The 57,671-nt window shown below is 42.9% G+C and carries 37 protein-coding genes; 27 read left to right on the forward strand and 10 right to left on the reverse strand.

The features are described 5' to 3' along the window. Positions 1-133 precede the first annotated feature (133 nt). A complete protein-coding gene (locus AC2FA3_RS08995; RefSeq protein ID WP_490509279.1) occupies positions 134-1,543 on the reverse strand; it encodes a peptidylprolyl isomerase in 1,410 nt (469 codons plus the stop codon). A 196-nt stretch (positions 1,544-1,739) separates the two neighbouring features. After that, positions 1,740-4,793 (reverse strand): LPS-assembly protein LptD, encoded by a 3,054-nt coding sequence (locus AC2FA3_RS09000; protein ID WP_490509280.1) that lies wholly within the window; start codon positions 4,791-4,793, stop codon positions 1,740-1,742. A 448-nt stretch (positions 4,794-5,241) separates the two neighbouring features. Here AC2FA3_RS09000 and AC2FA3_RS09005 point away from each other — a divergent pair, with 448 nt between their 5' ends. After that, positions 5,242-6,339: a phosphotransferase gene (locus AC2FA3_RS09005; protein WP_227686197.1), complete on the forward strand. Its 1,098-nt coding sequence runs from the start codon at positions 5,242-5,244 to the stop codon at positions 6,337-6,339. A 96-nt stretch (positions 6,340-6,435) separates the two neighbouring features. Then, positions 6,436-7,164, forward strand: coding sequence for an N-acetylmuramate alpha-1-phosphate uridylyltransferase MurU (murU, locus tag AC2FA3_RS09010; protein ID WP_490509281.1), 729 nt, complete (start codon positions 6,436-6,438; stop codon positions 7,162-7,164). A gap of 348 nt (positions 7,165-7,512) precedes the next feature. Here the strand turns inward: murU and cydB are convergent, their stop codons facing one another. The 6 genes from cydB to AC2FA3_RS09040 all read right to left on the reverse strand — a co-directional run bounded on the left by cydB (position 7,513) and on the right by AC2FA3_RS09040 (position 17,153). Further along, positions 7,513-8,529, reverse strand: coding sequence for a cytochrome d ubiquinol oxidase subunit II (gene cydB / locus AC2FA3_RS09015; protein ID WP_201543399.1), 1,017 nt, complete (start codon positions 8,527-8,529; stop codon positions 7,513-7,515). Beyond that, positions 8,529-10,022 carry a cytochrome ubiquinol oxidase subunit I gene (locus AC2FA3_RS09020; protein ID WP_490509282.1) on the reverse strand — a complete coding sequence of 498 codons (1,494 nt, stop codon included), beginning with the start codon at positions 10,020-10,022 and terminating at the stop codon, positions 8,529-8,531. The genes cydB and AC2FA3_RS09020 overlap by 1 nt, the downstream gene beginning before the upstream one ends. A 472-nt stretch (positions 10,023-10,494) precedes the next feature. Further along, entirely contained in the window at positions 10,495-13,068 is a 2,574-nt protein-coding gene (locus AC2FA3_RS09025) for an esterase/lipase family protein (protein WP_490509283.1), read from the reverse strand. A 452-nt stretch (positions 13,069-13,520) separates the two neighbouring features. Further along, positions 13,521-14,675 carry a tetratricopeptide repeat protein gene (locus AC2FA3_RS09030; protein WP_490509284.1) on the reverse strand — a complete coding sequence of 385 codons (1,155 nt, stop codon included), beginning with the start codon at positions 14,673-14,675 and terminating at the stop codon, positions 13,521-13,523. Between the two features lie 242 nt (positions 14,676-14,917). Next, on the reverse strand, positions 14,918-15,562 hold the full coding sequence (coq7, locus tag AC2FA3_RS09035) for a 2-polyprenyl-3-methyl-6-methoxy-1,4-benzoquinone monooxygenase (protein ID WP_490509285.1): 645 nt from the start codon (positions 15,560-15,562) through the stop codon (positions 14,918-14,920). 250 nt (positions 15,563-15,812) lie between these two features. Then, on the reverse strand, positions 15,813-17,153 hold the full coding sequence (locus AC2FA3_RS09040; protein WP_490509286.1) for an MFS transporter: 1,341 nt from the start codon (positions 17,151-17,153) through the stop codon (positions 15,813-15,815). Between the two features lie 307 nt (positions 17,154-17,460). Between AC2FA3_RS09040 and AC2FA3_RS09045 the strand changes: the two genes are divergently transcribed. Both AC2FA3_RS09045 and AC2FA3_RS09050 read left to right on the forward strand, forming a co-directional pair. Next, positions 17,461-21,099: an autotransporter assembly complex protein TamA gene (locus AC2FA3_RS09045; protein WP_490509287.1), complete on the forward strand. Its 3,639-nt coding sequence runs from the start codon at positions 17,461-17,463 to the stop codon at positions 21,097-21,099. Positions 21,100-21,218: 119 nt separating this feature from the next. Beyond that, positions 21,219-26,228, forward strand: a complete 5,010-nt coding sequence (locus tag AC2FA3_RS09050; protein WP_490509288.1) for a translocation/assembly module TamB domain-containing protein — start codon at positions 21,219-21,221, stop codon at positions 26,226-26,228. Between the two features lie 126 nt (positions 26,229-26,354). Here AC2FA3_RS09050 and hemP read toward each other — a convergent pair whose 3' ends face one another. Beyond that, positions 26,355-26,519: a hemin uptake protein HemP gene (gene hemP / locus AC2FA3_RS09055; RefSeq protein ID WP_010200173.1), complete on the reverse strand. Its 165-nt coding sequence runs from the start codon at positions 26,517-26,519 to the stop codon at positions 26,355-26,357. Between the two features lie 242 nt (positions 26,520-26,761). Between hemP and AC2FA3_RS09060 the strand changes: the two genes are divergently transcribed. The 19 genes from AC2FA3_RS09060 (at position 26,762) to AC2FA3_RS09150 (ending at position 50,358) form a co-directional block, all read left to right on the forward strand. Then, positions 26,762-27,907, forward strand: coding sequence for an NUDIX domain-containing protein (locus AC2FA3_RS09060; protein ID WP_490509289.1), 1,146 nt, complete (start codon positions 26,762-26,764; stop codon positions 27,905-27,907). A 559-nt stretch (positions 27,908-28,466) separates the two neighbouring features. Beyond that, on the forward strand, positions 28,467-29,894 hold the full coding sequence (locus AC2FA3_RS09065; RefSeq protein WP_490509290.1) for a lipocalin family protein: 1,428 nt from the start codon (positions 28,467-28,469) through the stop codon (positions 29,892-29,894). A 424-nt stretch (positions 29,895-30,318) separates the two neighbouring features. Next, on the forward strand, positions 30,319-31,755 hold the full coding sequence (locus AC2FA3_RS09070) for a glyceraldehyde-3-phosphate dehydrogenase (RefSeq protein ID WP_490509291.1): 1,437 nt from the start codon (positions 30,319-30,321) through the stop codon (positions 31,753-31,755). 317 nt (positions 31,756-32,072) lie between these two features. Continuing rightward, on the forward strand, positions 32,073-33,290 hold the full coding sequence (gene cgtA / locus AC2FA3_RS09075) for an Obg family GTPase CgtA (RefSeq protein ID WP_490509292.1): 1,218 nt from the start codon (positions 32,073-32,075) through the stop codon (positions 33,288-33,290). Positions 33,291-33,430: 140 nt separating this feature from the next. After that, positions 33,431-34,603 carry a glutamate 5-kinase gene (gene proB, locus AC2FA3_RS09080; RefSeq protein WP_490509293.1) on the forward strand — a complete coding sequence of 391 codons (1,173 nt, stop codon included), beginning with the start codon at positions 33,431-33,433 and terminating at the stop codon, positions 34,601-34,603. A gap of 296 nt (positions 34,604-34,899) precedes the next feature. After that, positions 34,900-36,036, forward strand: coding sequence for a uroporphyrinogen decarboxylase (hemE, locus tag AC2FA3_RS09085; RefSeq protein ID WP_490509294.1), 1,137 nt, complete (start codon positions 34,900-34,902; stop codon positions 36,034-36,036). A 170-nt stretch (positions 36,037-36,206) separates the two neighbouring features. Beyond that, positions 36,207-37,274: an N-acetyl-gamma-glutamyl-phosphate reductase gene (gene argC / locus AC2FA3_RS09090; RefSeq protein WP_490509295.1), complete on the forward strand. Its 1,068-nt coding sequence runs from the start codon at positions 36,207-36,209 to the stop codon at positions 37,272-37,274. 103 nt (positions 37,275-37,377) lie between these two features. Beyond that, a complete protein-coding gene (locus tag AC2FA3_RS09095) occupies positions 37,378-38,274 on the forward strand; it encodes a hypothetical protein (RefSeq protein ID WP_490509296.1) in 897 nt (298 codons plus the stop codon). Between the two features lie 157 nt (positions 38,275-38,431). After that, entirely contained in the window at positions 38,432-38,839 is a 408-nt protein-coding gene (locus AC2FA3_RS09100; RefSeq protein WP_490509297.1) for an ATP-dependent Clp protease adaptor ClpS, read from the forward strand. Positions 38,840-39,482: 643 nt separating this feature from the next. Continuing rightward, positions 39,483-42,044 (forward strand): AAA family ATPase, encoded by a 2,562-nt coding sequence (locus AC2FA3_RS09105; protein WP_490509298.1) that lies wholly within the window; start codon positions 39,483-39,485, stop codon positions 42,042-42,044. 205 nt (positions 42,045-42,249) lie between these two features. Further along, the gene (locus tag AC2FA3_RS09110; protein ID WP_490509299.1) at positions 42,250-42,987 is read left to right on the forward strand and encodes a uracil-DNA glycosylase; all 738 of its coding nucleotides are present in this window, start codon (positions 42,250-42,252) and stop codon (positions 42,985-42,987) included. Between the two features lie 65 nt (positions 42,988-43,052). Further along, a complete protein-coding gene (gene tadA / locus AC2FA3_RS09115; RefSeq protein ID WP_201543365.1) occupies positions 43,053-43,604 on the forward strand; it encodes a tRNA adenosine(34) deaminase TadA in 552 nt (183 codons plus the stop codon). A 186-nt stretch (positions 43,605-43,790) separates the two neighbouring features. After that, complete coding sequence (cmk, locus tag AC2FA3_RS09120) at positions 43,791-44,555, forward strand: (d)CMP kinase (protein WP_490509300.1); 765 nt, start codon at positions 43,791-43,793, stop codon at positions 44,553-44,555. Positions 44,556-44,792: 237 nt separating this feature from the next. Continuing rightward, positions 44,793-46,484, forward strand: a complete 1,692-nt coding sequence (gene rpsA, locus AC2FA3_RS09125) for a 30S ribosomal protein S1 (protein WP_227679138.1) — start codon at positions 44,793-44,795, stop codon at positions 46,482-46,484. A 254-nt stretch (positions 46,485-46,738) separates the two neighbouring features. Next, complete coding sequence (locus tag AC2FA3_RS09130; protein ID WP_201543363.1) at positions 46,739-47,044, forward strand: integration host factor subunit beta; 306 nt, start codon at positions 46,739-46,741, stop codon at positions 47,042-47,044. 230 nt (positions 47,045-47,274) lie between these two features. Continuing rightward, positions 47,275-47,685, forward strand: coding sequence for a lipopolysaccharide assembly protein LapA domain-containing protein (locus AC2FA3_RS09135; RefSeq protein WP_490509301.1), 411 nt, complete (start codon positions 47,275-47,277; stop codon positions 47,683-47,685). An 87-nt stretch (positions 47,686-47,772) separates the two neighbouring features. Further along, entirely contained in the window at positions 47,773-48,471 is a 699-nt protein-coding gene (gene pyrF, locus AC2FA3_RS09140; protein WP_490509302.1) for an orotidine-5'-phosphate decarboxylase, read from the forward strand. Positions 48,472-48,618: 147 nt separating this feature from the next. Beyond that, on the forward strand, positions 48,619-49,413 hold the full coding sequence (locus AC2FA3_RS09145; protein ID WP_490509303.1) for a metallophosphoesterase: 795 nt from the start codon (positions 48,619-48,621) through the stop codon (positions 49,411-49,413). Positions 49,414-49,521: 108 nt separating this feature from the next. Further along, entirely contained in the window at positions 49,522-50,358 is an 837-nt protein-coding gene (locus tag AC2FA3_RS09150; protein WP_490509304.1) for a histidine phosphatase family protein, read from the forward strand. A gap of 176 nt (positions 50,359-50,534) precedes the next feature. Here AC2FA3_RS09150 and rpsT read toward each other — a convergent pair whose 3' ends face one another. Continuing rightward, the gene (gene rpsT / locus AC2FA3_RS09155) at positions 50,535-50,801 is read right to left on the reverse strand and encodes a 30S ribosomal protein S20 (protein WP_010200097.1); all 267 of its coding nucleotides are present in this window, start codon (positions 50,799-50,801) and stop codon (positions 50,535-50,537) included. A 566-nt stretch (positions 50,802-51,367) separates the two neighbouring features. Between rpsT and AC2FA3_RS09160 the strand changes: the two genes are divergently transcribed. The 4 genes from AC2FA3_RS09160 to AC2FA3_RS09175 all read left to right on the forward strand — a co-directional run bounded on the left by AC2FA3_RS09160 (position 51,368) and on the right by AC2FA3_RS09175 (position 57,340). Continuing rightward, positions 51,368-52,069 (forward strand): NAD-dependent epimerase/dehydratase family protein, encoded by a 702-nt coding sequence (locus tag AC2FA3_RS09160; protein WP_490509305.1) that lies wholly within the window; start codon positions 51,368-51,370, stop codon positions 52,067-52,069. Between the two features lie 77 nt (positions 52,070-52,146). Next, positions 52,147-52,677 carry a ribonuclease E activity regulator RraA gene (gene rraA, locus AC2FA3_RS09165; protein WP_201543355.1) on the forward strand — a complete coding sequence of 177 codons (531 nt, stop codon included), beginning with the start codon at positions 52,147-52,149 and terminating at the stop codon, positions 52,675-52,677. Positions 52,678-52,915: 238 nt separating this feature from the next. Further along, complete coding sequence (mfd, locus tag AC2FA3_RS09170) at positions 52,916-56,671, forward strand: transcription-repair coupling factor (RefSeq protein WP_490509306.1); 3,756 nt, start codon at positions 52,916-52,918, stop codon at positions 56,669-56,671. Positions 56,672-56,905: 234 nt separating this feature from the next. Then, entirely contained in the window at positions 56,906-57,340 is a 435-nt protein-coding gene (locus AC2FA3_RS09175) for an HIT domain-containing protein (protein WP_490509307.1), read from the forward strand. Positions 57,341-57,671: the final 331 nt, after the last annotated feature.

Genomic DNA, 57,671 nt, shown 5'->3' on the forward strand with positions numbered 1-57,671 from the left:
AAAGGACTGAGTCCTGTGCAATACAGAACTCAGTCCTTGGGGTAAACTAAACCGTCCAATATTTGGGGGTCAGTTCAGCATATACCCTTTTTTATAAAATACTTGAACTAATACTTGGTTAAGTTAGGAATAATCAACCAAGTACCTGAATGTAAGCGCCGGCGCGTAGTTCTTGTAGCCAGTCTTCTTTGGCTTGTGGGGCAAGACGCTGATATAGCGCTTGGCGTGCCATATTACGACGGTACTCATCGCTGACATCTTGTTCACGCTTACCTTCAACTTTTAAGATATGCCAACCAAATTGCGTTTTGAATGGTGCAGAATAATCGCCGACCGCGGTATTTTTCATCATCGCTTCAAACGGACCAATCATTTGCTCTTCACCGACCCAATCCAAATCGCCACCGCGTCCTGCTGAGCCGGGATCATCTGAATAAGTCGAGGCTAAACCAGCAAAATCAGCGCCACTACGTAATTGGGCATAGAGGTCATTGATTTTTTGTTCAGCAAGCGCATCTGTTTGCAACTCATCGACTTTGACTAAGATATGACGCGTATGCCACTGCGGTACTAGCATGGTATCACTGGATTTTTTATCAGCCAGTTTAATAATATCAATGCCTTCAGGGGTTATGAGTGGCGCGCTCACTGCGCCGACCTCAAGCTTGGTGATTTCGCTTGCCAGTTCAGTCGGTAAAGCTGCTGCTTTATGGAAGCCCATATCGCCACCTTGCAACTGAATAGGGTAGCTGCCTTGACTTGCTGCGATAGCTTCTGTTACATCAACATTTGGTGCTTGTAATCGTGTACGTAGACGCTGCGCGACTTTTAGCGCCTCACTACGCTGAGCTTCTGACAAGCGGCTGTAATCATCCATATAGGGAATGCGGACATGAACGGTTTGATATTCGCTTTGACTTAAACGCTTAGCTTCAGGAGAGGCCAAAAAGGCATCGATATCTTGCTCACTAATACGCACGCGGCTAGATATTTGGCGTTGTTGCAAAGCTTGGATAGCCGCATCTTCAATCAATTGCGCACGTAGGGTGGCGTAGCTACCTGGTTTTGCAGCGTCCAAACGTTGCTGCAGTTCACTAATGCTATTTAGTCCTTCCGCTTGGGCAATTTGAGCTAAGCGTTGATTGATGGCTGCTTCATCAGGATTTAATCCAACACGTTTGACCATAGTTAGCTGTAATTCACGCAAGATAAGGGCGTTTAATACTTCAGACTGTAGCTGTGCTGAATTGGCAATCGGTTCACCCGCTGCTTGAGCACGCGCTTGAGTCTGCGCCATAGCAGCGATTAAATCACTTTTTAAGATCGCATTTTCATTGACCAATGCAATGATGCCGTCTGTACTATTGGCAGGCGTCAAACGATTCACGCTATTTTGTCCAGCTGCGGCATTTGCTTGAGAGGCTTGCGCTTTTGCAGGCTTAACGGTCGCTGCTTGCGCACTAAGGCTTAGGGCAATAGCGCCAGTCACACTCATAGCAACTAATACAGCTCGGCTAGTTTGACGTAAAGAAAAAAATCTCATGATGCTCCTCATCAATGTCATTGCATCGGATGGTAATCAGTTAAGCCTATTGACGATACTCTTAATTCAAGTAGCGGCTAAGGTTGTCTATAATAAATAGGGTGCAAACACTGTTATATGTTGTTATAGCAAAAATACTACTATATAAATAACGCCATTAATCATACGTTAATATAATCGTATAAACGATACTTTATTAATCCTTCCATGCACTTTGAACGGGCTCAAACCCTAACACTTTGTCAGAAAGTAAGCGCGTTAAACGGCTGCTACCGCTACCAAGACCATTGAGTCTGATTTCTGCCATAATCGCTTGCGTCGGTTTGTCTTTGATATTTAAGTCATTATAGTAACGGCGACCATAAACGGCAAAACCAAAACAGCAATCCTCATAATCGACACCAACTAACGAATCGAGCATCTTGTCACGATTATAATCATACTGACCTTGCGCTAATACGCGCCAGTTATTATTGATCGGGAAAACCGCTGAGGCGGTAAACGCTGACAAAGGTAATTGGTCGGTGTTTTCGTCACGCATACGCTTCACGAAACCGACGTTAAATAAGCTGTTATCAGATGGCTGATAACGTAGCTCAGTAGTAACGTAGTTTAAATCATAGTTGTTAGTAAGCGCACCGCTCATATCGATCCAGACGTTATTATAAGGCTGAGTACTGGTATCCCATACCATTCCTGAAGACGATGAAGTTAATACAGGTTTTTCGTCATCAAGGGTCACACGCCCATCGTCGATATAAAACTGCTCTGCGATACTACCATCAAAACGTGTCACACCCGTTGCGTCGATGTAACGATAATTAATACCCGGTGTAAAAGCATGCAAATCTTGCAAACGGTCATGGCCTAAAAACCAGCTGTCCGAAAACAGTTGCTCGTAATTGATAGAGGCAATACGGGTATTAAAGTTAGGAATCTCATTTTGATCTTTATACGGCGAGTAGGTGTATTTTAAGCGCGGACTGAGTAACCGATAACCACCCAAAGTATCATCAAACGCGCCAAAAGGTGAGCCTGCTTGATAAAAATGAAGACCCGCGTCAATACTGGCTTGCGGTACAAATACCGATTGACTGCCATCGTCTTTATTAAGATCGTTATCTGCTAAACTGTCTTCATCATAAGAGGTATAAAGATGCTGTAAGCTGAGCTTGGGCTTGATATAACCCCAAGATTTTTCCATAGGGTAAACGGCGCTGAGCTTATTATAAATTCGCGTACCACTTTTTTCATTTTCAGAACCATCATCGATAGACTTTTTAAAATAAGCGGTATCACTTACCCCTGTGATATCAAAGCTTTTTGCCCATGGCAGACGATAGTCCAGTGTGAGCTGCGGCAGACGCGAGTAAGGCTTATCTTTATCCTGTAATGGTTGCCCACTATTGGTAATGGCATCCAGCGTTTGGAAAGTTTCTACCTTTAGCTCACCATTGACATAGTCATTATAATAATTCACCCGCGCACGGCGTGGTAGGTTTAAGGTGTTGTCTGACAAACCTAAGGTATCAAAGTCGTTGAGATAGTCTGCATCAGATACGTAACTATATTTTGCATCGCCACTTAAGCGCGGAATGCTCTTAGATGCCCAATAATGATCATAAAATAAGCTGCTGCGATCTTCGCCGTCATACTTTTTATCATTAGGCAGATATGAGCCGTTTAAAATACCTTCGCCATACTCTTCAGTCAAATAGCGAAACTCACCTGAGAGCATGGGGTTACGGTTAGTATAGACGTGGGTATTAAGGGTTGCATCATAGTTTGGTGCTAAATTAAAGTAATAAGGTACATCAACTTCAAGCCCGCTTTCACTACTGATACTAGCGTTAGGTAATAAAAACCCACTACTGCGTCGACTGTCTATAGGAAAGTTAAAATAAGGCAAATAGAATACAGGAACATCAGCAATACGGAAGGTCGTATTGTAAGCTTCGCCGCGACCCGTTTCGGTATCTAAGTCGATACTTTTGGCATCAAACTGCCATTTACGATTGGTGGGCGGGCAGGTGCTGAACATGACTTCATCAAGCTCGTATTGTGTCTCATTAGGGCGATTTAAGCGCTTGGCATAGCCATGTGCTTGTAATTCTACGCTAGCAAAAGCGACATCGTTAGCGGTTGATTGCCCAGTCTCAGTATTATAATTTAAGCTGTCTGCGACACCGATAAGTCCACCTTTTGAGGCTTTATCAGTGAGGCTTGCAGTATTATTTTGAATATTGTTGTTGTAAGGTCTGCTGTTTTGAACATTGCCAGCTTGGAATGGAATAGAAGATGCATTGCCATTCCCCGTAGCTTGATCGGTAAACATCACTTTACCTTGCGCGGCTGCTACATTGTTATTCAAGTCTATAATAATTTTGTCCGCTTCGATATGCTGCGTACCTTGGTCAACAATCACATTACCTGATAGCTCAGCATAATCGACATTATCATAGTAGCCATAGTCAGATTCTGCAAACAGCGGTGCTTGATTGTTGGGAATGCCATTTAGATTGGGTGCTGGCTGACCGTTGCTTACACCAGTTTCATTGACTGCTCGCTGATAATTGGGATTTTTCTTTGGGTAAACCCATTGACCTTCACAACGTTGGGCGCTATCGACGCTATTTGGTAGCAGCTTTAAGTCGTTGCCTACCGCCGGAATGGTTTGCTCGGTAAACGTATTTTGAATATCATTTTGGTTGTTATCTGCTACATTAGCATTGCTATTATTATTTAACGTTGCAGGGTCAGTTTCAGGCGTTAATTCATAAAACTCTGCCAAGCGTCTGAGACTTTCTTGAATACTTTCATCACTGTCGTTAACCTGGCGGTTATCGGCTTTAGTTTCAGCTGTAGCAGTACTATTTACTGGCGCAGCAGTATTATTTTGATTATTATCAGTTGCATTAATATTGTCATTACCATCAATACTGCCATTAATTTCTGTGATATCGATAATTTTACTATCTAAAGCATTATCAAAGCCAGAATTTTGCTTTTGTACCTTTTGATAACTGATGTCTTGATTGACACTATTGATGTTGTTATTGAGATCGTTATTGACGTCAGCCGCTACTTTTGGCTCATAGGCGCTAGCACTGTTAACCGCTGACGGCTCAGTGGTCTGCGTATTTATCTGTGCATCATTACTATTAATAGCGGCGCTGACAGTCAAGCTAGATAAGCTTAAGGCGCCAAATAAAATCAAACGGATGCTTTGGTAAAGCGGAGAATATAACAAGGGCACACCTATGTATGATTGTAGAGCCTATTGGATTGCGATCATTAAATCACTTTGGGTATTTTAGCGATATTTAGCGGCTAATAAACCAGTAATTTATATGATAATCTCGAAAATCAGAACGTTTTATATATAATGATGACTAATCATAGTCAAAAAAAACCAAATCAGCTACACTATTTAGCAAAATTTATAATATAGCTCAATAAACTGTGCGAGCTTCGTTAACAGCTAGCCCACATAGTAAGTTATAGCTAGTAGCTTATATATACAGACTGACTCTAAGCGGATTTATAAATATACATTGATTAATTTACTTAGAGCCGAAATTAACTTTCTTAGAGCCGGTTGTTAAGGTAAGCCAAGCGCTCCCTATTTTAACAACTATTTGCCTCACTTATCACTACTTTAGTCGTTTACGACTGATATTTAACCTGCGATGTTTTTTATGACCGATAAAACCATGTTAGAACCTAGCGTACCCGCTACTCGTCAGCAGCAGTTAGAACAATGGCTGCAAGAAGTATTTGCCAATCAACCATTTATTCTTGATAGTTTGCCCGGTGACGCCAGCGCACGCCAATATCATCGTATCCAGCTATTAGATGATGGTGTAGAAAGCGCGCGCTATATTGTCATGGATTCTGCTGATGAACAAGAGGCGTTGCAGCAGTTTATTAATGTGGCAAAGCTGATGTCACCAGCAATCAATGTCCCGACGCTAATTGCCCAAGATATAGCAAAAGGCTTTTTGGTATTACAAGATTTTGGAGCGGTAGAGTTTGCTCATCTGTTGGTAGATGCGCCGCCTATTCAGATTAACGATTATTATCAATTGGCGATGCGTACTTTGGTGGCACTACAAGCGGTACCAGTGGCAACTGCAAAAGCCGACTACCAATTACCAGATTATGACGCGGCATTATTAACCCGTGAGATGGATTTATTTAGCGAATGGTTTATTCCTTATATTGGCGTAGAGCTTGAACAGACGCTATGGGAAAATCTTAAGTCTGCCTTAATAACTGAGATTTTGTCACAGCCGCAGGTCGTTGTGCATCGTGATTATCATAGCCGCAATCTTATGCAAGACCAAGCAGATCATACGCGCTTAGGCGTCATTGATTTTCAAGATGCGGTAGTAGGTTCGTATACATATGATTTGGTATCGTTGGTAAGAGATGCTTATGTAGAATGGCCAGAGAGCCAAGTAACGAGCTGGGTTCAGGATTGTTGGCAATTACAAAAACAGGCAGGGCTTAAAACTGCTGATAATGCGGCCCAGTTTGAAAATGATGTGAATGTCATGGGCGTACAACGGCATCTAAAAGTGCTGGGTATTTTTATCCGCTTATTCGAACGTGATGGAAAAAGTCGCTATTTAGCCGATATTCCAAAAGTCATGCGTGACCTGATTTTTGAGCTAGAATGGCTTGCAGAATACGGCAATCCCGATATGAAGCGGGCAGTCAGCCCTTTTAATGAATGGTTGCGAGAGGTTATCTTGCCTGCTTATCAAAATAAATTTGTGCAACAATACATCTAGATAGCATTAATAAAGTAAAAGCGATTGCAGTACTTATTGCTTTTACTTAGTCTAAAATGGTCAAAAATTAGAAATAGCCAACAACAAGGAGCGCGTATGTCGGTAATAACGCAAGCAATGATTTTGGCTGCTGGCAAGGGTACGCGCCTGCGTCCGCTAACACTTGAGACGCCAAAGCCTTTGGTTGAAGTGGGCGGGCAGCCACTGATTGTTTGGCATATCAAAGCGTTACAAGCTGCTGGTATCAATAACATCACTATCAATGCGTCATGGCTTGCGGACAAGCTGATGCAGACATTGGGCGATGGTGCCCAATATGGGGTCAAGCTGCATTGGTCGGTAGAAGAGGATGAGCCGCTTGAGACGGCAGGTGGGATTTTTCATGCCTTACAAACCGGCAAGTTGCAAGATGCGCCCTTTATCTTAGTCAACTCTGATGTTTGGACGACCTATGATTTTGCTCAGTTGCAGGGCTATACGCTGGGTGCGGACCAACTTGCACACTTATTGTTGATTGATAATCCTGAGCATAATAATGGTGGAGATTTTGCTATCAATAATGGACTGGCAATCGAACAGCCCATTGCTGATGCTGATAAATATACCTTTGCCGGTATCAGTGTCATCTCACCTAAACTGATCGATGGCTTAGTATCAGGGCAGCCAGCGCCACTTGCGCCACTGCTAAAACAGGCAATGCTAAAGTTCCAAATTACCGCTGAAGTGATTAAAGACAATTGGATAGATGTTGGTACACCCGAGCGCCTAACGCAAGTCAATGATTATATAGAAAGTCACGGTGTCGATAACCATCGCGGCACATAAGCTTTCTTTATCATTGTCACAATCTTTATGATAGTGACAATTAAAACAAATAAAAAAGCAGCGCTGAGTATTAAATGTTCAGCGCTGCTTTTTTATAGATATAGAAATGTAGGTAAAAGGATACGTTTTAAACGCCCATTGCCAGTTTAATTAACTGTGCAATCGTAAAAATAACCAAAAACCCTGCCACATATAAGCCAATAAACCATGCCCATTGTGACTGTTTTTTACTGAGCTTTTTCATCACTGTCTCCCGTCAATCTCCTAATAATGTATCCATCAGCTTGGTGAGCTAAGCACCGCTATTATCAATCATGCTGAATAGATAATAGCCAATGCTATCCTGACTTAATACATGTGTTCATGATCGGTTTTGCCCTTAAAGGTATAATAAGCAAAAGCGGTATAACTCAAAATGATTGGCAGCATAATACCGGCACCGATGAGCATAAAGGATAGCGAGGTATCGGCAGCCGCCGCTTCATAAATGGTCATCTGATACGGTACGATATATGGGAATATAGCAAAACAAACCCCGATATAGCCCATCAAAAATAGTGCGACAGTCAATAAAAACGGGCGATATTCACGTTCACCAGTCAAATCCTTACGCATCAAGAAAAATAACAGCACAACGATAATTGGCATCGGTGCAAGATACAGTAGACCTGGGAAGCTGAACCAACCTTCAAGCGCTTTGATATCTGAGAAGTACATAAACATCGTGACGCCGATCATCGCCACTACTAAAGCACTTAGCATCCAACCAGAGACTTTACGTGCCCATACTTGCAGGGTATGTTCTGTCTTAATAATCAACCACGTCGAACCGAGTAGCGCATAGCCAATGATGAGCGCAATACCACAAGCGATAGAGAAAGGCGTGAACCAATCAAAAGGACCACCAGTATATAGGCGATTGCTTGCCTCTAATCCTTGCACTAAAGCGCCGAGCATGATTCCTTGGAAGAAAGTGGCAACGACAGAGCCGATAAAGAAGAAATAGTCCCATACATAACGGTGTGAAGTCGCTTTAAAGCGAAATTCAAACGCCACGCCGCGCATAATGAGACCGAACAGCATAAAGGTCACTGGCAGATAGAGCCCAGTCATAATGATGCCATAAGCCACGGGGAAGGCGGCAAACAAGCCACCACCGCCCAACACTAACCATGTTTCATTACCGTCCCAAAAAGGGGCAATAGAATTCATCATGCGGCTACGGTTTTTATCGGAGCCAGCAAACGGGAATAGAATACCGCAGCCCAAATCAAAGCCGTCAAGCAAGACATAAATAAAGACAGATAGAGCAATTAAGCCGCCCCAGATTAAGGGTAAATCTAATACATCACCAAAGTTAAACATTAGCGTAACCCTCCATCATCGACGTCATCGGCAGGTTTATCCAAATCTTCTACTTTCTCACTGGCGTTACTATCACCACTTAACGTGCGACCTTGACCTTCAGTGATAGAATGCTCATAGAAGTTATCATCAGCAGGATTTTCGTACGGCTGTGGACCCTTGGCAATCAAGCGTAGGATATAAAAGCTTCCTGCGCCAAATACAAAGACATATAGGATAATAAAGCCAATCAGCGTCGTAGCAACTTGTTGAGCCGCAACCGGAGACATACTTTCAGCAGTGCGAATGACACCATAAACAGTCCATGGCTGGCGTCCAGTTTCAGTCACGAACCAACCAGCAAGTAGCGCAATAAAGCCCATTGGTGTCATAAACATCCAAGCCCGATGGAACCATTTGCTGTCACCATCGAATTGTTGTTTTTTAAAGTATTTATAGAGACTAAATAGACCGACAAATACCATCAACGTACCAATAGCAACCATAATGCGGAATGACCAAAAAACGATAGGAACGTAGGGCCGATCTTCTGGCGCCCAGTTTTTAAGTCCTTTAACTTCGCCGTCTAATGAGTGGGTTAAAATTAAGCCCGAGACATAAGGTATTTTAATTTCATAGTGGTTTTTTTCTGCTTTCTGATCTGGAATACCGAATAACACAAGCGGCGCACCGCGCTCATTTTCCCACAGACCTTCCATCGCCGCGACTTTAGCGGGTTGATGTTCTAACGTATTTAGACCATGCATATCACCAATAAATATTTGTGCTGGCGCAACAAAGATCGCCATGACCATTGCCATACCGAGCATGACACGACCATGCTTACGATGTTCAACATGTTTTTTGGATTGCAAATAATACGCACCGATACCACCGATAACAAAGGCAGTCGTCAAGAAAGCTGCGGTCATCATGTGCGCATAACGGTAAGGAAATGAGGGGTTAAAAATGATTTCTAACCAATTGGTCGGATAGAGCAGACCATCGGCACCAACCATAAAACCTTGTGGCGTCTGCATAAAGCTGTTGGCAGCCAAAATCCAAAAACCTGATATCAGCGTACCGATAGCAACAATCGCTGTCGAGGCAAGGTGCATGCGTTTACTAACGCGACCCCAACCAAACAGCATGATACCTAAAAATGACGCTTCTAAGAAGAAGGCGGTCAGTACCTCATAAGCAAGCAGAGGGCCTAGAATATTACCAGCTTTATCAGAGAATACTGCCCAGTTGGTACCGAATTGGTAGGACATCACCACGCCCGATACTACACCCATCCCAAACACCACGGCAAATATTTTTACCCAGTGTTTATAAACTTCTGCATAAATAGGCTCACCAGTTTTGAGCCAGCGGAACTCTAAAACCGTTAGAAAGCTGGCAAGACCGATGGAAAAAGCTGGAAAGACAATATGCCATGAGATAACAAAAGCAAATTGAATTCGCGCGAGCATCAGCGCATCAAGCTGACTGATCATAAATGTAGCGAACATAAACGGTTACCCTTATCTGTTAGCTGAATAGCGCTAGCTTCCATGATACGCTGAAGTAACTGTCCGTAGTGGTCCATCAATCAGGACGATACGGACAATGGCTAAGTGTTATTTAGCATTATTGTCGTTTAGATGACATTTTAACTAAGATAGTGTCAATCGCTACTATTTAGTTAGATTAAACAGTTTATATCCTTATAAACTATAAATTATGTATTCTATGACAGTGTTAATAATATTTACTGTTCAAGTATTATGCGCCTGACCATGCGCACACGCAAGTTAGGTGAGCTTCTTAATACACACCTATTAGTCATAATTTATTAACAATATTATTTAATGTAATTTCAATTAATAGCCATTGTTCAAGTAAGGTTATCAATAGACACATAAGAGTAATCTAAAAAAACATGTTTTAATAATAATTGTTTAATGCGTATTATAAAAATATTACTTACAAAAAATATTTGGGCTAATTTTTTAACTGCTGATGCAAAATACGACGGAGGGTCAAAATAGTTTGCGGATTTTCTTGAATACTATGACCACCATTAATCACGGTCTCAGAAGCAGCGCCATCAAGGTGAGCACTGGTATAGGGTACGATACCGTCCGAGAGCTGCTCGGTTAATGCTTGCCCAATCTGACCGTCGACCGTCACTGCAGCGACAAGCGGCTGACCTGGCAACTCATCGCTATCCGTTAAGAGCTCATTGGTATTATTGGCACTATTACCATCGATAACGTCATCTGAACGCCCGTCTTCCTCCGCTATTTCTTCTGATAAATCGAGCTTTACTCCGGCGGGTTGCATTTCTGCCAAACCTTTGGTGATATCTGGGTCGTTATTGGCGATGATTGAATGATAGGTGATGCGCTCATTGATACTGATGTCTTTGGTCAATTGAATAAAGGAGGATTTATCACTTAATTGACTGGCACCATTTTGTAAATATAACGCGCCGAGTGGGTTTTGGGCTAAGTCGCCTTGAATAGCAAGCGTTGCCAAGTTATCGGTGACCGTCTTGACCAAACCGACGGGCAAGTAAACTATGCGGCGTAACGCACGGGTAAACCAACGGTCGGCATAATCGGTGCCGCGAAAAGGTGACGACAAAAACACTGCGGTATCGACTTGCGGTAAAGTTTTTAGCTCGAAACGCTCACGTAGCTGCTGTTGGCCAAATGATTCTTTTACCGCGTCACGTATTTGGCGCTTCTCATTCATTGACAATACGTTTTGGTCATCCAGTCTGTCTAAATCATCGACCAAGTTTTCGTCAGAAAGCATCATACGCGCAATGATACCGCCCATACTGTGGCTGATAATAACGCTGTTTTTACTGGCAATATTTTGCCCTGTTGGATCTGTTTGCTCATAGGTCGCATTGATGAGCTTTTGGATTTGATAGCGGTTTTCTAAGATAGGCAAGTTGGTTGGATAAAAAATCTGCCAGACTTGATAGTTATTGCGCAACTTATCATCATTAAAAATATCGTTGGTCAAATTGACCCAGGTTGCTGGGCTAGAAGCCAAGCCATGCAGCATAATGATGACACGCTTATCTGGGTCATAAGGCTCTAACATAAAGAGTTTTGGTAAACTGGCTTCTTTTTGGCGGGTAATTAAATTTAGGTAACCTACGCCATCGAGCTGGTTTTCTGCCAGCCATAAGCCATATCCCGCCGAGAAGTTGGCAGCAAGCGGATAGTCATCGCCTAAGATATTGGTGCTCTCACTGCGGTAAGGATTATATAAATGGATATCGAGCTGCTTGCTGGTCAAGGTATCGAGCACGCTATCACCAGCAGGCTTAATCAAGCCGGTCATCAGTAAATGTCCAGTCGGATAAATGCGCGTAGTGGCATCATCACTGTCTAAGCTGTCCTGTGCTAAACCATCCTTTACTAAGTCAGCCTTTGATTCTTCTTCTATAGTACGATTACGGGCTTTTTGAGGGCTGGCTTCTTGACTGAGCCTGCCTGATAGCGAGGAGACCAATAATTGGCGAATGGTAGTGGTATAACGGTCATCTAATGAGGCGACTAAACTAATCCCCAAACCTGGGCGTTTACTGATGGAGTTTAGTCCAGAAAGGCGCAGCTCGTAGGTTGAGACCAAATCTGTTAAGGCAGCGGTTTGTTGATTGGCATTTTTGAGGTAGTTGTTTTCGTTGGGCAAATATACATTAAGATTATAGTTATCTATTTGCATTTTCATGACTTTGATTTGATCGGTGGGTTTACCATTTACCGGTGTACTATTAGCAATCGCTGCTTGCTCGCTGCTATCACGAGTACTCGCCAACGTTGGTAAGTATTCTACCTTGGTATCACCCATCATTTTACCGCTGCCGTCAGCCGACTGATAAAGCTGGGTAATCACATCGTTGCTGGCCGCGTTATAGATATCTTGGGTTTGGATATCCATCTCACTTGGGATACGACTTTGCGCTTGTGAGCGAGATTTTTCTTTATCCGCGCCTTCAAAGTCATGTTCTAAACTGTCATAAAATAAGTAAGTGTAACTGTATTTAATAGCATCAAATAAACGCCCTTGATAACCAACTAAGCAGCTATCGGTTCTTTTCTGCTGCGCTGTGGCATCATCATCACTTAAAGGCGTGTTGGCATAATAAGGGTCAAGTGGCGGGCGCGCAAGGGCATTGCGGCAGTCTTTAGATTCGCCAAGCTGGCGCGCTTTGGCGTAGTGTAATTCAGCAAAAGCTGCCAATGCTGGACGGTAGTGCTCATTCAGCATACTGTCCGTCAGCTGCGTTAAGCACAGATCAAACTGTTGCATACAAGCTTGCTGATTAAGCCCTGCTGACAACAAAGTCGAGGCGGTATCGCTACTGAGCTTTTTATCGGTGACGATATTACCGCGCTGAGCAGCAATGGTTTTTGCTGATGCCTGTTTATTGACAGAAACAGTACTACAGGCAGGCAATATCGCCATTGCTGTAACCACTGCCAATAGAGCAATAGGTCTTTTATTTTTATGGCTTGGTACCGCGATATTATTGGCAGGGTCAGCAAAAATCATAGGTAATTCCAGTGAATAATAGTCAGGAATGCACAACAAAGACAGGATAAATGACACATTTATCTGTCCATAGAAGTGTAGCGCAACTTTTGTTAGGAGACTATTGTATTTAATTAAGAAGATATTTAATTGAGGAAATATTTAATCAAGGAACTTCTAATTAACAGGCTTTCAATTAATAAGCTATAGAAATAAAAAATTTTAGGAGTAAAAGATTATAGGCTAATGAGTGAAAATTGCTAGTTTAGTGAGAGGCTGATGATAAATGAGTGAGTCATTAATATAAGATTGGCGTTTGTATTAGGCATAAAAAAGCGCGCTTAAATTATTGCTAGCAATAATTCAGCGCGCTTTTTGGTCTTTATCTTAGTTATGCGGTAAATGTCTAAATTATTAACCTTAAATACCTATTAGCTAAAAATAACCAGGATCTAAAAATAACGATTAGCTAACTAGGTGCTTGGTTTGATATTGACGTCTGGTGCAGGAATATCCCAAATATAGAATTTACCGTCTTCGACAAGTTTGATTTGTTGACGAATCATCGCATTGTTAGGCGTTTTCTGCTCTAAACGGCGCAAGCGTTCTAGGGCTTTGTCGCGGCGATCACTCAGTACGTCCGATTGCGCTAAGCTTTGTTCGGCTTCGGTATAGCCGAGGTTGACTGCTTGATCAAGATACTTTTGACCCTCTTTAAAGCCGCCACCTTCTGAGAGCATCATGCCGTAGATGAAATTGGCTTCACCGCTATCAGGCTTCAGTTTAATCGCACGATCGACATACTGTCCGCCGCGTACCGTATATTCTGAGCCTAAGTCTAAGTTACGTCCCATGCCATTCAGTTTAGCAGCACGAATCAATACATCAAATGAAGCATTTGGTGCTTTGGCATACGGTTCAATCCACTCGGTCATGACTTTGATTTTTTCACGGGCGTTATGACGTTGGGTGCGGGTAGGGAAGTTTGGCGGATAATGGCGCGCATTTGGCGACACCTCTTTAATAAACTCATCGAGTAAGCTGACGTCCAGTTTATCGGTGCCAAGTCCTTGTTGCTGCGATATTAGCACGGTCGGTACAAAGCTGATATCTGAGATATTCACTTGCGGTGCTGGGATATTTGGCAGCTGACCGCTACGTAAATCAATACCCGTTGCGGTCATTGGACCACGCTCATAAACACGCGTCGTACCAGTCAACTCTGACGTATCCGGCGTTGGTACGGCTGGTGGTTGGGCAATGTTCGCAGTATTCAAAGGCGCACGGTTTGGTTGAGTATTACCCGCTTGAGAAAACGTAGGTTGCGCCATGTTATTTGGTTGAATGGCATTCTGCTGAGCGCCAGTCTCAACTCCAGTGTTTGCTTGCGCGTCAAGTTGAGCAGTACTGATAGCTGTATTTGGTTTGGCTAAGCGAATTACCCGTTTACTGGAATCGATTGCGCTCGGTACAGCAGTGCTAGCAGGAGCAGGAGCAGCTGCTGCGGTATCGGCTTCAGTTGCATTCACAGGCGCCGATAGCATCATGGCACAGGCCGCGGCTAATGCGGTTAGGGTTGCAAATTTCGGCGCTTTGCTAGATATATTTGGTTGGCTGATGGCTTTCATAAAAATAGTTACCTTATTTATTTAATAATCATTTTGTTTATTGAATCGTTATCTAACAATCCATTAATTGCTCGTTATGTCTTATTTTTGCGCAAAATCGTACAAATTTTTAATACCCTAGCAAATTAACTGGAGTGCTAACAGTAGTAGGATTGTTAAAAGTAGGTAATACCTCGCTATCGCTAGCCGTTATGACAGAGGCTTAGCTCAATATAATAGGGGCTATTATAGACGATAAACGCTTATAAATGATAAGCAGTGGCTTTCATGCGATTGGCCATCCAGCGCATGGTATAACGTACCGGCGGTGACAATGCCGCGCCGCCGTTGGCCAGTGCCAATTCGCGATGATGTAATTCTTCAATATCCATTTGCGCCAGTATTTCTCTTGAGCGTTTATCTTGTGGTGGTAATTGTCCAATATGATCTTGCAAATGCTCACTGACTTGCGCTTCAGTTTCTGCGACAAAGCCCAAGCTGAACTCGTTAGAGATAGCACCTGCTACCGCCCCAAGCCCAAATGACATGCCATACCATAATGGCGTGAAAATACTAGGGTGACTGCCAAGCTCATCCAAACGTACCTCGCACCATACCAAATGATCGACCTCTTCTGCAGCGGACTGTTGCATGGCTTGTTTAACATTATAATCTTTTGCCGCAAACGCTTGCCCGTGATACAGCCCTTGCGCGCATACTTCGCCGGTATGGTTGATACGCATCAGGCCTGCGACATGACGCGCCTCGGTGATACTCAGCTCAGGAATCTCGTCGCTACTCACGGGCAGCGGGCGAGTGCTAGGATTTGAATGCGGTACGACCGCTCGCAATGCCTTGTCTACCCCCAGTAATAAATGGTCAATTTTTGATAAGGGACGCTGCGCCATGGTTCACTCCTGATGGCTATGTATATTGTAAATATGCTCTATGATTAACGGCTTTTAAGCCAGTTGAAATTCGCTTAAAATAGCAAGTTTGCACGAGTATTAAGCACTGTCTATTAGCAGTTTGCTGATGAGTCTTACTATAACAAACAATATAGACGGTCAGCAGCAAAATTATCAGCTTGATGATTCACTTATAATAGCATCTTGCAGTGTTGCTAATTTAGATGACTTGTTTAGATGACTTGAATACCTAATCGTGTCGATTACGTTCATCATCATGGGTTTGAATGACCGCTTGTTTGATATGTTTATTAAGTTTCAGGTATAGAAATACCCCAAAAACCAGATTCAATATGCCCGTTACTAAGAACAGTTGCGGTAGGGTCATACCTAACGTATTTAACACCACAATCGAAAAAATCGCCGAGCTGACCATAAAGATGGCATTAAATATATTATTGGCACCGACGATGCGCGCACGATGGCTTTTTGGCGCATAAGCTTGCATAGAAGCATATAAAGGCACGATATATAAACCGCCGCTAAAACCTAAAAAGAATAAGTCGGCAAACACACGCCAACTACCGTTCATACCCCATAAATCGCCAATACCGAGTAACGATTCTGTATTAACGTTGATATTGAGTCCTGACAAAGAAAAATATAAATCAATCGCAAAAATACTAAGACCAGCGATACCAAACGGCAATAAGCGCAGGCTGACTTGGTTTTTGGTCAATGATTTACAAAGCAGAGAACCAATCGATACCCCGACTGAAAACAGCGTCAACAAGAAAATAACCACCGATTCATCGCCATGTAAAATGACTTTACTGAACTCTGGCGTTTGGGTCAAAAACGTCGCGCCGTAAAACCAAAACCAGCTATTACCAAGGATGACAAAGAATAAAAAAGGCAGCGAGTATAAATAGCGCACTGTCGCCATGCTAGTAGTAAAGATGTTCCAATTAATCTTCAGGTCAGGCTGCATCGCTGGCATGGTTGGAATAAAACGAGATGCAAAATAGCCTATTGCCGCGACGATTAGTACGGTGATACTAATCCAAAATAGCGGCTGCGTTATCTGGGTCAATACCCCAGCGATAATCATACCGAGCAGGATGGCAAGCGAAGTACCCATTTGAAACAAACCATTGGCACCGACCAGCTCATCTTCTTTCATCGCTTGCGGTAAATACGCATACTTAATCGGACCAAAAAATGTCGATTGGGCACCCATTAAAAACAGCGCCACAAATAATAGTGCATACCATTCAAATACAAAGCCGACGGCGGCAATAACCATGATGGATATTTCAAGCAACTTAATCAATCGCGTCAGTTTTGATTTTTCAAATTTATCGGCGATTTGACCTGCCAATGCCGAAAATAAAAAGTACGGCAAAATAAACAACATCGCCGCTAAGTTGTTTAAAATACTGACTTCCATACCCAACTGTCTGGCAGCGGTATAAGTCAGCACCAGTATCAGCGCTTGCTTAAAGATATTGTCATTGAACGCGCCCAAAAACTGGGTAAAAAACATGGCGCTAAAACGGCGGCGCTTAAATAATTGAAACTGATTGGCCATGAAAATTCCTACAGATGGGTCGCAACTAGTATGATGAGAGCAAGGTAAAACGCAGTCATTGATATATAAACAATTGTTAATATTATCAAAAACTTATCGAAATATAGCATAGGTTTTATCAATGTTAAGCCGTATAATAGCAAGGCTTTGGTAAAAATACATGCGCTCGATGCTATGATTTGATAATTAACTAAGTTATGATTTGTAAATTTTAGCCGCCCAAACCAATAATTTCAGTTAACTGCTCTACTTTTATTCACCGGTAAGACTCGTAAAATTGTGCCGCGTGAGGTGATAGGAAATAAATATGAAACATCAGCCTTCAACTCTAGCGCACAACTCATCGGTTATGTTGCGTGATACATCAGCAGACATGTCAAAGGGCACAGCTAAAATTTCTAATCTTAATTACGTTAATCGCAACCATCGTATCGATAGTCCGCGCGTTTATTTTACGCGTACGGCGATTTTTAGGGCGTTGACCACCAGTTTGGTTGGTTTTGGGGTGAGTGTCGGTATGGCGCCTGTCGCTTTTGCCGCTACCGATTTAAATAATAATATGGTCAATAGCCCCAGCAGCAGCCAAGTCATCGGAAATAGCGAAGGTGATACAACCACTGCACAGCAGCAATTACAATCGCAGCCAACAACGCCAAAACCGCCTTTTAATTCTTCGGCTCAGTCCTCGTCTAAACGAGCACTTTCTAAAGATGCCTATGAAGATAGGCAGCTTGATATCGCTTTGGATGCCTTACGTCTAAAAAAAGCTGTTGAAGAAGGTATTATCGATCAATCGGTATTGGATGATTATAGCGAGCAGAACTTAGGTATTAAAAATCCCAACAAAAACGCCACCACGCAAGCAAATAACACCGATAAATCCCAGTTATCAAATAATGATATCGATAGTGTTAATGACTTTGCTAATACTATCGGTAATGGCATAGATAGTCTAGGCAACAACCAAGCATTTGATAGCAATGAAAACTTAGAACAGCAAGTCAATAGCGTGCAGCAACAAGGCTATCAGATGATGACGCCTGACGAGATTGATCGCGAGCTGGCGGCAATGGACAGGCAAAACGCCCAAGATATTGACAGCATTAATCAGAGTAATAGCGTTAATAATATCAATGGCATGCGTCGTAATGACAGCGACTTTCAAGCATTTAATGAAGCGTTTGATGCACCTGTAGCAAGGTTAGACGATAGCACGCCGCCGATTGGGCTGGACGTGGGATTGGATGCCACCAATCTACCAGCGCCAAGCAATCTTGATACCTTAGGTAGAAATGAGACGGCTGCTAAACAGGCAGAGACTGACGATGTAATGTCGCGTCCTATTAACGTCAGTGATTCGGTTAGCAGTGATGGCAATAGTAGCATCAGTACCAACAACGCCAGTGCAAGTGTAGAAACGGATAGCGATTATGTAGAAAATGCCCAGTCAGATAATGCTCAGTCAGGTAGTATCAATCCTGATGATTATTTACCGAATTACGAAAACGATATTAACGCGGTAAAAGAAAGTATCGAACAAGCAGCAAAACCTAAAACTATGGCACGCAATAAGAAAGGCAATATCGTTAAGCGTCTTTATAATCGTTTATTTAATGGCGGTGTGATAACGCTACCGCACGTCGAAACAACGGTTTATCTGCAACAAGCGGCGGCGGATAATTTAAGCGATAATAGTAAAAATAATGGTACAAAAAATAATGCGCCAAACAATGCGTCAAACAACGCCAGAAACCTTAAGCCAACATTAACCAAAGCCGATGATGATATTCAACCCTTTAAGAATATCAAAGCTGCGATTGATGAGACTACAGTGCAGTCTGTAGTCGATTTTACCGCCGCACTACCGCGTCTACGCCAAAGCGCATTAGATGCCGCAAAAGCCGTTGGTTACTATGATGTGACCCTACGTTTACGCCAACCAAATACAGATACTATCGATGTCATCATTGAGAAGTTGGGCGAACCAGTACGTGTTGATAGCCGTATTGTTGATATTCGCGGCGAAGGTAGCGAGCAAGAAGAATTTGCTGCGCTTGAAAAAGACTTGCCGCCACAAGAAGGCGATATCTTTAATCACCGAGTTTATAAAGACAGTAAAGCGGCACTTGAGTCACTTAGTGATACCTATGGTTACTTTGATCAATATTGGCTAAATAAATCGGTTGATATCATCTTGCCGGACAATACTGCCGATGTATCGCTGGTCTACAATACTGGTGAGCGTTATGAATTTGATGAAGTGGTGTTTTTTACTTATGATCAAGAATCACGTACGCTGACGCGTGACCCTGAAAAACTGCCGGTAGAATTGTCATTATTACATCAGCTAGTAGGCTTTAAAGAAGGCGATCCGTTTTATCGTCCGGCAGTGACCAAATTTAGTAATGATTTATCAGCGACCCGTTACTTTAATACCGTTAACGTCGAGTCGATTTTACCACCAGATGAACGCAGTGAAAGCAGTACTTTAGCCTTTGATAATTCACCTAATAGCAATAGTACTGATAATACCGATGATGACGCCGACATCAATAATACGCGGCAAAACGGCGATGGCATGACTCAAGCTGATGGCGAGCGCTACGCCACTAGTGGCGATAGTGTCAATCCAGCTGATATTGCTGCGATTGAGTTTGAGGCTGATGAAGAAACACTGGCTAAACTGCAAGCCATTAAACAAAAAGCCGAACGTCTAAGCCGTTTGCCCAATGATCGGGTATTGGACGAAAAAGACCAAGAAGCCAATAGTATTTTAGGTAAAATCAGTGACTCTATTAGTAATATTGCGCAGAAAATTTTCCCTGATGAGAAAAGCATTCTTGCAGATGAAAACTTTGTACCGCCAACGCTTGCTGGACGTAAAACGCCGCAAGACGTATTAGAAAATAAAAAAGTACCGCTTTATGTTTTTGTATCTGCGAACAAACCGCGTGATGCTCAAGTCGGTCTGGGTTATGGCACCGACACGGGTGTACGTGCAACCGCCAAGATAGATTATAATTTACTCAATCGTAAAGGCTATCAAGCAGGCGCAGAAACCGAAGTATCACGTATCACCAAGAACGTCGCCCTTTACGCCAGCCGACCATGGAAGCATCCTTTGAATGATAAGTTAGATGCGCGTTTGACTTATGAAGAAGAGGTCATCGACCAAGGCGAAGGTAATTTTGACTTATCTACCAGAACCTTAAAAGCCGCATTGGCACGTAATATCCGCCGTGAAAACGGCTGGGATCGTAGTTACTCTGTGCGCTACCGTTTAGATGAGTTAGAGACGGGCATTGATGAGGATGAGTTAGACAATCTTCCGGTACGCTTTACTTCCTCTAAACCTACCCAGCAAGCCTTGTTATTTGGTTACGGTATGAGTAAGACAGACGTTGATAATCCTGCCAATCCTACGCGTGGGTTCCGCCAGTATTATTCGCTTGAGGCAGGTTCAGAAAGCGCCCTGAGTGATACCGATTTGGCGATACTACGCGCGGGTGTCAGCGGTATTTATAGTTTTGGTGCTGATAATAAACACCAAGTGCTGGGTAGTTTAAATACCGGTTATATTTGGGCCGATGATTTTTATGAAGTGCCTTATAAACTACGCTTCTTTGCTGGCGGCGATCAAAGTATCCGCGGTTACGATTACGAGAGCCTATCACCGATTGATAAAGGCTATCTGACCGGCGGACAAATCCTTGCCGTTGGTAGTGCCGAATATAACTATGAGTTTAAACCGGGTTTCCGCGGGGCATTTTTCACCGATGTCGGTAATGCTTATGATAAAGACTTTGAGACAGATACCAAAGTTGGCGTGGGCGTGGGTATCCGCTGGGCGTCGCCGGTCGGCGTGGTGCGTGTCGATGTGGCTGCGGGTGTGACAGAAGACAGCATTCCGGTTAGATTACATCTATTTATCGGTTCACCTTTATAAGCAGTAAGCAGCAAAACAGTCCTAACTGTAGTATTAAGTACAGTCCTATAGTATTAAGCACAGTACTATTTTTTATCCTAGCGCATGCTGGTAATCATTCTTTAACGTAGCTGAGTGTCATGTCGACTAAAAATACCCTGCCAAACAAGCCCTCGGATGAAGATCCAGCACAACGCGACGCCCGCGCCGTAAGACGTTGGTATCCTCTGTCTTTTTTGCTCAAATTGATGGTGCTCATTGTTATCGTATTGGCGATTATGTTCGCCGTTTTTTTGTATGCGGTCGGCACCGAATCAGGCACCAAGTTCGTTTTAGAAAAAATTAGCGCCGAGACGGGTATTAAATTCAAATATGGTCGTGGCAATCTGCGCGATGGTATTTGGGTCACTGATATCGATATCAAGGCAAACGAAGACCTTGAGATATTGGTGGATAAGGCTTATGTCAAAATTGGCTGGCGCGCATTATTTGCCAAAGAAGTGCACCTGCGCGATGCCGACATCCAAACTATTGAGATTATCAATAACAAACCGCCAACGGGTGAGCCGTTCGATTATCGAACCCTTAGTTTGCCGGTCAATTTGCGTTTTGATCAAGCAAAAGTAAAAACCATCATTTATAAACAAGTTACCAAAGACCCTATCATTGTGCATGATATTGAGGCGCATGATTTGACGTGGGTTGGTAGTATAGTAACGGTTGGTCGCGGTAAATTACAATACGCTGATATCGTTAAGGTCAGTGCTCTAAAAGGATATGCGGATTTACAAGGTGATTATCCTTTAGATTTGAGCGCCATAGCTGAAGTAAGCGCACTAGGCAAGGCTTATATTGATCCATTAGATATCACTGCAACCGGTACGCTTAAACGCACCGTCGGTAAGGTGCGTAGCCGCTATAACGACAGCGATGTCAGCGGCGATTTTGTGGTGCAGGGTCTGGATAAGGATTCACCATTTCAGGCGAAGCTTGAATGGGACGATGTTCTTATCCCGTATGCCGACAGCCAAAATATCCACCTAAAAAGTGGCATGGCGACGGCATCGGGTGTTATCTCAGAGATACGTCTGCGTATCAATACCGAATTGACTGCCAAAGATATCCCCTCTGGGCATTATCAAGGTCGCGCTATCATTGCCAATAGCCAACTGCGCGTTGATCGCTTGGATGCGCAGGTGCCAGCCGGCAACTTGGTGCTACAAGGTATTTTAGACTGGAAGGGTAGCTTTGATGCAAGAGTGCGCGCAACTGGCAGTAATTTTGATATTCGTCGCGTGATTCCTAAAGAGTACGCGGATTTTAAAGCGTATGCACCGCAAAAGCTCAATGGTCGCTTGTCCGTACACTATCAGCATAAAAATAAAACTGGCAATCTAGAGATGGATGCAGATTTGCGTCAGCGTGATGGCGAACACATTAATGCCAATATTATTCAGGGTAAACCCTTAGCTCGTGGCAGAACTTCTAAATCTAAACAAGTAACACCTTGGTATATTGATGCTAAATGGCAGAACCTCGTGCGTCGTAATGTACCTAATATCGGTAATATCGACAGTCCAAGCGGACAAGCAAATGTCATCATGCGCGGCTCGAACTTATCGGTCGATGGCAAGGCGGTGATTAATGAGCTAAATGTCGCACCTAAAGGCAACTACGATGTGCGTGTGCGTAAAGCAGGTGACGTCATCGATATCAACCGCCTTAATTATAAAGGCATAGTAGGCGATTTATCTGGCACAGGACAAATTCAACTGGCGAGCAAAAAACGCCCGCTAACGTGGCAGATAGATGCGCGTACCACAGGTTTACTACCCAAAAAATATCGTAGTGATCTACCACTTGAGCGCCTAATGGGACGTATCAATGCACGCGGGCGCATGCTCAATATCAGTAAAAACCGCGTCAAAGGTCAGCGTCATATCATCAGTTTTAACAATACCGATCTGCAAGTAAACCTTGATGCCAGCCAAGATAGCCGCGCTATCGGTATCACGGGCAGCGGTGATGCCAGCGTCGATATTATCGGCGGTGAGCTATCTGTTTTTGATGCTCGTTTTGATGGTCACATTAATACCGCTGATGTTCCAAAAGGCAGCTTATCGATTGATGCCGCTGGGACGCCAAAGCTGATTCGTATCCGTAAACTTAACTATAACGGTGAAGCCGGCGCAGTAAAGGCAAACGGTGTTATTGATTTACGTCAAAATATCGGTTGGACGGTCGATGGCCGCTTTGATAAATTTAATCTTGGCTATTTCTTACCGAATAACGCCGCCATTATCACTGGTGGTTTAAAAACCAGCGGCGTGTGGCAAACGCCGCCAAAAAACAATCCTAATGCAAAGGGTAAGATTAAAAACTTTGCGGTAAATTTTGATGGTGTATTGGATGCTGAGCAATTACCAGCTGGTAAACTTACCATCGATGCCAGTGGTGACGCCCAGCTGATTCGTATCAAGCGTTTCCGCCATGTCGGCGCGGCAGGCAGCATCGATGCCAATGGTACGGTTGATGTGCGTAAAGGGATTGCTTGGGATATCAAGGCGGTGATGAATCGCTTTAACTTGGGCTATTTCTTTAAAGACATTCCAAGCACCATCACTGGCAGCATCGATACTGATGGGCGCTGGAGCGACAATCAGCAAATCATTAATATTAAACAAGTTAACCTAAGTGGTATGTTAAAAGGCCAGCCGCTCAGTGCTAAAGGTAGTCTAGCGGCAAAAATGCGTCTACCAAAAGACTTAGGCAGTTATTTCAAACGCTTACAAGCACAAGATGCACAGGGGCAATATAAACAGGTTAATGCGCTAATCGATAGCTTAAATGCCAATAATTTAGTGCTACGTTGGGGCGATAACTACCTTACTGCTAATGGTAATGCTAAGCAGCTACAAGCTAAAATTAATATCACCAGTCTCGACCAGCTCTCAGATAAGCTTGCCGGCAAAGTGACGGGCGGCGCGACCTTATCGCAGCCGGCAGGACAAGCGCTGCCCACGATTTATATTGACTTGGTTGGTGAGCGTCTAGCGCTACCGGGCTTCATTTTGCGTCAAGGGCGTATCCGCGGTAAGCTCGTCAATTTGGCCAATAGTCCAAGTCAGCTTATTATTAGCGCAGAAGGTCTGGATGCGGCAGGTCAGAGCTTCAAAAAGGTCAATGCGACTTTTAATGGCACTGAGCAGGCGCATGTGGTCAATCTTGAGGTGGCGAATGATGAGCTTGATATCTCAGCAAGGCTCAAAGGTGGCTTTAATCGCGATAAGCTCAGTTGGTCAGGGGTGATTGGTAAAGGTCGAGTCAAATCGAAATATGCGACATTAAATCAACTACAACCTGCGCAATTGATTGTGAATCTACCCAAAAAACAAGGTAATAACTCAACAGACTTAAAAGTACAGCTTGCTGCCCACTGTTGGCAGGCGAGCGACCAAACCGGCAAGCTGTGTTTACGTGAGAATCTAATTGCTTCACCCGCCGCGGGTCAAGTCAATTTAGCCGTACAAAATTTGGATACTTCGCTATTCTCAGTCTTTTTACCCAAAGATATTGATTGGCAAGCGAAAATTAATGGTAAAGCCATCGTCGGTTGGCAACGTGGTCGTCCGCCGACGATTAATACCACACTGTATTCTGATAACGGCAAAATCGGCTTGATTCAAGATGGCGACAGTCAGCCAGTTACCTTGCCTTATAAGCGTGTGTCCGTTATTGCTTTGTCGGTCCCTGAAGGTATCAAGCTGCGCACGGACATCAATACCGGTCGCGGTGCGCGCGGCTATGCTGAGGTTATCGTTGACCCTTATAAAACGCCAAAACCTATCTCGGGTGCACTGGTGCTCAATGAGCTTAATTTGGCGATATTTAAGCCTTTCTTCCCCGGTATGCGGGTGCTCGAAGGCAATATCACCATGGCAGGTGGCTTGGGTGGTACGCTCGATAAGCCGCAGTTTTATGGTGATGTAAAATTGGCTGACGGCCGTATTGCGATGCTTGATTTGCCTATCAATTTAAGAAAGGTCAATGTCGATGGCAAAATTCGTGGAACGCAGGCAACTATCAAGGGCACCTTTAATAGTGGTACCGGTACAGGTAAACTGACCGGTACGGTGAATTGGCAACAAAAGCTACAAGCCAAGCTAAGTATTATTGGTGAGCGTTTGGTATTAACTCAGCCGCCATTATTGTTAGCTGAGATTAATCCTGATATCGATATTATCGTGCGTCCGGGTGACCGTTATGTCAATATCACTGGGGCGGTCAGTGTGCCATCAGCAACCATTCGTCCACCAGAAGCCAGTGAAGACATCATTACCCAAACCGAAGATGCGGTCGTGCTTGATCGTCGTTTGATTGGTAATATTGATGAGGTTTTAGCTATCTCAAAACCTTGGTCAATCAATGCCGATATCGGTATCGACTTGGGCGATGATATTAACTTCCGTGGCTTTGGTGCCGTAATTCCTTTAGCAGGGGCGATTAATGTCACCCAAAATGGCACGGGTATTATGCGCGCCAAAGGTGTGGTGCAGGTTTCTCGGCGTACCAATATCAATGCCTTTGGTCAGAGTCTAGAGCTCAATTATGGTCAAGTGCGTTTTAATGGTGATGTGATGAAACCCAATCTTAGTATCGAGGCGGTTAAAACCATTAGCGGTAAAACAGTCGGCGTGCGCGTTAAAGGCAATACAGAAAATCCAAATATTATCGTCTTTAATAATGCTGGCCTTACCCAGCAGCAAGCGATGAATGCCTTGATAACCGGTCGTATTAATAATAAGAGCGCCACCCAAATCAGTGAGCAAGGCTTTAAATCGCAGGTGACCAATAACCTTGCGGCGGCAGGCTTAAGCTTTGGGCTTAGTGGTACACGCAATCTCACCAATCAGATAGGTCAAGCGTTCGGCTTCCAAAGCCTGACCGTTGACGCTTCAGGAAGTAGTGAGGACACCAACGTCAATGTCACCGGTTATGTCACCCCTGATTTATATATCCGCTATGGTGTCGGTGTGTTTAATGCCCAAAATAGCCTATCTATCCGTTATCAGCTGACGCGTCGGATTTATGTAGAAGCAACCTCGGCGGCGGAGAATGCGGTCGATGTGGTTTATAGTTGGCAGTTCTAAAGTTCTAAAGTTCTAAAGTTCTAATCGTCTAGCTGTCCGTTTGTAAGTCGATAGTTAGCGGTTAATTCAATCCAATAAAAAACGCCTTTTAGTAAAGGCGTTTTTTTTATGCGGTGAGCAGGCTATCTATTTGGTCAAAATTAAGCGGTTGTTGCGCGTTAAGCGTAAGCGGTATTCTTCGCCTTCATGCTCGATACGCACTTCTTTAGTCAGTGCAAATAGATGCTGCGATTGTAGCGTAGGTAAGCGGTTTTCGCGGCAGTTTAAATAACGAGAGATGACCATGCTCATGATAAATTCCTTTTGATAAAATAATTGAACCAAATATAGTGATATGAAGTAAGTTAATAACGATAATAATTATCATTTACATTGGGAGATTTTGCAAGCTATTTGATAAAATAAATGACAGTTATTATGTAAACTTATATAAAGCCTTATTTACAAAGGCTATAAATACTCTAAAAGCTATCAACCAAGATAATAAAATAGCGATAAATGCATCCATAAATATTTTGATAAAGGGCACTAATATGGTAAGTCAAATAACAACCTCGATAGAACATTCATCGCATAAAAATGGGATAAGAAAAGCAAATGAAATAACTGTCGTCAATGTTGCAGTGGCGGTCATTTATCATGACAACCAGTATTTGCTAGGGTTTAGAGACGCTTCACAACATCAAGGTAACCGTTATGAGTTTGTAGGCGGCAAGATAGATGGTGACGAAACGGCTAAGCAAGCGCTGAGACGCGAAGTTGACGAAGAGACGGGTATTGATATCGCTAATAATAGTGCTGTAAAGCTTGGTCGCCTGCATCATGACTATGGTGATAAGCAGGTTTGCTTGCATGTCTATAAGGTAGCGCTGAGCGTGCAGCAGTATGAACAGTATAAACACCGTCATAAAGGTTTAGAGGGTCAGGCACTAACTTGGGTAGATAAATCGAAGTTACTGGCAGGAGATTACCATCTGCCTGCCGCCAATAAAACCATTCTTGAATGGTTGCGCTTACCACAACAGATAGCAATTACCTATCCATTAGCACACTTCGGTGACGCGGCTGATCCAGCAGCTGCATGGTTACAGTATCATGCTGTGCACTTAGGGCATGACGCATGGGTTTATGTCCGACCAAAAGCCATGGACTCAGATAAGAATATAGAGCAGTTATTAAGCTTGCGACCCGATATCCATGCGATTGTGCCTACTGAATTTGAAAGCAACGCAGCGCATAAGCAAGCCATAAAAATAAACCGCCAGATTGTAGCAAAGCATTTAACCCAGACGCAGCTTATGCAGTGCTCAAGTTATGCCGATAACGATGTTCATCAGAGTAATAATGCATCGTACTGCTGCATATTTTCAGACCATTTATTAAGCTATCCAGTGATTGTAAGTTGTCATGATGCTGAGAGTATTAATGCCGCTAATAAGTTGGCGCATGTGCGTTTAGAGGAGCAATTACCCCCCATCATCGGTATTTTCCTGTCACCTGTTTTAGCAACCCAAACTCATCCTGAGACTCAGCCGCTTGGCTGGCAGGCATGGTCAGAATTAGCAAAATTAGCAGATATGCCAGTGATAGGTTTGGGCGGTTTATCACCAGTAATGAGTATACATGCGGAGCAGTATGGCGGTGTTGCTGTTGCTGGAATTAGGCAGTTTTTCGAGTAATACATCGAATGGCTTTTATACTATTGTTTTGACCATTTTTATTGCGGATGATTAACTAAAAATGCCTTTTAGGTAAAGGGTTAGAGCAGGGTGTAAGGCAGCTTAAATGAGTAGCCTAGAGGATTGCAAAACACTGATTTCAATACTGTTTTAACAATCAGTAACTATGTGTTCGTTCTATCAGATAAATGTAGAATTACTTACAAACCGTTGCGTTTCCCTACATTGCGACACTGTTCTCATGGCGTCTTTGCCATTAATATGAACTGTCAAATTATCAAAGGCGCTGAATTAGTTTGTTATATTTCTATTTGGCAGCTATTTTCCAAAATAGGCTGCTAAAAACAGCTTCTTAAAATAGGCTGCTAAAAACAGCTTCTTATTGTCATGTACTTATAACATTTAGGCAGTGCCTCTTAGAATTTATAGCGTATAAAAGTTTATAGCATATACGGTTATAACCGTGTTCAGTCTTTGCGCTTTTATATTTAAAGTAATTATTGAGAATAATTTTCTAATAAAGAATTTTTAACTATCCTTATTAATAAATGGTACTCCTATGAAAACCAATAAGTTACCTAAATCAGCATGGTCTGATTCTCAGGCAGCTGGTTCTCAATCGCAGCAGACTAGCCAGCCAAGTCAGCCCCATCTTACAAAGAACTATCTTAAGAAAGGCCAGATTAATAAAGGTCATCTAAAGACAGATAAGCCGTCAGAGGCTGGTAACGCCAGTAATGACGCTAGTTATCATTATGACCACTATGACAGTGCTAACGACGAACACTCCAACCATTTGGTGACAGATACGTCAGCATATGATAGCTATTTTGGCTACAAAAGCGTTAAAAAAAGCCTTCCTGAGGCAACAGAGTCTGCAATGATTAAGAATAGCAATCATAAAGCTAGTAGCATGAGTAGTATTGAAACTAGCGATATGAAAAGCAAGACAAGCACGAGTAATTTTGCTAGACACAATAAAAATAATAAGAGTGATGGAAGCTCGCAAGACTCACAAAGTCCACGGATTAATCATGGATATAAAAAAGCCCATAGCTATCAAAAAGTGACAAAAACGACTGATATCAACATTAATGAAAATTTAAAGGTAGATACACAATCATCAAAGCTGCACTCTGTTGAAGATGATATGGTAGAAGGACAGTCGGATGCTATAGCTACGAAAGATAGCCTGACTAAAAAGAATAAAACCAAAGCCAGTGATTCTAAAACAAAAAACCATCTTTATGCTGACACTGCCGATGCAGCTGCAACAGAGATACCGGAGCGCATATTTATGAATGGACTTATCAAGCACACAGGTATTGCCTTAGCGATTATTATCCCATTGGCGGCGTTCTCAGCGTATGCGGCAACGCCCCCCGTCACTACTGCGCCTAAAGCTAATGTGACCGCTAATGCAACGACGGATAAAACCAGCACAGAGACATTATCCATTAAGCCAAGTGCTATCATTCATAAGTCTGCAAGTGTACCAACCACAGTCGATAGCGTTGATCTTAAAAAGTACGCAGGTACTTGGTATGAGATAGGTCGTTTACCGATGTATTTTCAGCGCAATTGCGCCAGTGATGTGACCGCGAATTATGTTGAAAAAACAGATGGCTCAGGCATCAAAGTAATTAACCAGTGTAAAGCGCAAGACGGTTCAGATATCGTAGCTGAAGGCTTAGCCAAGCCAGCTGATGCGACGGGCAGCAAATTAAAAGTTACTTTCTTACCTTCTTGGATTCGTTGGTTGCCTGTCGGTCGCGCGGATTATTGGGTACTGGCACGTGATGCAGACTACAAAACGGCATTGGTTGGTACGCCCGATAAAGACTATTTATGGTTGCTGGCGCGTTCGCCAAATGTGAGTCAAGAAACCTATGCCAAATATCGCCAGATTGCTCAACAACAGGGCTATGATTTAAAAGAGTTCAAACTTACACCGCAGACCAATCAGACAGTGAAATTGGTACCATAAAATATCTATTAGTTATGAAGGTCAATTATCGATTATTAATAGTTCGTTATTAGTAGTTCGTTATTAATAGTCTGTTACTGACAGCTACTTAAATATTTTATATTCATCAGATTTCTACAGCGTTTTTGGCTCATCAAAAATGGGACAGCAAGTTTAGATGTCTTTATTTTTAATAAGTAGGCCATATATTAATAATATTCTTTATGAGAGCGGCAAATGCGGTTATCACTAGCAAAATAAGGCATTTTAGGCTAAAATCTCTCTTATCTAAAGACTACGCTGATAAAAACGGTGACCATAACCATCGGAGCAACAGTCGAGCGTTATCGTTTTAGAATCATTACTTAACTGAATGATGACCTATCTATTTATATTTCTTCATACTTTACTGATTACCTAATTACTGACCATAAGGATGTTTCTCGTGAGCAACGCTGATACCTTACGCCAATTACATCAAGACCACTTGAGCAATTATAACCAACAAGAGCAACAAGCCATTGAGCTGATGGGGCTATTGAATAAGCTTTATAACGAGCAAGATGTGCAAGTGACTCTATTTGGCGACACGCTAGATACAACTTCTGTAGGTCAAATATTGGCATTGCATCAAAAAGTGGCGTTACGTGAGCAAGGTGCTAAAGCTATTGATATCGCTGACACGTTAGCGATGGTTAAGGTGTTAGCCGAGAATAAAGATATCCAAGCGGCGCGTATCGATGTCGGTCAACTGATGGCTAATGACAGTGATTTACAAGCGGCTTTACAGTCTATTGGTACTGATAAAGGCGCTAGCAATGGCGCAACTGATGTCGTGCTATATGGTTTCGGTCGTATCGGTCGTATCTTGACGCGTCTATTGTTGTCACAAGCATCAAGCGCCAAGGGTATGCAGTTAAAAGCGATTGTTGTACGTCCTGCAGCAGCGGGTGATTTGGCTAAGCGTGCCTCATTGCTTGAACGTGATTCGATTCATGGTAGCTTCGCTGGTGGCGTGGTTGTCGATAACGAAAATAACGGCTTGATTATCAATGGGCGCTTTGTGCAAGTGATTTATGCCAAAGACCCAAGCGAGATTGATTATACTGCTTATGGTATTAACGATGCATTGGTCATTGATAACACGGGCATTTGGAAAGATGAAGCCGGTCTTGGTAAGCATCTGCAGTCTACTGGTGTGAAAAAAGTATTACTAACCGCACCTGCTGGCGGCGATATTAAGAACGTTGTCTATGGCGTAAATAACGATACCGTTGGCGATGACACTATCGTCAGTGCGGCGAGCTGTACAACCAACGCAATTACCCCAACACTAAAAGTATTAAATGACGAATATGGTATCGAAAACGGTCACGTTGAAACCATTCACTCGTTCACTAACGATCAAAACTTAATTGATAACTATCATAAAGCCGATCGCCGTGGTCGTAGTGCAGTATTGAACATGGTTATTACCAGTACTGGCGCGGCAAAAGCAGTTGGTAAAGCACTACCAGAGCTTAGCGGCAAATTAACGGGTAATGCTATTCGCGTGCCAACGCCAAACGTCAGCTTAGCGATTTTGAACTTAAACCTAAAAACTGCGCCAGCTAGTGCTGATGCGTTAAATGAGTTCATGCGTAAAGTTTCTAATAGCAGCCAATGGCAGACGCAGATTGCTTATACGGACTCTACCGAAGCGGTCTCGACTGATTTCGTCGGTGATACGCACGTCGGTATCGTCGATGCCCAAGCAACGATTTTGACTGATAACCATGCTATCGTTTATATTTGGTATGATAACGAAGTAGGCTATAGCACGCAGGTATTACGTTTGGCAACGCAAATGGCTGGCATCAGCTATACGCAAATCCCCGCGTAAAACATTGCACAGCTACTATTTTAGCTGTTTCTATTTAGACGAAACAGTGATACGAAAGTAAGTTTTATCTTAGATAAATCGGTGTAAATGGTTAAAGGCAGTACTCAAGCACCCGATAGTCCGAATGGTTATCGGGTGTTGTTGTCATAATAAATGCTAACTAAGAATGACATTGCATTCTAATTGGCGTACTTTTTTAAAGAATTTTTTATACTTATTAAGTTTTTCATAACTACCCAAACATATAGCTACTACCTAAAATACGGTCGTTGACTGTAACCAGTTTATAAACTGGATGGTAAATAAAGGAACGTAAGATGCGATTTATTGATGAAGCCGTCGTAACGGTAAAAGCAGGTGACGGTGGTAACGGAATCGCCAGTTTTCGCCGAGAAAAGTATGTCCCTCGCGGTGGTCCTGATGGTGGTGATGGTGGCAAGGGCGGAGATGTCTATGTCATTGCAGAAGATAACACCAATACCCTAGTTGACTATCGTTATACCCGTCGTTATGACGCCATGCGCGGTGAAAACGGTCATAGTAAGAACTGTGCCGGTAAAGGGTCTGATGACATTTATTTGCCAGTCCCAATCGGTACGACTGTGGTCGATACCGAAACTGACGAAGTGTTGGGTGATTTGATTGAGCTTGGTCAGACTTTACTGATTGCCAAAGGTGGCGATGGTGGTTTGGGTAATACCCATTTTAAAAGCTCGACCAACCAAGCACCGCGTAAAGCGACGTCTGGTTTTGAAGGTGAATTAAAAGTTCTTAAGTTTGAGCTAAAAGTTGTGGCTGATGTGGGTTTAATTGGTTTGCCTAATGCTGGTAAATCGACCTTTATCCGCCAAGTCTCTGCTGCTAGACCAAAAGTGGCCGATTATCCATTTACCACGTTAGTACCAAATTTAGGCGTGGTAGATATCGGTCGTCATCGCTCATTTGTCATGGCCGACATTCCAGGTTTAATCGAAGGCGCTTCAGAAGGCGCAGGACTTGGCATCCGCTTTTTAAAGCATGTCGCTCGTACGCGTCGTCTGTTACACTTGGTTGATGTAAAACCAATCGATGGCAGTGACCCAGTAGAAAACGCCCGTATTATTTTAAATGAGCTTGAGCGTTTTTCACCTGAATTGGCCAATTTGCCACAGATTTTAATCTTGAATAAAATCGATCAGGTTGCCGAAGAAGACTTAAATGAGCTTTGTACCCATATTGTGGCTGAGCTTGGTTGGACAGGTATTGTATTCCGTACCGCGACATTGACTGGCGAAGGCGTCGATGCGGTTAAATACCATTTAATGAATGAGATTGAGCGTGAACGTGAGCGTGAAATCGAAGACCCTATTTTTGCTGAAGCACAAAAAGAGCGTTTTGAGCGCTTAGAAGCAGAAGTACGTCTGAATACCGAAGCACAGCGTGAAGCATATCGTGCAGCCCGCAGAGCAGCGCGTGAAGGCATTGACTTAAACGATGATGATGAAGATGACGACGACCTAGATGATGATGGCGTTGAAGTGGTTTACGTGCCTTAGGTGTATTTTATTTAACTTAATGAGCTTTAAGTTCAGGAGTTTTAACTTTAGGTGCTTTAAGTTTACGTTCTTTAAATAGGTGTGCGCACAGTTTTTAATTTAATCCCCGTAATTACTTTACACTAGCAACAGGAGTTTATATGGCAGTTGACATAGAGAACACGACCGAAGAAGCAAGGTTTGTTAAGCAAGCTCGCAACTTTGATATTCAGCGCGTTATTGTCAAGATTGGCTCATCGTTATTAACCAATAATGGGCGAGGGCTTGATCGAACTGCCATTTACGAGTGGGCAAAGCAGATTGCCAAGTTGCATAAGCAAGGTGTTGAAGTATTACTTGTATCTTCAGGTGCGGTTGCTGAAGGTGTGGTGCGTATGAATCTTGAAGAGCGTCCGAGGAAATTGGCGGCGCTACAAGCTTGTGCGTCTATCGGTCAGATGGGCTTAATTGAGACTTGGTGGTCAGCGTTGATTCAGCATGGTATTCAAAGCTCGCAGTTGCTACTGACTCATGATGATTTGTCTAATCGTAGTCGTTATTTAAATACCACTGGGGCGTTGACGCAATTATTAGAGTGGCGCGTGCTGCCAGTGATTAATGAAAACGATACCATTACCATTGACGAGATTAAATTCGGCGATAATGACACCTTAGGCGCGATGGCAGCGGCGATGGTCAATGCCGATTTATACATTATCTTAACCGATCAAGAGGGCGTCTTTACCGATAATCCTCGTAATAATCCGAATGCCAAAATGATCCGCCAAGAGCGGGCAATGGCTGATTATTTATTTGATATCGCAGGTGATGGTGGCAAACTTGGTCGCGGTGGTATGCTAACCAAAATCCGTGCTGGACGCTTGGCTGCCATGGGCGGTTGTCCGACGGTGATCGTCAGTGGCGCTATCGACGATGTTATCACGCGTGTGGTTTCTGGCGAAGCCGTCGGTACGTTACTGACCACCAATGACCAAGATAAAATCATTGCACGTAAACAGTGGCTAGCGGCACATTTGCGCATGTCAGGTTCTTTACTTGTTGATGCAGGTGCTGCCACAGCGGTTGTCGAACATCACAAGAGTTTGTTACCAGTCGGTGTGGTAGAAGTCCGCGGCGATTTCGATGAAGGCGACGTGGTTGAGATTGTCCATCAAGATACGGGCGAGCGTATCGCTGTCGGTCAAGTGAACTTCTCATCGCGCGATGCTTGCCGTGTGGCTCGTGAGCGTACAGAGCAGTTTGATAGAATTCTTGGTAACAATGAAGAGCGCGTAGTTATGGTGCACCGTGATAACTTAGCGCTGACCATGTAAACCGTTTGGGGAATTTATCTTATTTTGTATGTAAGTAAGATAGATATAAGCACGATAGATATAAGTACGACATTATTGATTAAAGGCTAACAGCAAATGACGCTCTAAAAATTCTAAATAAGACTTTATAACGGTTGATCCATAACCCGTTATTCAGCAAATTTGGGATTCTGTAATAGAGTGTCGCTATCTGAGCGTTTTAATATTCTTTTCTTTAACTTATTTTATCCAGCCTTGTTATGCATTTGCTTAACTGTTCATTTGAATAACGATGGGGCTGTTTTGGAGATTTGTACATGAGTGCTTCAGACAATAATAACGCGCTAGAGCAGAATTTTGCGCCTTTAAAAAACGATAGATTGCTACGCGCCCTGCGCTTTGAGCCGATAGATACCACACCTGTGTGGATGATGCGCCAAGCCGGTCGTTATTTACCAGAATATAAGGCCACTCGCGCTGAAGCTGGTGATTTTATGAGTCTATGTAAAGATACCGCGCGTGCAACTGAAGTTACCTTGCAACCATTACGTCGTTATGACTTAGACGCCGCTATTTTATTTAGTGATATTTTAACCATTCCAGATGCGATGGGGCTGGGCTTATATTTTGAAACCGGTGAAGGCCCAAAGTTTAAACACCCTATTCGTACGCAGGCAGATTTAGATAGATTACCAGTACTCGATGTCAATGACTCGCTTGATTATGTCATGCGTGCGGTGACAAGTATTCGTAAAGCCTTAAACGGACAAGTGCCATTATTTGGTTTTTCTGGCAGTCCCTGGACACTAGCGACTTATATGATTGAAGGCGGTAGCTCAAAAGATTATCGTTATACCAAAGGTTTTCTATATAGCAATCCTGAGTTTTTACATCAATTATTAGACAAGTTAGCAACGTCAGTGATTGATTATTTGGATGCACAAGTGGTTGCTGGGGCGCAAATCTTACAGATATTTGATAGCTGGGGCGGGGCGCTTGGCCATCGTCAATTCGTCGATTTCTCACACGCTTATAATAAGCGCATTGTCGCTGAGCTAAAAGTACGTCACCCCGAAATACCAGTGGTATTGTTTACCAAAGGTGGCGGATTATGGCTTGATATTCAAGCGGATAGTGAAGCTGACGCCTTGGGTTTAGACTGGACAATGCCCATTGATCGCGCACGTCAAGTCTTGACCGAAAGTCAGCGTCAATTGACCAAGCACCATAAAAAGCTACAAAGTAGCAAAGCCATTCAGGGTAATTTAGATCCCGCGACTTTATACGGCTCGCCTGCGACTATCCGTTCTGAAGTCAATGCCATGCTAGATAGTGCTTATGCCAATGGCGAAAAAACAGGCTATGTGGCAAACTTAGGTCATGGTATTACTCAGTGGGTCAACCCTGATAATGCTAAAGTCTTTATCGATGCGGTACATGACTATAAGATTTAATGTGGCTAATTTTTAAAAGTAGCTAACATTAAGAAACGTGAGTTTATTAAAAGCGATAAATTTAGACGCTATTAAATCTAGACCCTAGTATGTTTATACTTAGGTGTAAACATTATAGCTATATACCATTAATTGAGTAAGAAACTGCATAAAAGAAAAAGGGATATCTTATGATTTCAGCAGCGATTGTCGGCGGCACAGGCTATACAGGTATTGAGCTGATTCGCTTATTATCTGCCCATCCTGAAGTGTCTATTGATTTGCTAACCTCACGTAGTGAAGCTGGCACCCGAGCTGATGAGATATTCCCAAGCTTACGCGGTATCTCCGATATCGTTTTTAGCGACTTAGGTGATGAGACGCTAGCGACCTTGCAAAAATGCGATGTGGTATTTTTTGCGACCCCACATGGCGTGGCAATGAAGCAAGCAGAGGCGTTAACGGCAGCGGGCGTAAAGGTGATTGATTTGGCGGCGGATTTCCGTTTGCAGTCATTAACGGAGTTTGAGCACTGGTATCAGCAAGCGCATGCCTGTCCTGATTTGCTTAAGACAGCCGTTTATGGTTTACCTGAAGTCAATCGTGAAAAACTTGCCAATGCTTTGGTGGTCGGTAACCCCGGCTGTTATCCAACCACGGCTATCTTGGGCTTAAAACCTATTATCGATGCGCAAAATCAGCAAGCAGCAAGATTGGTTGAATCACGTATCGTTATCGATGCAAAGTCTGGTGTTTCGGGCGCGGGTCGTCAAGCAAAGCTTGCCCTTAACTATGCTGAAACCACAGACAACTTCAAGGCCTATAGCGTTGAAGGTCATCGGCATCTACCTGAGATTGAACAGGGCGTTGCCCAATTATTAGATAGTAAATTTAGCCATCGTATTCGTTTTTTACCGCATCTGGTGCCGATGATACGCGGAATGTTGAGCTCCATTCATCTTGAGCTGACTGAAGCAGGCACTGCTATTGATTGGCAGCAAATGTTTGAGACAAGCTACGCTGCAGAAGCGTTTGTGGATGTGATGCCAAAAGGTCTTTATCCAGATACGCGCAGCGTGCGTGCTAGTAATCGCTTACGTATTGGTATCCATCAAGACAATGCGCGTGCTGAGCTGACAGTAATTGTCGTACAAGACAATTTGGTAAAAGGTGCGGCTGGGCAAGCAGTACAAAATATGAATGTAATGTTTGGTTTTGATGAATCAATGGGCTTAAACTTTGCCCCTATTGTTCCTTAACAGATGTTTATGTATTATCAAATCCTTCATATTCATGGCGCTAGGTATTGATTATAAATTCCGCTATAATAACCTGCCCTTACTGTTAAGAGATATTGTCTAAATGCGTTTGAAGAATGTACTACGCCTTTGCCCACAGCCAGCACGTTTAGCGTGTCAAGACTCTATTTCCTATAATGTGGGGCGCGATTCGCATCTCTCTTATCCTGATTATCGCAATTGTTATCGCAGCAGTGATGTGGCTATCAGTCGCCATGGCATCGGTAGTTCACAGCAAGGTGCGTCTACTTTAGTGTTGGCATTATTTGTAGTAGCGATATTGGTAACGGCGGTGGTAGGGCTGTTATTTGGTCATAAGCTTGGTTATCAGCGTGGCTATTATTCGATGCAAACCGAAGCTAAGCAAGCAGTTATTACCAGTAAAGAGGCGACGCAAGAGCTAAAAGATTTACGCCTTAGCAGTAAGATCGCGACCAATGAAGCGGCTACCGCTAAGCAAGAACTGGAAATAAGTCTGGCAAACCTAAAAGAGTTGCGTGAAAATCAGCAAGAACTGACCGTTGAAAATAAGCAAGTAGCACAGCTTAATGAGATATATGGCGAACTGCTGAGTAAACAAGGCGGTATGCCACTACAGATACTTGGCGCGAAAATTCAACCTTTACCTGAGAGCGCTTTTGAATATGGCTTTGATGTTGCCATGCTTGCTAGTGATGGTAAAGCCAAGCGCTTAAAGCCAACGTTGACCTTACTTAATAACGATGACTTTGTAGAAGTGCCGTTAGAACCAGCCAGTTATACCATCGAAGGTATTACCCGTATTCGCGGTCGCTTTATGATGCCGTCAGGCTTTAAGCCTTTGCAGGTTAAGCTGAGCTTGAAAGCAGGCGGGCAGGAAGTAGAGCAGTTATACGATTGGAAGCTTGGCGACAAGGTTGATAATATGCCGCTGTCGTTATTAGACTTGCCAGAGGTTGATGAAAGCCCGATTGAACCTTAATCTTACAAGGTTTGACTGAACCTTACTGTTTGCCTATTTTATGTTGCTGTCTCCAATAGCTGACGCTTAGTGATGTCTCAACATGTCGATATGTCTGCTAATTTTTTAATCCCCCTTTATGCTGTTATAAACCCACCTATTTATTTGTATTCTAATTATGATAAAACAAACCATATTACAATCAACGCCCACCGTTGCGGATTGGCATTTCCCCAATCTGCCGCTGCATTTGGCTCAAGATGGCGATACCAAGGGTGAAACCACACCGCAAGCTGATGTATTGGTAGCAGAGCCAGAAGTGGCAAAACCGCCGATGTATGCGGTGGTGATGTATAACGATAACTACACGCCGATGGAGTTTGTCGTTTATGTACTGCAGTCAGAATTTCGTCATAGTATGGATTCAGCGGTTGAGATCATGCTGACGATTCATAATAGTAGCAAAGGTATTGCGGGTATTTATCCAAAAGATATTGCTGAAACCAAAGCCAAAAAAGTTAATAGCCTTGCTCACCGTGAGGGCTATCCTTTATTGACTCAAATCGAACCGCATCAGGGCGAGTAATTTTAGACTGCTTTTGTAGCAAAGCTTTCTTCGTTTGTCGCGGTTTCTACTTTTTGCGGTTTCTACTTTTCGCTTTTTTATTCTTCAAGATACCTATCTGACCTAGAGCAATACTGACGAGTTATTCAACGGTTTGCTCTATTATATTTATTCACATTAAGTGTAATATCAATCCTTCTATTTATTATCTTATCTTTTAAATCCAGACTTGATTTTCCTTCTATATAACCCTATATATTAAAGTATACTCTTGTACACTTAATTTTATTTATTCCTCGTTTTTCCAAGTCGTTTTAGCGTTTTTATCCGTATTATATTTAACAGCTAATCTCCAAAATCTACACTCGAATGATTTCGTTGAGTATGATTTTTTGACTCTATGAATGTCCCTAAAAGGCTTGCTGGACACTTCGATACATTTTAATCAGCGTTAATAGATTGACTATCTTTAAGTATCATGTTGATATAAAGGTAAGCTGAAAATAATACTTAAGTCATGGAAGTCTTCATTTAACAACATTCACTAAAGTCTCTTAATAATCCTAACATTGCCCTTGAACAATCCATCTATCGCCCTGATTTAGTTACTAACTCATTCATAAAGCTATCAATAATAAGATAGGTACAACCGTAGGAAGTCCTTATGTTAAGTCGTCATCTTGAAGTTTCTTTGCGTTTAGCAATGACACTTGCGCGCCAAAAATCGCATGAGTATCTCACTGTTGAACATCTACTATTGGCATTATTGGAAAATACCAATGCTGCCAATACCTTGACTGCTTGCAATGCCAATGTCTCAACCTTGCGCAGTGAGCTAGAGGCTTATATCAATAAGCATACGCCAACGGTAGATCCAGATACTGAGCAATCACCGCAACCGACCCAAAGCTTCGATCGCATCCTGCAACGGGCTATTTTCCATGTGCAGTCTATTGGTGGCGGTCGTCTGGTTGAAGGGTCTGATATTTTAGTATCGATGTTTTCAGAGCACGATACTTATGCGGTTTATTTGCTTAAAAAACAAGGCATCAGTCGCCTTGAGTTGACCCAGTATTTATCACATGGTCAGGACAAAGACGAGCCATCTGAGCCACGTGCTTCGATGACTGGTGAGCGCCGCAGTGCCTCAGAAAAAACCAGTAAAGATCCCTTGGTCGAATTTGCAACCAACTTAAACCAACGCGCCGCTGAAGGTAAAACCGACCCATTGATTGGTCGTGGCCCTGAGATTGAGCGTGCCGCCCAAGTGCTATGTCGCCGCCGTAAAAATAACCCGTTATTGGTTGGTGAGCCAGGTGTTGGTAAAACATCGATTGCCGAAGGTTTGGCGTGGTTGATTATCAATGATAAAGCACCAAAACCCCTTAACGGCTGCGTGATTTATAGCCTAGATATTGGCTCGTTAATCGCCGGTACTAAGTATCGTGGTGATTTTGAAAAACGTATGAAATCGCTACTTGATGCGCTGAAGAAAAAGCCCAATGCGATTTTGTTTATTGATGAGATTCATATGATTATTGGCGCAGGCTCGTCAATGAGTAGCAATATGGATGTGTCAAACTTAATCAAACCGGCCCTTGCCAATGGTGAGCTGCGCTGTATCGGTTCGACAACCTTTACTGAATATCGTCAGGTATTTGAAAAAGACCATGCATTGTCACGTCGTTTCCAAAAAATCGATGTTAAAGAACCTAGCGTCGATGACACTATCGATATTTTGCGCGGGCTGAAAACGCGTTATGAAGAGTTCCATAATGTTGAATATACCGACGAGGCTTTGGTGACTGCTGTTCAATTATCGGCTAAGCATATCCATGAGCGTTTTTTACCGGATAAAGCCATCGATGTCATCGATGAAGCAGGTGCTTATAAGCGCTTAGGTATCGTGGCTGATTTGGACGATATTGACGCCGAAGAGAGCTTTATCGCTGATTTAGAGCAAGATTTTGATGCGCAAATTGATGCTGATGAAGAAGGTCTTGATGCTGACAATGACGACATCGATGATAAAGATACGTTCAACGAGATGCAAGATGAAGCAAAGGTTGCAAAAGCAAACGATAGAGCGAAAGCGGATGGGTCTAAAAAATCTAAAGCTAAGCGTGCACCGATAAAAATCGATGTCGCTGATATTGAAGCCATCGTTGCCAAGCTGGCGCGTATTCCACCCAAATCAGTCTCAAGTGATGATAAGAGCATTCTTCAGCATTTAGACCGTGATTTGAAGCACTTGGTATTTGGGCAAGATGAAGCCATTGCAACGCTTGCTGATGCGATTAAACTTTCGCGCGCTGGACTTAAAGCGCCAGATAAGCCAATTGGTTCATTTATGTTCGCTGGTCCTACCGGGGTTGGTAAAACAGAGGTCTCACGTCAGCTAGCAAACTTGTTAGGTGTCGAGTTGGTACGCTTTGATATGTCAGAGTATATGGAAGCGCATACGGCATCACGTCTGATAGGTGCGCCTCCAGGTTATGTCGGTTTTGATCAAGGTGGTTTGCTTACCGAAAAAATCAATCAGCATCCGCATTGTGTCTTGTTGTTTGATGAAATCGAAAAAGCGCACCCTGATGTTTTTAACTTGTTATTGCAAGTGATGGATCATGGTACCTTGACGGATAATAACGGCCGCGTGGCTATCTTTAAGCAAGTGATTGTGATTATGACCACCAACGTCGGTGCGGATAGTATCAGTCGCTCTTCTATGGGTTTCACACAACAAGACCATAGCCGTGATAATACTGAGTCGCTGAAACGCGTGTTTACGCCTGAGTTCCGCAACCGTCTTGATGCTATTATCCAATTTAACCCATTGGATACTTCAGTCGTTGTCTCTGTGGTTGATAAATTCTTGGTCGAGCTACAAGTGCAGCTTGATGATAAGCAAGTAACGTTAGAGATTGACGATGAGGTACGTGATTACTTAGCAGACAAAGGCTATGATCGCCTAATGGGTGCGCGTCCTATGCAGCGTCTGATTCAAGACGAGATTAAGAAGCCATTGGCAGGCATGATTTTGTTTGGTGACTTGGTCAATGGTGGGGTTGTTCATCTAACCTTGGAACCTGAAGATACTAAAGATCAAGACGGCAATTCTGTTAAGCTAGAGAAAGGGTCAGACAAAGGCTCAGCAGACAGCCGTATTATCTTAAAGGTCGTTGAGACGCATGAGCCTCATCCAGACTCTGAATCATTAGCCAGTTAGTCTATTTGTCGCACTGCAATAAAAAAACGGTTACTACAGTAGCCGTTTTTTTTATTGCTATAATTTATGATAAGGCCATAGTTTATAATCATGGCACTTTAAATTTTACTGCGATGAATTTTTACTGCTAGTAATTTTCAAATGCACCGTAAACCATTAGCGACAATATTTTTATTATCTTATAACAAATAAAAAAGGACATACCATGGAACTATTTGATGATAAGCCTACGAAAACAGCAGCACAAAAACAAGCGATTTTAGATAATGTACGTTTACCAGAAGACTGGAAGAACGCCTTAGCAGAAGAATTAACCTCTGACAATATGGATAGCTTACGTGCCTTCTTAAAGGAAGCCTATCAATCAGACGATAGTATCTATCCACCAGCCCCTTTGATGTTTAATGCGTTGAACTTAACACCTTTATCACAGGTTAAAGTTGTTATCTTAGGTCAAGATCCTTATCACGGACCAGGGCAAGCAATGGGCTTATCATTTTCAGTGCCCAAAGCCATTCCAAAGCCACCGTCACTGAACAACTTGTTAAAAGAGATGGCAAGTGATATTGGTATCGCACCGTCAAAACATGGTGATCTAACTTATTGGGCGCAGCAAGGGGTGTTATTATTAAACAGCTCATTGACCGTGAGAGAAGGAGAGCCAAACAGCCATCAGAATAAAGGTTGGGAGCAGTTTACCGATGCGGTCATTGATGTGGTTAATGAACAAACAGAGCATACCGTATTCATATTGTGGGGCAGTAAAGCGCAGAAGAAAGGCAAGTATATTAATACCGATAAACATCTGATTCTGACCGCTGTACATCCGTCGCCACTTGCTGCCAACCGCGGTGGGTTTTTTGGTTCTAAGCCATTTTCTAAAACCAATGATTATCTGGTACAGTACTGTCAAACGCCTATCGACTGGCAGTTACCGCAGTAGTAGTTAAAGATGGTTGTCAAAAGTAGTTTTCAAAATAATTGTTGTCACAATAGTTGTACTAATAAATGAAGCAGACACAAACGATAAGCTTGCAACCGTATCAGTTAGCGAGCAATCCGATATCAACGAGTACATTTTGGTCACTTCGAGATGTTCACTGGATGCAAGAAGCCCTTGAGCTTGCCAAGCAAGGCGCTGCGCGTGAAGAAGTGCCAGTAGGGGCGATACTGGTGCACAATAAGCACATAATTGGGCAAGGGTTTAATGAGCCGATCGGACGTCATGATGCGACTGCTCATGCGGAAATTATCGCGTTAAGAGATGCTTGCAGGCGTTTAAATAATTATCGCTTGCCATTACAGACGACGTTATATGTGACTTTAGAGCCGTGTACCATGTGTATTGGGGCGCTTATTCATGCGCGCGTGGATAGACTTATTTATGCCGCAAGTGAGCCGAGAGCTGGCATGGTGGGTAGTCAAATGAACTTGGCGGCACAGTCCTTTTATAATCATAGTATTCAAGTACATAAAGGCTTGTGTAGTCAGCATAGCAGTCAGATGCTGAAGGATTTTTTTCGACAACGCCGCCAAGCGGTAAAAGAGAACAAGCGGTAAAAGTTTCAGTCACGATAAACCATTAACAAGATATTATGCTCACTGCTAGTGATAGGGAAGTTTGTTTGCTATACTATCGCCCTATTTGCTTACGAACAAGTTTGTCGGCGTGCAAGCGCTTGATAAACCAGTAGAAATTCAGCTTTTTACCATTTTGTAAGCTGTGCCGACGATTAAGTGACTGTTATGACTGCTTTATTTACACTTGAGGCTAATACTAATGACAATAGTGATACGCCATCATTGCGCTATCCGGTTATCTGTATTGATGGTCCCAGTGGGGCAGGTAAAGGTACGGTTACTTGGCGTTTAGCGCAAACATTAGGCTATCAGTTGTTAGATTCAGGGGCGTTATATCGTATTGTTGGCCTAAAGGCGTTTGAAGCAGGTTTGTTAGAGGTGAATGGCGAGCAAAATATTGATGAGGCGGCACTGTTAGCATTGACTCAAAGTTTGCAGATCGTGTTTGAGCCTAATACTGATTCAGGGCGCGTGGATATCATTGTCAATGGTGCCAAGATTGGCGAGCAAGTACGCAATGAAACCGTTGGCGGTTATGCTTCACAAGTCGCAGTTTATCCAAAGGTGCGTCAAGCGTTGCTTAAATTGCAGCAAGACATGGCGACCCAATCAGGATTAGTTGCCGATGGTCGCGATATGGGTACCGTGGTTTTCCCCGATGCCGATGTTAAGGTCTATCTGACCGCAAGTGCCAAAGCCCGTGCAGAGCGTCGAGTAGCACAGCTTTTACAGGCTGGACAAGCTGCAGATTTTGAAGCGATTCTTGCGACGATTAAAGCGCGTGATGATCGTGATGAAAACCGAGCGGTGGCACCGTCAAAGGCTGCAGAAGATGCGCTGGTTTTAGACAGCTCAAACCTAGACGCTGATGCGGTTTATGAGCTGGTAAAAAAACATTGTCAGGATCAAGGTATTTGTTTTAATCGTTAATAAAAACAACATATTAAGTACTAAAAGGTTTCCTATGGCTTTCATTTTAGTATAAAATTATAGAAGGTAATTATAAGACAGTTGTTGTTAGTGAGTTTGCTGACCCATTCGCTTATTAGCAACAAACGTTTTTATATATGGCTGCATAGGATATAAAACCAGTATTCTCGTTTTATGCAATCATACATTTGATCCGTACTGTGCTGGACAGGATACGGCTATACAAAGGTAGACATAATGGAATCATTTGCTGAACTATTTGAAGCGAGCATCGAAGAAACAGGTCTGGATATCGAGCGTGGCTCGGTTATCACCGGTACTGTTGTCGCCATCGATAACGACTGGATCACTGTTGATACGGGTCTAAAATCTGAAGGTATCGTCGCTCGTGAAGAGTTTTTAAGCGAAGAAGGCGAACTTGAAGTTGAAGTTGGCGATACAGTAGACGTAGTGGTTGAAGCAGTTGATAACGGTATGGGTCAAACCTTACTGTCACGTGAAAAAGCCAAACGCGTTGAGACTTGGAATTTCCTTGAAAAAATCTCTGATAACGATGAGATTGTAAAAGGTATTATTTCTAGTAAAGTAAAAGGCGGCTTTACCGTGGATATCGGTTCAGTACGCGCGTTTTTGCCAGGTTCTTTAGTAGATGTACGTCCTATCCGTGATACGACGCATCTTGAAGGTAAAGAGTTAGAATTTAAAGTTATCAAACTTGATCAAAAACGTAACAACGTTGTCGTTAGTCGCCGTGCGGTTATGGAAGCTGAAAACTCAGCTGAGCGCGAAGAGCTATTGAACAAGCTTGAAGAAGGTATCGAGATCGAAGGTATCGTTAAGAACCTTACTGATTACGGTGCATTCGTTGATCTTGGTGGTATTGATGGTCTATTGCACATCACTGATATGGCATGGCGCCGTATCAAGCATCCATCTGAGGTTGTTGAAGTTGGTCAAGATCTTAAAGTTAAAGTACTTAAATTTGACCGTGAGCGCAATCGCGTTAGCCTAGGTCTAAAACAACTAGGTACTGATCCTTGGGATAACGTTGGCGGTACTTATCCAGTAGGTGCAGTTGTGAAAGCACGCGTAACCAACCTAACTGATTACGGTTGTTTCGCTGAAATCTCTGAAGGTATTGAAGGTCTAGTACACGTATCAGAGATGGATCACACCAACAAAAACATCCATCCATCGAAAGTTGTTCAAGTGGGTGATGAAGTTGAAGTGATGATTCTTGATATCGACGAAGAACGTCGTCGTATCAGCTTAGGTATCAAACAAACTCTAGCCAATCCATGGGATGAGTTTGATAAGAAACATGAGCGCGGTGATAAAATCACTGGTACGATCAAATCAATCACTGACTTCGGTATCTTTATCGGTCTAGATGGCGGTATTGATGGTCTAGTTCACTTGTCAGACATTTCTTGGAATGAAACCGGTGAAGATGCTATCCGTAACTACAACAAAGGCGACACCGTTGAAGCAATGGTATTGTCTGTAGATTCAGAAGCTAACCGTATCAGCCTAGGCGTGAAACAGTTAACTTCAGACCCATTTAACGAATACCTAGTCAACAACGACCGCGGTGCTATCGTTAATGGTAAAGTAAAAGAAGTAGACGCTAAAGGTGCTACTATCGAACTTGCTGACGAAGTTGAAGCGTATCTACGTGCCTCTGAGATTCAACGTGACCGCGTTGAAGATGCGACTAAGCACTTGAGCGTTGGTGATGATGTTGAAGCTAAAATCATCAGTGTTGATCGCAAAACTCGCAACATCAGCCTGTCAATCAAAGCAAAAGACGAAGCTGAAGAGCGCCAAGCGATTAAAGAGTTAAGCAGCACTGGTACTACTAGCACTACTGCTAGTACTGATGCACAGCCAAAAACAATTGGTGATTTGATCAAAGAACAAATGCAGTAAGCTGTATATTGTTGATATAATTAGCATATAAAAAGAAAGCGACTCCGGTCGCTTTTTTTTGTGATTAAATTTGGATATGAGTTAGAATGTTTGAGGATTTCCTTTAAAAGGATAAACTCTTATTTCCATTTACGCTAATATCCGCTATCATTTGCAACATTGAGTAACGAGATGTGAAGGTCAGCCTAGATAGTCATAAATGATAGTTTACCTCACAGCCATCTTATCCATTAATCAATAAGGCCCATGTGATAATGCAGCAAGCAATTAACAAGTCCGAATTTATTAGTAATCTGAGTGCGAATTGTGACAACATGACAGATATCGTCGTCGATGATGCAGTACGCGAAATATTAAATTTGATGACCGATACTTTGGCCAATGACGGCCGAGTAGAGGTACGCGGCTTTGGTAGTTTTTGTCTCCATCATCGCCGTGCACGTATGGGACGCAACCCTAAAACAGGGGAAAGCGTGCCAGTACCTGCCAAAGCGATTCCACACTTTAAGCCTGGCAAAGCGCTACGTGAAGCAGTCAATGATAAAGTAGCCCACGGTTAGTAAGGTAAGCATAATATTAAGGCATTTAATCTTTTAATTATGAGAGTTGCTTATTACTAACGCTTCTTACTATTAAAGCTTTTCGTCCTTAAACTAGTACAATAAGCTAAGATATATAAAGTCAGTCTCTTTATATCAGGGATTAAACAACAAGCGTCTTTACTAGCAGTCGGTATGGCTGCGTTATTTGCTAAAATTTTCATACTATTCACCATAAAAGGATACGTCTGATGCGCATATTACTGCTGGTATTACTGTTTTTAAGCTTTGCTTATTCGCTAGGTTTAGTATTAGCCAATAACACTGAAGTTGGCGTGAACTTGTTGTTTTCACAAGCACCGACGATGAACTTGGGCTTATTGTTGATTCTGTGTCTGATATTGGGCATCGTAATTGGCATGATACTAGCGTTGCTCATCTTTCGTGTGCTGCAAAATAAGTGGGAAATCTCACGTCTGCAAAAATTAAATACCAATCTGCAAGAGCAGGTGACGCAAGCCAATATTGTTATTGACCGTCAAGCGAATGCGCCGTCGGTAGAAGAAGCGGTCTATGGTGCGACAGCGACCAATGTGCAAGATAGCAGCGTCAGCGATCTAGACGATGGTGCAACTTTAACCAAGCAAAAGCGCGACTATTAGTCGCTTAAATGATCATTCTATTAAAGACAACAAGCTCATAAATCTATAAATAATCATTTAATAAACCCGATAGAAAGTAGCATAACTATGAATAACGCAAATATTTCTCCCGTCATCGTTGCCTTAGATAATATGACGAGAGATGCCTCGTTAGCACTGGCTGATCAATTAGATCCGGTGTTATGTCGCTTAAAGGTAGGTAAAGAGCTATTTACCCGCTGTGGTCCTAAGATAGTTAAGGCGCTACATCAGCGGAATTTTGAAGTTTTTTTGGACTTGAAATTTCATGATATTCCTAATACAACAGCACAAGCGGTCTTGGCAGCAGCTGAGCTTGGCGTATGGATGGTCAATGTGCATGCAAGTGCGGGTTTCGAGGCAATGTCATTAGCCAAACAGTGCTTGTTAGATGGTAATTTTGAGACATTACTGATTGCCGTCACCGTGCTGACCTCTATGGACAATCAAGCATTGATGCAAACAGGTATCGCCGACGGCTTAGATGTACAAGTAAGCCGCTTAGCACAACTAACCAAGCAAGCAGGCCTTGATGGCGTGGTTTGCTCAGCGCAAGAAGCGAAAACGCTCAAAGCATTATGTGGTCAGGATTTCAAGCTAATTACCCCGGGCATCCGCCTGTTAGACGACAATACCGATGATCAGAAACGCATTTGTACGCCGAAACAAGCGTTAAATGAGGGTTCTGACTATTTGGTAATTGGTCGTTCTATTACTCAAGCAGCAGATCCTGCGGCTAAATTGCAATTGATACTTAATAGTATCTAGCGTTTAATATAAAGGCTCAAATGCAAGATTTAAGTTAAGTACTTAGCTTGAAAACAAAAAGACAGCCTAACACGCTGTCTTTTCGCTTTTTGCGAGCAATTGAAAAGATGCTAAACTCTTTATGTTTATTTGAGAATGTTGAATCCTATGAAATTACAGATTTTGAGTGACTTACATATCGACAGCTATGCTCGTCAATCACACCCGATGGGACATATCCCTAAAACGGACGCAGACATCGTGCTAGTGGCTGGAGATACGGCAAATAGTGATAGTGGTATGCCGTGGCTGCAAGAGCAAGCTGCGCGCTTACAAGTGCCATTAATTACCATCTCGGGTAATCATGAGTATTTCAACGAAGATGTACTGCATTTTGATAAAAAGCTGGCGACTTGGGATAATTATAATCATGAATTAGAGCAAGGCGTGCGCGTTTTACAGTGTCAGTATATTGATATTGGCGAGGTACGCATTTTGGGCTGTACGCTATGGACAGATTATCAATATCAAGCTAACGAAGATACTATGGCAGCGGTTAGGCGTTTTATGCGTGATTATAAGCAAATTTATGCGGGTAGCGAGCTGTTTTCACCTGAAGTATCAATGCAAATTCATGCTGAGCAGCGTCAATGGCTACAACAAGCATTAATAACTGCGAAAGCACTGGGTAAAAAAACTGTGGTCATGAGTCATCATAGTATCAGTCCATTATCCGTCTCTGAGAAATATGCTGAGCTGCCAAGTAATGCCGCTTTCGTCAGTGATTTATCGAGCTGGATGTATGAAGATTGGGCGCCCACGCTGTGGGTACATGGCCATACCCATGAGGCCTTTGATTATCAAATTCATAAGACGCGTGTGATTGTTAATCCACGTGCTTATCCGAATGAGGTGAGCAGTACTGCATTAGCATTTACTTGGGACAAAGTAATCGAGATTTAATAAACCCTCTTAATTACGCGCTTCTACTGATATTTATAAGATAAGCTATATTGCAACTGAACTTATATTTTGTTCATTGATGGCAAAAAATCTGCTACGCTTGCTACCATGAGTAAACTGCCTAATAACACCTTATCGAAACTATCGGCTGCGCAGCGTGCGAGTCACACGCCAAGTGCACCGGCGCCCTCTCACTTACCTGACAGTATGATGTCTTCGGTCGGCTTATTGCCGATGGATAAACGGCTGATTTTGTTTACCAGACACTCTTTACGTGAGCGCTCTGACGGTAACGGTTTTGCCAGTTATCAGTTGCCGCTGACCCAAAAAGGTCGCGTCTTAGCGAAGTCTTGGGGACGCTGGTTGGCAGGACATCTGCCGTATTCGCTCGATGTCGATAGTATCTCAAGCCCAATTGGTCGCTGTATCGATACCGCGCAGCTGATGCAAGCAGGTGCAGGGCTACAACGTGATATCTACCATCAGTCATTATTGGTTGAACCAGGTAGCCTGGTGACTGAACCTGAGATTGCCAATCCGGTATTTAAAGAAATTGGCGTGCTCAACTTTATCAATCGATTTTTGCAAGGTAATCTTGAAGGCACTAAAAATGCCTATCAAGGTGGGCTTGATATTTTATCGCTGTTTTATCAGAATCAGCCTCAGCCTGGGCATTTAATGCTCGCCGTCAGTCATGATACCTTGCTGTCAGCATTTTTAGCGGTTATGTTTGATGTGACTGAGATTGATTGGAATGACTGGCCAAAGATGATGGAAGGGGTGTTTTTGTGGTTTGATGATAAACCCTTCGAGCAAGCTAGCGCTTATTTAGTTTGGCGCGGTGAAATTTATGTGCGTCCGATACATACTTTGTTAGATGGTTACCGTGCTGCGGGCTTTCACTCAAGTAAACTGCTTTTGCCACCAGAAGTAAAATGGACGTAAGCGTTTTTTGCTAAACATTATTTTCTAAAATTGTTAAACACTTTTAAGCAGCTATAAATAGTAAATGAAATGCTAAATAAGCAGGCATAAAAAAACCTTGCCCCAGTATTAGAACTGGTAACAAGGTTTTAGTCATCACGCTATAAAGGCGAGATGCGGTCCAAACGCGACCAATCTTAAGCTTGTAGGCCTTTGATAGTTTTGTTTAGGCGGCTCTTACGACGAGCAGCTTTATTCTTATGAATAATACCTTTGTCAGCCATACGATCAAGAACCGGTACCGCTTTTTTGTAAGCTTCGGTAGCCGCGTCATAATCTTTAGCAGCGATAGCCGCGTCAACACGTTTTAGATAAGTACGAACCATAGAGCGTTGTGACGCAGAGTTCTGACGACGTTTGGTGTTTTGACGGGCGCGTTTACGAGCTTGTGCAGTATTAGCCACGCGTATCTCCTTGATAAAGACAGATAAAAATATGAATGTTGATTGCAATAATAATGGGTTTAACAATCATCGGTGACGAGCAGCCTCTCGCCAAACATGATGTCGATGTCTGATATTAGAGTACCTATCTGTTATTAAAGGCACCTAAATTAGTAATAGATCATCGCAAGCGCCAAAACTGTTTGGAATAATTAAACAGCGTTGACGTGTAAAGCCGGTTATCTTAGCAAATTATTGCGCTTAGAACAATATATTTGATGATTAATGCGTAAAGAAGTTATGCTAACACACGGACAGCTGGTTTTTAGGGTTCTTAATAAGCGTTTTATCAAGCAAGCGAGCAGGATATCGAGCAAAAACGATGGCTCAAAGCAGGTGATTGGCGCAATCAATTTCATGGCTGATAAAATCTCTTACAATAAACTGTGTAGAATAGCGTCAGTTATCTCTGAATTTAGGTATGATACAAAGTGCAAAGACATTGATGAATAGCGTTGACGATAGGCTCTTAAAGCTCATCTTTATCATCATTATACATATTCCAACATTATATAAATGGATAGGCTATGCAGCGAAAAGCGATTTTGATTGGCGCCACAGGATTGGTAGGACAGCATCTTGTGAAGCAGCTCAGTGAGCTTTATGACACGTTAATTGTGCTTGCACGGCGACCGCCACGCTATATTAATGCCAGCATGCGCTTCTATCAGGTGAATGATTTTGACAATTTGGCTGAAATATTTGCCAGCGTTGGCGCTGATAATAAGACAGATGCTTTTAGCTGTCTTGGTACCACTAAAAAGCAGGCGGGTAGTGACGAAGCTTTTCGAAAGATTGACCATGATTATAATGTCAATTTTGCCAAACTCTGCCAAGATAAAGGCGTTGAGAACTTCTTCTTATTGTCTTCAATGAATGCGGATATCGACAGTCGCTTTTTATACAATCGGGTCAAGGCGGAAACTGAGCAGTCTATTATGGCGCTAGGTTTTAAGCAGCTGGTTATTCTCCGTCCTTCATTGTTGCTAGGCAAACATAAAGGTCGTCCGCTCGAAAGCATTGGTCAAAAAGCCTTTCAGCTTATCTCGCCTTTGGTCTCAGAGTCACTATCCTTGCATCCTATTTCTGCAAAGCGTGTTGCCAGTGCCATGGCGATGAGCGCGCATGATGTTTATCAGCGTAATAAATACCGTAATGAGCCTGCGATTCAAACCATAGATATTATCGAAAATAAACAAATGCTAGCGATGACTAAAGTCAAAAAATAGCCTAAGTATCAAATTAGAAAACTAAACTCAAAACCTATCTATCAATAGCCTAAACATAAATAACAAGGAGCGCCGCCATGCCAGAATCAACCATGAATAAAGAGAACTTTGTGACTTGTGATTTATTGGATGCCAACCCTGAGTCACAGGTGTGTTTACCCAATATCGAAGGCAAGTCTTTCTATAGCTTTGGTGGTAAAGACAGATTTTGCGGTGAAATCGTGACGGTGAAATGCTTTGAGGATAACAGCCGCGTGAAATCGTTATTAAATAGCGATGGTAAAGACAAAGACGGTAATGGCAAAGTATTGGTCGTTGACGGTGGCGGTTCGATGCGTTGTGCGCTGTTAGGCGATATGATTGCACAGTCGGCGATTGATAATGGCTGGGCAGGGGTGTTGGTATATGGCTGTGTCCGTGATGTTGATGATATGGCAGCAATGGATATCGGTGTCATGGCACTTGGCTGTATCCCGCGTAAATCGAATCGCCGCGATGAAGGTCAAACCGATCTTGAAATCAGCTTTGGTGATTTAACCTTAAATTCAGGTATGTTTGTTTATGCAGATAACAACGGTATTATCGCTAGTGACAAGCCATTAATTTAAAAACAGCTTTTATTTTAAAAACAGTTTAACAATTAAAACTCAAAAACCTCAGCTTAACCGTTGAGGTTTTGACATTTACTCATTCTGTCTTTGTATCCGAGTATAAGTTTTATCAGCTATTTAGCTATTGGATTTTTAATAAAAATGCTAAGTGACAAACCGTTACGGCATAAATTTTGGTAATTGCCAAAATATTCGTATAATAGCTTTCTGACTCTTAACCTTGATCCTATCCTTTATGCCTATCACTGCTTTGACTGACGCCTTTGAACCGATTAACCAGCAGTTATTCCCTATCCAGAATGCCCAACGGCGTTGGCTGGCGCCTGTGCATGGCGCAGTCAGTAGTTTATGGCTAGCAAGCTTGGTGCAAGCACCAATATGGGATGTTACCAATCGTCTAAAAGTCGTGGTAACCCGCGATCAAAACCAGCTCAATCAGATAGAAACAGAGTTGGCGTTTTGTGGGGTTGATGCTTATGTGTTTCCTGATTGGGAGACGCTGACCTATGATGAGCTGTCACCGCATCAAGATATCGTCAGTGAGCGTATCAATCTATTAACCGATATGCCAACGTCAGGGGTACTGCTTATCTCGGTTCAGGCGTTGATGCATCGGGTCGCACCGCCAAGCTGGCTGATAGGACAGCATTTTGATTTGAGTGTTGGAGATCGATTTGATATCAATACCCAACGTGGCTTACTGGCAAAGGCAGGTTACCGAGCGGTTGAGAACGTCTTTGAGCCGGGTGAATTTGCCGTACGCGGTAGTATCATTGATATCTTTGCGATGGGTCAGCCATTTCCGCTACGTTTAGATTTATTTGACGATGAAATTGAAACCATTCGCTTTTTTAATCCTCAAACCCAGCGCACACTGACGGTTGATGACCTCAAAACCATGATGAGTGGCAACGATAGCAGTATGGGTAAAGAATCATTGTCGCTATTGCATAAACTGCCAGATATCTCAAAGCCTATCGGACAATTTCAAATCTTACCGGCAAAAGAGTTTCCGCTTGATGAAGGGCGCGAGACGTTTCGCACCAACTTTGCCGCGATGTTTCCTAATACTAGCAGCCGTAAATTTGAGCTACATAAAGATGTCATGGCAGGTATCGCCAGTAGCGGACTTGAATATTATCAGCCACTATTTTTTGACTTAAAGGATTGGGAAGCTGAGAGTAGCTTATTTGCTTACTTACCAAGTGATGCCTTATTTATAACAGATGAGCTGATTAACGAAAAACAGGCAGATTATTGGTCGCAAATTCAACGCCGTTATGAAGAACGTCGTCATGATATTGATAAGCCCATCGTCGCCCCTGAGCTATTGTATTTATTATCAAATACTCTAAACGAGCATCTTAATCATTATCCACGCGTGATTTTAAGTGCTCGTAATGAATTGGTTACCATGACTGATGTCGCTGCGATTGATAGCAGTGCTTCATTACTAGAAGATGCTTCATTGCTAGAAGTTGAAGAGCAGTCAAATTCACAGCCACAATTGTCGCTTATGCCGAGTAAACAGCAAGGCTTGGTGACGTTAAGTGCGCTAGAGCCGCCTCAATTATCAGTCAATCATCAAAAAGCTGAGCCTCTCACAGAGTTATTAGAATTTTTAGCGCTACAAGCGCAAACGGCGACACCAGTATTAATCGTTGCCGAAACAGCGGGTCGCCGTGAGATTCTCATTGAGCTGTTTAAAGGTAAAATTGATATAAAGGCTTACGATAGCTTTGAGGCGTTTTTAGCCGCCGATAAAACTACTGGGCTTAATGCCAAAAAGCTGCCAGAAGTTGGTCTTACGGTTGCGCCCATTGAGCGCGGGGTTTATGTTCCTGAACGTTTGGTGCTGATTAGTGAGACACAGTTATTTGGTCGCCAAGTATTGCAAACGCGCCGTCGCCGCCAAAGCGGTGTGTCGGAAGAGTTCTTGGTTAAAAGTGTTACTGAAATAACCGAAGGTAGTCCTGTTGTTCATATCGAGCATGGTATTGGACGTTATCACGGACTGATTACGCTAGATGTGGGTGACGGTGAGCAAGAGTTTATTCACTTAAAATATGCCGATGATGCCAGTGTTTATGTGCCAGTCGCCAATTTACAAATGATCAATCGCTATAGCGGTGGTGACCCAGCGCTTGCACCATTGCATAAGATTGGTAGCGGAAAATGGGATAAGGCCAAGCAAAAAGCGCTTGAGCAAATCCATGACGTGGCGGCTGAGCTCCTCAATATGCAAGCACGTCGCGAAGCCAAAGTCGGCATTCATTTTAAAATAGACCCATCGCAGTATGAGCTCTTTGCTAGCCAATTTGCCTTTGAAGAAACGCCCGATCAAGCCAATGCTATCCATGCGGTAATGGAAGACATGAAGCAAAATCAGCCAATGGATCGACTTATCTGTGGTGATGTGGGTTTCGGTAAAACGGAAGTTGCTATGCGCGCCGCCTTTATTGCGGTCAGCGCCGGTTATCAAGTGGCAGTATTGGTGCCGACAACCTTGCTAGCCGGTCAGCATGAAGACAATTTCCGCGATCGTTTTGCTGATTGGCCAGTACGTATCGAGACGCTATCGCGCTTTGGTGGTAAAAAGCATCAAGAAACGGTGCTAACAGACCTCGCAGCAGGCAAGGTTGATATCGTTATCGGTACACATAAACTATTACAACCCGATGTGAAGTTCTCTAATCTAGGCTTAATGATTGTTGATGAAGAGCATCGCTTCGGCGTGCGTCATAAAGAGCGTATCAAGGCGATTCAGACCGATGTGGATAGTATGTCGATGACCGCGACGCCAATCCCTAGAACGCTAAATATGGCACTGTCAGGTATGCGTGACATGTCGATTATTGCCACGCCACCAGCGCGTCGTCTAGCGATTAAAACCTTTGTCATGCAGAAGACCGACGCCTTGATGAAAGAGGCTATATTGCGTGAGCTGCTACGTGGCGGTCAGGTTTATCTATTGCATAATGATGTGGCGAGCATTGAGCGTATGGCAGAAACCATACGTGAATTGGTTCCTGAAGCGCGAGTAGGGGTCGCTCATGGACAAATGCAAGAGCGCCAACTTGAACAAGTCATGCAGCAGTTTTATCATAAAAAGTTCAACGTGCTGATATGCTCGACTATTATCGAAACCGGTATTGATGTACCCAATGCTAATACTATTATCATTGAGCGTGCCGATAAGTTTGGCTTGGCTCAATTGCACCAACTTCGTGGTCGCGTCGGTCGTAGCCATCATCAGGCTTATTGTTATCTACTGGTGCCGTCTATTAAAGGTCTTAAAGGCGATGCTAAGCGCCGATTGCATGCGATTGAACGCGCCAATACCCTAGGCGCAGGCTTTATGCTGGCAAGTGAAGATTTAGAGATTCGCGGTGCTGGTGAGATACTTGGTAAGCAGCAAAGCGGTAATATGCAAGCCATTGGTTTTAGTCTGTATATGGATATGTTGGAACGTGCGACAAAGGCGATTAAAGCGGGTAAGGAACCTGATTTGAGTACGCCATTGTCACTGACTAGCGAGATTAATCTGCATAGCTCCGCATTGATTCCTGAAGAATATTTGCACGATGTCCATCAGCGTTTATTGTTCTATAAACGCATCAGTAATGCCGATGATAAAGAGGCATTAACCGATATCCGTACCGAAATGATTGATCGTTTTGGCGTTTTGCCAGACCAGACCAAGCAGTTATTTGCTATTCATGGACTGCGCATACAAGCCGAGCCGCTAAAAATTAATAAGATTGATGCCAATAGCAACAGCATGACGTTAGAGTTTGCCCCTGATACGCCGGTCGATGCGTTAGCAATTATTAAGTTGATTCAATCAAATGGGCAACGCTATCGTATGAATGGTGCATCTGGTATTCGTTATCAGGATGCCGATAAACTGGCAACGCCGCAACAACGCGTCACTGCCATTCAAGAGCTATTACGCTATTTTAGTGAGCATATGGTGGCAGAGTCAGCGTAGCGCTTCTTGATATTTTGACAGTCATTTTCTGCGAATTAGATTGCTAAATAGGTAGACTGGCTAGCCAGTGCTTAAGTAGAACGCCAAGGCAATCAGTCATGGTGCTATTTTATCGGTTGGATAACTGATAAAATAGCGACACCCTATATTTAGCTTATTATCCTTATAGCTTATTAATTTTTGAATTAATTCTAATTCCTTTTATTCAAGCGTCATAACAAGAGAACCGTCATTATGTTCCAACTTCATCATAAACTTGCGGCTGATAGTTTTTTAGTGGGTGATTTCCCATTATCGACCTGTCGTTTAATCAATGATTGTCAGTTTCCTTGGTTGATATTGGTGCCGCGGGTATCAGGTATCAAAGAATTATATGAGCTGTCTGAGGCAGACCAAACGCAGTTTTTGCGCGAATCAAGCTGGTTATCAAGTCAACTTGCTAAGACTTTTCAAGCTGATAAAATGAACGTGGCAGCACTGGGCAATCAAGTGCCGCAGCTACATTTCCATCATATCGTTCGCTATCAAAACGACATGCAGTGGCCAAATCCAGTATGGGGCGTTCCTGCTATACCTTACACCAAAGAAGTATTGGCGCAGATGCAGCAGACATTAATGATGGCACTACGTGGTCATCATAAAATGCCGTTTGATTGGCAAATGCAGTAAAATCTGAGCATTAAAATTTAAAATGAACTATTTATAATTTTTTATTTAAACTTTCTGTTCTAAACGATTTTTATCTAAATACATTTATTTAAACAAACTGTAAAGCCAGCTTTAATGATGGTTTAAGTCGTTTTAACCATAAAGTGTTTTACATTTGTCTGTTATTCATTATATTAGAGAGTGGGTTGGTTAAATGGATATAGCCAACTTATCTGCTCGCAGCCGTTTTTTTGCGTATTAGTCAGTATGCTTGATTTAATGCATTGGAACCGCTTTGAGGTATTTGATCTTAGATCGAAAGTTTTCAGTCTGAGATTTCACTCTATGTTAA

The organism is Janibacter sp. CoH_79_TC_3 (assembly GCF_058197955.1).

What these genes read in the sequence shown, in the direction of transcription:
- AC2FA3_RS08995 (WP_490509279.1), bottom strand. Translation starts at nt 1,543, where the DNA reads ATGAGATTTTTTTCTTTACGTCAAACTAGCCGAGCTGTATTAGTTGCT.
- AC2FA3_RS09005 (WP_227686197.1), top strand. Translation starts at nt 5,242, where the DNA reads ATGACCGATAAAACCATGTTAGAACCTAGCGTACCCGCTACTCGTCAG.
- murU (WP_490509281.1), top strand. Translation starts at nt 6,436, where the DNA reads ATGTCGGTAATAACGCAAGCAATGATTTTGGCTGCTGGCAAGGGTACG.
- cydB (WP_201543399.1), bottom strand. Translation starts at nt 8,529, where the DNA reads ATGTTTAACTTTGGTGATGTATTAGATTTACCCTTAATCTGGGGCGGC.
- AC2FA3_RS09020 (WP_490509282.1), bottom strand. Translation starts at nt 10,022, where the DNA reads ATGTTCGCTACATTTATGATCAGTCAGCTTGATGCGCTGATGCTCGCG.
- AC2FA3_RS09025 (WP_490509283.1), bottom strand. Translation starts at nt 13,068, where the DNA reads ATGATTTTTGCTGACCCTGCCAATAATATCGCGGTACCAAGCCATAAA.
- AC2FA3_RS09030 (WP_490509284.1), bottom strand. Translation starts at nt 14,675, where the DNA reads ATGAAAGCCATCAGCCAACCAAATATATCTAGCAAAGCGCCGAAATTT.
- coq7 (WP_490509285.1), bottom strand. Translation starts at nt 15,562, where the DNA reads ATGGCGCAGCGTCCCTTATCAAAAATTGACCATTTATTACTGGGGGTA.
- AC2FA3_RS09040 (WP_490509286.1), bottom strand. Translation starts at nt 17,153, where the DNA reads ATGGCCAATCAGTTTCAATTATTTAAGCGCCGCCGTTTTAGCGCCATG.
- AC2FA3_RS09045 (WP_490509287.1), top strand. Translation starts at nt 17,461, where the DNA reads ATGAAACATCAGCCTTCAACTCTAGCGCACAACTCATCGGTTATGTTG.
- AC2FA3_RS09050 (WP_490509288.1), top strand. Translation starts at nt 21,219, where the DNA reads ATGTCGACTAAAAATACCCTGCCAAACAAGCCCTCGGATGAAGATCCA.
- hemP (WP_010200173.1), bottom strand. Translation starts at nt 26,519, where the DNA reads ATGAGCATGGTCATCTCTCGTTATTTAAACTGCCGCGAAAACCGCTTA.
- AC2FA3_RS09060 (WP_490509289.1), top strand. Translation starts at nt 26,762, where the DNA reads ATGGTAAGTCAAATAACAACCTCGATAGAACATTCATCGCATAAAAAT.
- AC2FA3_RS09065 (WP_490509290.1), top strand. Translation starts at nt 28,467, where the DNA reads ATGAAAACCAATAAGTTACCTAAATCAGCATGGTCTGATTCTCAGGCA.
- cgtA (WP_490509292.1), top strand. Translation starts at nt 32,073, where the DNA reads ATGCGATTTATTGATGAAGCCGTCGTAACGGTAAAAGCAGGTGACGGT.
- proB (WP_490509293.1), top strand. Translation starts at nt 33,431, where the DNA reads ATGGCAGTTGACATAGAGAACACGACCGAAGAAGCAAGGTTTGTTAAG.
- hemE (WP_490509294.1), top strand. Translation starts at nt 34,900, where the DNA reads ATGAGTGCTTCAGACAATAATAACGCGCTAGAGCAGAATTTTGCGCCT.
- argC (WP_490509295.1), top strand. Translation starts at nt 36,207, where the DNA reads ATGATTTCAGCAGCGATTGTCGGCGGCACAGGCTATACAGGTATTGAG.
- AC2FA3_RS09095 (WP_490509296.1), top strand. Translation starts at nt 37,378, where the DNA reads ATGCGTTTGAAGAATGTACTACGCCTTTGCCCACAGCCAGCACGTTTA.
- AC2FA3_RS09100 (WP_490509297.1), top strand. Translation starts at nt 38,432, where the DNA reads ATGATAAAACAAACCATATTACAATCAACGCCCACCGTTGCGGATTGG.
- AC2FA3_RS09105 (WP_490509298.1), top strand. Translation starts at nt 39,483, where the DNA reads ATGTTAAGTCGTCATCTTGAAGTTTCTTTGCGTTTAGCAATGACACTT.
- AC2FA3_RS09110 (WP_490509299.1), top strand. Translation starts at nt 42,250, where the DNA reads ATGGAACTATTTGATGATAAGCCTACGAAAACAGCAGCACAAAAACAA.
- tadA (WP_201543365.1), top strand. Translation starts at nt 43,053, where the DNA reads ATGAAGCAGACACAAACGATAAGCTTGCAACCGTATCAGTTAGCGAGC.
- cmk (WP_490509300.1), top strand. Translation starts at nt 43,791, where the DNA reads ATGACTGCTTTATTTACACTTGAGGCTAATACTAATGACAATAGTGAT.
- rpsA (WP_227679138.1), top strand. Translation starts at nt 44,793, where the DNA reads ATGGAATCATTTGCTGAACTATTTGAAGCGAGCATCGAAGAAACAGGT.
- AC2FA3_RS09130 (WP_201543363.1), top strand. Translation starts at nt 46,739, where the DNA reads ATGCAGCAAGCAATTAACAAGTCCGAATTTATTAGTAATCTGAGTGCG.
- AC2FA3_RS09135 (WP_490509301.1), top strand. Translation starts at nt 47,275, where the DNA reads ATGCGCATATTACTGCTGGTATTACTGTTTTTAAGCTTTGCTTATTCG.
- pyrF (WP_490509302.1), top strand. Translation starts at nt 47,773, where the DNA reads ATGAATAACGCAAATATTTCTCCCGTCATCGTTGCCTTAGATAATATG.
- AC2FA3_RS09145 (WP_490509303.1), top strand. Translation starts at nt 48,619, where the DNA reads ATGAAATTACAGATTTTGAGTGACTTACATATCGACAGCTATGCTCGT.
- AC2FA3_RS09150 (WP_490509304.1), top strand. Translation starts at nt 49,522, where the DNA reads ATGAGTAAACTGCCTAATAACACCTTATCGAAACTATCGGCTGCGCAG.
- AC2FA3_RS09160 (WP_490509305.1), top strand. Translation starts at nt 51,368, where the DNA reads ATGCAGCGAAAAGCGATTTTGATTGGCGCCACAGGATTGGTAGGACAG.
- rraA (WP_201543355.1), top strand. Translation starts at nt 52,147, where the DNA reads ATGCCAGAATCAACCATGAATAAAGAGAACTTTGTGACTTGTGATTTA.
- mfd (WP_490509306.1), top strand. Translation starts at nt 52,916, where the DNA reads ATGCCTATCACTGCTTTGACTGACGCCTTTGAACCGATTAACCAGCAG.
- AC2FA3_RS09175 (WP_490509307.1), top strand. Translation starts at nt 56,906, where the DNA reads ATGTTCCAACTTCATCATAAACTTGCGGCTGATAGTTTTTTAGTGGGT.